Here is a 57,671-nt window from a genome sequence, read left to right on the forward strand (position 1 = left end):
GAAGCGAAGAAGATCGGAATCCGGGGGCGCTCCGGCATGAGCAAATCCGAACTGATCGAGGCGCTGCGGAATAATTAGCGATAAGATCGGCGGGGGCGGAAACGACGATCCTGGTGGGGCCTAACGCCCACCGGCGGGCGCCAAACTTCCGTGAGCGTGTTGCAACGTAGCCCGGGTGCTTGCCGTTCCGCCGCGGGGAAATAAACCGGCGGCCCACTCGTTTTAGGGATACTGCATTACGGCAATCCGGCGCAAAAAGATCGACCGGGCGGCGTGGTGGACGAATAATTCGTCCCGGCACCGTCTCCCCCACCTTCGCTTTTTACGCCCCGCCCATTCGTACTATCTCCGATCGCGTTATTATCCCATCTATTGATGAAATTCTACTTGGTGTTCATTACCCTGCTGTTGCCATTTTTGGTAGCCGGGCAGGCCAGCATTCCCTATCAACTCGACATCCTCGATCTGCAACCCGACGACCAGAACGTGGCCATACTCGAAATGGCGCCGGTCGGAAACCGCTTGTACTGGGCCGGCGATAACGATGTCAATTACATTACGAACGGATCGTTGGAATCGACCCTCAGCTTCCGCGGCGGCATCGGTCTGCGCGACGGCATCGTACCCCTGGGTTACATCGGTAGCGTGTACTACTTCCACTACCAGTCGGGGCGCCGGGGCTACAATGCGCTGATTGATTCCCGACTGCCCATCCCCCGCCTGCTCGAACTTCCCCTATTGGAAGACGAGAAGTTTACCCACACCACGCCGGTGATGGCCAATAATAAGCTGTACGCAGTACGCGAAAAGCGGGATACGGACACGGACCGACTCATCGTACAACTCATCGAAACCGACCTGGGAACCGAAATCAGCCAGATCGTAGTTGCCGACACCGTTACGGGACTGGCCAGCCTCCCCCCCGCCGCCGATCCGGTAGCGAACGGGGCACTGGTCTACTTCAGCCGGCCCCAGAGCGGCGGCTTCGGCACGGCTACCTACCACGCCGGCACGGGCGCGATCGGTGATCTGGGTACAATCAACGCTACGGACTACCTCAACTTCGAGCGCATCGGAGACTATACCCTGCTGCGCTACGCCGGCAACGACGGAATCGAGCAGACGGCATTCATCGATGCTACCGGTAGCGGCCCGGCCATCGCAACGACCCTTTCGCGGGAGCAGTCCGTCGCCCTCACCACCGCCCTGCTGGCTACCGGAACGGACGGTAAGTTGTACGCCATCGACTATGCGAATGGCAGTGCTACGGTACTGGCGGACCTCGGAGCGGTCACCGAAAACACCAAGATCGTCCGGATCAGCGATACGGAAGCGCTCTTCTTCCGCCTTACGTCTGCCGGAGACTGGATCCTCGGACGCACGGACGGGTCGGCCGCCGCCACCCTGGATATTGTAACCGTACCCGGCATGGCCACCACCGGTCCGAAACAGATCGTTCGCCTCGGGGCCTACGTGGCGTTCATCTCCCCCTTCGAGCCCCTGTACCTCTTCGATCCACGCTCCGATGATCTCCAGGAAGTGGACGCCGACTTCAACCTGGCGGGTCCCCACCTGCCGCTGGCCGCGGTGACCGACCGGCTCTACTTTGCCGCCATCCATCCCCTGCACGGACAGGAAATACACTACCTCACTGTGGACGAACAGCGGACCCTGACCGGCTCCGCCTACCGGGACGCCAACGGTAACGGTACCCGCGACGCCGGGGAGGCCGGCCTGGCCAACCTGCTTATCCGCGTCACCGGCACGGGAGAGGAATGGCTCTATACCGACGAGGACGGCAACTTCGCGCTCGCCGTCGAAAACGGCAACACTTACCAGGTCACGTCCACTACCCCCGACTGTTACCTCCAGACCACCGCCACCGATACTTTCACCCTGAGCTACCCCGAGGACCAGAACGCGGAGGTCACTTTCGGCCTGCAACTACAGGACGGTGCCGCGGACCTCAACGTCTACCTGAGCGCCGGTCGCGTACGTTGCAACACTACGGTACCCTTCTGGCTTACGGTGCGCAACGACGGTTGCCTGCCCCTGAAGGGTACGACTTCCGTTACCCTGCCCGAGAACGTGACCTTCCAGTCGGTGGCCCGGGGAGAGGCCAGTCAGTCCGGTCGGGTGTTCACCCTCACCTTCGATACCCTGCAACCCGGCGAGCTCTACCACAACGTGCTGGAACTGAAGATGCCCGACGAAACCTTCGCCGGCGATCCGATCAATATCGACGCCGAGGCGGTGGGGAACACGAAAGCGGACGGCTCGGTGTCGAGTACTCTGGCTTTCTCCACCGATCTGCGCTGTGCCGTGGACCCCAACGATAAGCAGGTCTGGCCCTTCCGTCCCGACGAGACCAACAGCAACTACACGCAACGCGACGAAACGCTGCGGTACACCATTCGTTTTCAGAACAACGGGAACGACACGGCTTTCGCGGTGCGGATCGAGGATCGGCTGTCCGACCACCTCGACCTGAACACCTTCACCCCGATCGCGGCGAGTCACCCCTATTCGACCCGCGTGTCGGAGGGCGGCTACGTCACCTTCGACTTTGGCGACATTGAGCTCCCCGACAGCACCACCAACCCCCAGGGGAGCCAGGGATTCGTCACTTTTGAGATCCGGCCCGATAGCCTGCTGGCCGATTTTACCCGGATCGAGAATAAGGCAGCCATCTACTTCGATTTCAACCGACCGGTCATCACGAACACCGTAGTGTCCACCATCGTCAAAACGCTGGATAAGGATAAAGACGGCTACTACTTCTTCGAGGACTGCAACGACAACGACCCCACCATTTATCCCCAGGCTCAGGACATTCACGGCAACGGCATCGACGAGGACTGCAACGGCATCGACGCTACCACGGCGGTGCGGGAAACTCTCCCGGGTACATTGATGATTTATCCTAATCCGGCCGGCCGGTACCTGCAACTGGACTACTCCGCCGCCGCACGGTTACAGGTGACCCTCGTCGACGCTACGGGGCGTCAGCTGCAACGTGCGGAATTGACCGCGGGTCAGCTTCGGCTGGAAGTCGGGGACTACCCCGCCGGAATATACCTCCTGCGACTCCACGACCGGAATTCCGGGGTGTCCGTGGCGCGGCGGGTCGTGCTCAGCGGCGGTCGCTAGGATTTACCAGCTGTGGTGCAGACTCACCTGGAGCTGCCCCTTGCCGCGTGCGTTGGTAGTTTGCTTCATCCACCCCAGTTGGGTGCGCAGGTTGCTCCGGAGGCCGTAGCCTACGCCGATATAGGTCCGGTTGCGGTCGAAAAATTGTACGGAGCGTCCGTCACCGATGTCCCGTTGCCCGTTCATGAAGAGCTCGTTGTAGAGGGCCAGATACACGATACCCTCCCCCAGATCGGTATCGTTAAGGGGTACGTTCAGGAATAGGTTATAGCGGTAGCGGGTCCGAAAATCCTGTCCTTCCACCCAGCGTTGTTCGTAGCGTAGGCGGTGGGTGAGCAAAAAGCGTTCGCCGATCCGTTGGGGAAACAGCGCCTCTTGGTACACCCGACTCTCACCGGTCGTGGCGTCGCTATCCCCCTGGGTGCCGGTAGTGATGTTGGCGTAGCCCAGCGTAAAGGTGATGCCGGCATCGGTGGGCGCGAAGGTGATGCCGGAGCGGAGGAGCAGTTGCTCCAGGTCGCCGCCGAGGTTAAAATTACGGTACTGGGCGTCCCCCTGAATACCCCACTGGCTACCTTCACCAAAGGAGTGATTGTAGAAGTACATATACCAGGCACCGAGTTGGTCGTCGTTGGGTACGCTCTGCGCGCTTAGCGGATAAGATAGAAGTACGGGTAATACGTAGAGTAGTAGTCGCGCCATGAATAAGCTGGGGTTTGCCGCAAAAAACACGACAACGTGCCTATAGTTTCCCGACCTTGCATCCTACCACATTACCACTCTACCACATTACCACCCTACCACATTACCACCCTACCACATTACCACCCTACCACCCTACCACCCTACCACATTACCCCCCTACCATGTCCTGGAACCACACCAACAACAAACTACACCGCGAATTCACCTTTGCCGACTTTCGCCAAGCCTTCGCCTTCATGACCGAAGTGGCCTTCGCGGCCGAAAAAATGAACCATCACCCGGAGTGGCGTAACGTCTACAACAAGGTTTCGATCGAACTCACCAGTCACGATGCGGGCAATACGGTTACGGAGCGGGATCGTAAGCTGGCGGAGACGATTGACCGTATCTTTACGCGCTATGCATAAGACCGCGGCACTCCTACTGGGGCTACTTTTTTGGGCGGGGACGCAGGTGCGAGCGAATGCGGAATACAGCTATGAGCTCAACGCGGGGGCAATTGCCGTTTACGAAGATATCATGCGGCTGGAACTGGACGTAGCCGAAGCCGGTATTCGGGCGCTGCGCGCCGCCGAACCCCGCAATCTGGCTGCTTACCACCTGGAGAGCTACGTCGATTTTTTCCGACTTTATCTGTCGGGCGATGAAGGGCTTGACGGGCAACTCGCCGAGCGGTTCGATCGCCGGGTGGCTGCCCTGGAACGGGGCGACGTAAACTCTCCTTACTACCACTACGTCCTGGCCGACGTTCGCCTGCACCGCAGCCTCATTGATCTGCGGTTCGAACGTCAACTGGCGGCCTTTCGTAATCTCAACCGAGCCTACAAGAACCTGCGCGACAACGCCGACCGCTTCCCGGATTTCTTACCTACCTACAAAAATCTGGGATTGGTACACGCGGCCGTAGGGTCCATTCCACCGCAGTATAAGTGGGGCGTCGAACTGTTTTCTTCCCTCACGGGTACCATAGCCGAGGGGCGTCGGGAACTCAAACGCGCGCTGGCGGATCGCGACAGCCCCTTCTACCTGGAGACCCGGGTTCTCTATGCCTTCATGGAACTTCACCTGGCGGATCGACCGGACCTGGCGGCGCAATCGATCGCCGCCCTGAAGCTGGACCCGGCAAACAATAAATTGCACTGCTTCGTACGCGCTAGCGTGGCAATGCACGATGATCGCAACGCCGAGGCTATCCGAATCCTGGAAATGCAGCAACGGGGGGGGACGGCAGCCGATTTTCCCTATCTCGATTTCATGCTCGGCCAGGCAAAACTGCGGAGTCTGGACTCCCGCGGACGGGCCCATTTTCAGTCCTTTCTCTTGCGCTATTCCGGGCGGCATTTCCGGGAGGAAGCCCTGCAGAAAATCGCCTGGTCCTACCTCCTGGAGGGAAATATTCCCCGCTATCACCGGGCGATGGCCGAGATCGAGGGGGGCAGCCGCGCCGGAGGCGACGAAAGCGCGGTGCGCGAGGCCGCCGGGGAGCGGGCACCACACCTGGGATTACTCCGGGCCCGCCTACTCTTCGACGGAGGGTACTTCACCCGCGCCCGCGTGGAACTTGACGGGATACAATTTGCCACGCTTAACCCCGACGAGCAACTGGAGCACCGGTACCGCACGGGGCGGGTACTGGGGGGGCTGAAGGATTTCGCGGGTGCCCTTTCGTTTTACGAACGCACCATCACATTGGGGCGTGACAATCCGGCCTATTATGCCTGTAACGCCGCTCTCCAGGCGGGATTACTGGAGGAAGAGCGTGGAAATCTTTCCGCCGCCAAACGGTATTTTCTCACCTGCCTGGATCTTAATCCCGCTGAGTACCGCATCGGACTCCACATGCTGGCGAAGGCCGGCCTGAATCGTATAGGGGGTAGCAAGTGATTTCTCACCCCACGACGAAGGTATGGCCGCTTTAGGCGGTCTTGAGTTGGGCATCCGCGACGACGACCGGCTTCGTCAGTAATTCGGGCGTCAGGCTGGCGAAGGCGTATCCCCGCTCCGTAAAGTGCCGCAGAATGCGGGGAAGTATGGCCCGTACGTTCTCTTCGGCCTTCAGGCTGTCGTGCATAACGACGATGCTTCCGGAACGGGCATTATCCACCACGTTGTCGTAGCAGTCCTCCGGAGTGAGTTCGGGATCGAAATCCCCACTGAGGACATCCCACATGACCACTTCGTAGTGCCGCTGTAGAAACTGAGCCTGACTGGGCTTCAGTCGGCCGTAGGGCGGGCGGAAGAGTGAGGTTTTGAGTTGTACGGCGCAGTGGCGTGCATCGTGAAAGTAGGGTACGTTGTCCGTCTTCCAGCCGTCCAGGTGGTGCATGGTGTGATTGCCCACCGCGTGGCCGGCGTCAATGACCTGTTGGAGTACGGCGGGATAGCGCCGAACGTTATTACCTACGCAGAAGAAGGTCGCCTTAGCGTCGAATTCGGCGAGTTGCTCCAGTACCCAGGGGGTGAGGTGCGGGATAGGCCCGTCATCGAAGGTCAGAAAGAGGGTCGGTTGGGCGAGGGCGGACGTAACCCGCCAGTGAAAGTTGGGAAACAGTTTCTGGATGACCCGCGGTGTCTTGATGAGATACATGTCAGTGGATTCTTGGGAGAAATTGGGGAGGCAGGAATGGGGCTGTCCAGTAAACAAATTCAGTAGGCCGGAGGCTTCTTACGGAAGCAAAATCGGGAATACTTGGTAGCCGACAAGGGGTTGCGCTAAGTAAGCTTGACTACCTTTGCCGGTGCATTTGGAAGATGGTCCCTACGGTTGTATAGTAAACGTTTAATGGGCTAACAATGCTGCTCACATTATAAAATTTTCTACATCCCCAGCCGCTTAATTACAATGTCATGAATAACGTAAGAGTCAGATTTGCCCCTTCCCCCACCGGAGCCCTGCATATCGGCGGACTGAGAACCGCGCTCTACAACTACCTCTACGCACGCGGCAATGGCGGAAGTTTCGTGCTTCGCATCGAGGATACGGACCAAAAACGCTACGTGGCCGGTGCGGAAGCCTACATCCGGGAGTCGCTGGAGTGGGCGGGAATCACGCCTGACGAGGGTCCCGAAATCGGCGGGAATTACGGTCCCTACCGCCAAAGTGAACGACGCGACATCTACCGCAAGTACACTCAGCACCTGGTCGATTCGGGGCACGCTTATTACGCCTTCGATACCGAGGCCGAACTCGACCAACGCCGGGAAGCGGAGAAGGCGGCCGGCAACCACAACTTTCGGTATGACGCCTCGACGCGTGGGGATATGCGCAACGGCATCAGCCTGTCGAAGGAAGAAACGGAAAAGCTGGTGGCCGATGGTACGCCCTACGTCGTCCGTCTGCGGGTGGATCCCGGCCAAATGATTCATATCCAGGATATCGTACGGGGCGACGTAGCCTTCCGCAGTGAGGAAGTGGACGATAAGGTACTCATGAAAGCCGACGGACTGCCCACCTATCATTTGGCCAACGTGGTCGACGATCACCTGATGGAGATCAGCCACGTCATCCGGGGGGAGGAGTGGCTGCCGAGTACCGCGCTGCACGTCCTCTTGTACCGCGCCTTCGGTTGGGAAAAAACCATGCCCGCCTTTGCCCACCTCCCGCTGCTGCTCAAACCCAACGGTAAGGGAAAGCTCAGCAAGCGCGATGGTCAGGCGCTCGGATTTCCCGTCTTTCCCCTGGACTGGGAGGGAGGAGAAGAAAAATTGGATGGCTTCCGGGAAGCCGGCTTCCTGCCCCAGGCAATGATCAACTTTCTTGCCTTTCTGGGATGGAACCCCGGCACCGAGCAGGAAATATTCACGCTATCCGAATTGGTAGAGGCATTCGATCTGGACCGTATCAATAAGAGCGGAGCGCAGTACGATTTCGAAAAGGCGAAGTGGTATAACCAACAGTACCTCATCAGTACACCGGATGGGGAGCTCGCCCCCGCGGTCGTGGAGGTCTTCGCGGCGCACGGGCAGAAAATTGACCCGGAAAAGGCAAGCCTGATCGCCGGTCTGCTCAAGGAACGCGTTCACACCCTACCCGAATTTTATACCCAGGGCCGGTACTTCACCGAGCGGGTCGGAATCACGGATGAGAAAATGGCCCGCAAAAAGTGGAAGCCCGCCCAGCGCCCGGTCTTCGAGCAACTGCGGCAGCGCCTGGCGGAGGTGACCGACTGGAACGCGACCGACATCAAATCCGCCACCGTCGCCTTTATGGAAGATACGGGCCTGGGATTCGGAGCGGTACTGCCCGTGCTCCGGTTGGCGGTCAGTGGTACCACCAACGGTCCGGATGCCTTCGCCATCTTGGCAACCATCGGTCAGGAAGAAACACTGGAACGCCTGTCGCAAGGCTTCGACGCCATGGACCTCCTGTAGCGACGGCTTGAGCCGTCCCGCTGTCCACGTGTATCGACGGCTTGAGCCGTCCCGCTGCCCCCCCGTGCAGCGACCGCTTGAGCCGTCCTGCTGCCCCCATGTAGCGACGGCTTGAGCCGTCCCGCTATCCCCCCACCCCGATCCTCCACCAAACGGATACGCCGTGTATCGACGGCTTGAGCCGTCCCGCTATCCCCCCACCCCCGATCCTCCACCCAAGAAATATGCCGTGTAGCGACGGCTTGAGCCGTCCTGCTATCCCCCTGTGCCGTCCCCCTATCCCTACCACCCCCCCGTGCCCCCCGGAACCCTTGCCGTCTCGGACCAGAGGCCGCTCGACCTGACAACGGACCTAAGAGACCTCCTTCGGGTAGCACAAAAAATACTTCGTAAACACCCGGGGCGTAATACCAAAATCACTAACACTGGACATAGGTACGACATCGCCATTTTTAGTACAGACCATAATCTCTTCCTTGGTCAGGGTGTAGGCACTGTTAGTTTCCTTGCCCTGAATGATCAAGTGAGCAGCGGCCTGGCGGGGCACCAGACTACTGCGGGCAAGTGCCTGGCGAATGGTGTCCACGTATTCCGGATCGAAGGGTTCGTTAGCAAACTCCAGTCGGAATAGTCGCCGGTTGACCAAACCGTAGCTCAGGTACGACAGCAACGGATCGGGATGTTGCTGCCAGGCCTTCACCGCGGTACTGATGTCGGTGTCGTCCAGGGCGGCGAAGCAGTCCAGCAGATCGTTCCGCCGCTGGTGAAAATCGTCGCGGGTGATCCGGTGGTTCAGAAAGTAGGTGAGGGAAGGGGGTGCCCAGGGTGCCCGACCGGTATCGGCAAGTTCCCGGGCCCGTTGCAGGATCAGGCGCAACATCTGCTCGGCGGCCACGACGGTTTTATGGAGGTATACCTGCCAGTACATGATGCGCCGACTGGTGAGAAAGCGCTCTACGCTGTAAATGCCCTTCTGCTCCACCACGAGCCGGTCGTTGACGACGTTCAGCATTTTAATGATGCGGTCGTACCCGATCACCCCCTCGGCCACTCCCGTGAAGTAACTGTCGCGGTTGAGGTAGTCCAGGCGGTCCATGTCCAGTTGTCCGCTCACCAGCTGATGAAGGAAGTGTTTTTTATACTTTCCGGTAAAGACGCGGATGGCCAGGTCCAGGCGGCCGTTGAACTCGTCGTTCAGGCGCTGCATAAAGAGCAAACTCAGCTCTTCGTGATGAACGTCGATGAGGGTTTTCTCCAGGGTATGGGAAAAAGGACCGTGCCCGATATCGTGGAGCAGAATGGCGATCATGACCGCCTCCGCCTCCCGCTTATTGATCTTGACCCCCTTTCCCTTCAGGCTCGCGACCGCCTGCTGCATCAGGTGCAGGGCCCCTAGCGCGTGGTGAAACCGGGTGTGCAGCGCCCCGGGATACACGTAGTGCGTCAGGCTTACTTGCTTGACGTTGCGGAGCCGCTGGAAGTAGGGGTGCTCCACCAGATCAAACAGAATGCCGTAAGGGATACTGATGAACCCGTACACGGGGTCGTTAAGGATCTTTTGCTTTTTCTCCATCGTGGCGTACTTCCTAACCTGCGTTCGCCCATTACGTTCAGCAAGCCGGAGGATTCCGGTAACGGATGACCTAAACGCTTGCCCCCGGTGTTCTCCCTTTGCGGCTCCGCACCGAATGTGCGGTATTATGACGAACTTTGCGGCCGCAAACCCCTATCTCAAACGATGAACATAGTAATCGCCGGAGCCGGTGACGTCGGCTTCCACCTCGCCGAGTTGTTGGCCACGGAGAACCAGAACATCGTACTGATCGACAACGACCAGGAAGTACTCGACTACGCGGGTTCCCACCTGGACGTGCTCACCGTACGGGGCGACGCCACCAGCCTCTCCACGCTCGAAACCGCCCGGGCGGGTACCGCCGACCTGCTGCTGGCCGTCACCACCAGCGAACAAACCAACATGATGGCCGCCATCCTGTCCAAAAAGATGGGCGCGGGGCGCGTGATCGCACGGGTCGACAACGAGGAGTACCTGGAATGCAACAACGAACAAACGATCTGCTCGCTGGGCATCGACCAACTCATCAGTCCGCGTCAATTAGCAGCCGTGGAGATCGAGCGACTAGTGAAGAAGTGCTCCTTTACGGACATCTACGAATTCGAAGACGGCAAGCTCTCCCTGGTCGGTATCACCCTGGATTCCAATTCTCCCCTCGTAGGCCGCCAACTCGGGGAAATCGAAGGGCTCAACGACCGAAAGGAATTGCAGTTGATCGCCATCCTGCGGGGCCACCAAACCCTCATCCCGCGGGGACATACCGAACTGCGCCGCAACGACCACATCTACTTTATCACCCGGCCGGAACACACCAAACTGGTGGAGCGCTTCGTCGGGAAGAAGGCGGTGAAGGTGACCAACGCCATGATCATGGGCGGCACCGACCTCGCCATCGCCACCGCCCGACGACTGCAACACGACTACAGCGTCACCATCGTGGAAAAGGATAAGAATCGCTGCAAGCTCATCACCACGATGCTGGATAATGTCCTCGTCGTCAAGGGAGACTACACCAACTTCGACCTGTTGGAAGAGGAAGGGCTATCGAAGATGGATGCCTTCATGGCCCTCACCGAGAACAGCGAAACCAACATCATCGCCTGCCTCACCGCCCACAATCACGGGGTGTATAAGACCATCGCCCAGGTGGAAAACAAGGAGTACATCCACATCAGCCAGAACATCGGCGTAGATACCCTCATCAACAAAAAGCTGCTGGCGGCCAACAACATCTTCCGCTACATCCGTAAGGGAAACGTGGAGGCGGTGACGAGCCTTCAGGGCGTGGATGCCGAGGTGATCGAATACGTCATTACCAAAAGCAACCAGCTCACCCGCAAGACGCTTAAGGAGCTGCATTTTCCGGATACCGCCCTCATCGGGGGTATTATCCGGGGCGACGAAACCATCATCCCCAACGGATCCTCCCAACTGCAGATCGGAGACCGGGTAATCGTCTTCGCCAAACCCCAGGCTATCCGACGCCTCGAACAACTGTTCCGCTGATTTTATGCACCGACTGATCAATTTCTGGCCCATTGCCCGGGTGATCAGCGTACTGCTCCTGATCATCGGCCTGCTGATGTGGACCGGTATTCCCTTCAGTGCGTACTACGGAGAAAGCGTACTGCCGCTGGCCTATGCCGGTCTGACCACCGTGGCCGCGGCCGGCCTGCTGTGGTTAATCACCCAGCGTACCCGGCGCGACGATTCCCTGCCCCGCCCCGCCGACGCGACCATCCGCAAACGGGAAGGTTACCTCATCGTAGCACTGAGCTGGATGGCCATGGTATCCTTCGGCATGCTGCCCTATCTGTACAGCGGAATGCTCCCCGACGTGACCGACGCCCTCTTCGAAACGGTGTCGGGCATGACTACCACCGGAGCCTCGGTGCTGACCGACATCGAGGTGCAACCGCGCGGTCTGCTGTACTGGCGCAGCCTCACCCAGTGGATCGGCGGGATGGGCATCATCGTACTCACCGTGGCCATCTTCCCCCTGCTCGGCATCGGCGGCATTGAACTCTTCGCCGCCGAAGCACCGGGACCGACCTCCGATAAATTACACCCCCGCATCAGCGAAACGGCCAAGCGGCTGTGGTTCATTTACGTCGGACTGACGGTCGCCGAAGGAATCGTGCTGTGGGTGGCAGGAATGAGCCCCTACGAAGCCGTCAACCACGCCCTCACCACGATGGCCACGGGGGGCTTCAGTACCCGCAACGCAAGCGCCGCGGCCTTCTCCCCGCTGATTCAGTACATCATCGTAATATTCATGTTCCTGGCCGGCGTAAACTATACGGTCCTCTACCTGAGCCTGAAGCGGCGGTGGACGGACGTGTGGCAGAGTGACGAGCTCAAGGCTTACATCAGTCTGGTAGTGGTCCTCACCTTATTCTTCACCGCTCGCATTTGCTACCTGAAGGAGCTTCCTCTGGAACAGAGTTTCCGGGACAGCGTCTTTCAGGTAGTAAGCCTGATCACTACCACCGGCTTCGTATCGGCCGATTACACGAGTTGGGCACCCAGCCTCACGATGATCTGCTTCGTTTTGCTGTTCCTGGGGGCCTGCGCGGGATCTACCTCGGGGGGCATTAAAATCATCCGCAATTTAGTGTTCTTCAAGAACAGCTACCTGGAGTTCAAACGGATCGTGCACCCCCAGGCCATCATTCCCCTGCGCCTCAACGGGCAGGTGGTGCCGGGGCGGGTGATTACGCACATCTTCAATTTTTTACTGCTTTACCTGATCCTGTTCGTGGTCGGCTCCGTAGTGCTGAGTATGCTGGGCCTGGATTTCGTTACGGCCATCGGAGCCATGGCGACCAGCCTGGGAAATGTCGGACCGGGTATCGGAGAGGTAGGCCCGGTCAACAATTTTGCGTGGCTATCCGCCCCGGTGAAGCTGTTCCTCAGTTTCGTTATGATCGTCGGTCGCCTGGAAATCTTCACCGTACTGGTCCTCTTCACGCCCTATTTCTGGCGGCTAAATTAATTGGCGGCCAGCCAGGCTCGCCGTAGCATACGGCAGGAGCGCTCACTGTCCTCATCGTCAACCGCCCACGGCATACGCGCAATGGCGGTTTCGAGCGCATGGGTCAGGGCGGGGTCGCTGGTCCGACGGCAGTTGACCGTAGTGTTCGTCCGGGAGCGGTAGTAGCTGAGCCGAAAACCCGCGCTTTCCCCCGCCGCTTCGGTACAGGTATCAGCAATGCCGACAACCGGAAGCAGCGCAAAGCTTCCGACCGGATAGCTAAGGTGATGACGGGGGTACTGCCGGTGGGTGAGGGAGCCGCTTCCGTCACCGTGGATCCGGAGCCGCCAACCGTCATTCCCCCGGATTTCGGCGTAATCCAGGGGAGGGAAGCCGGGACCGACGACGACCGGACCGCAGCCCGCAAACAGGAAAATCAGGAGCGGACCAATGAGCAGTGGAGTCGCGGGCATAGCAACTATACGGATGCACCAGGGTTTGCTTTTGGCGTATGATCCAATTCGAAAACTATACCCTCGACAACGGGCTTACGGTACTTCTGCACCACGATGAACAGCGGACGGTCGTCACCGTCAACGTGCTGTACAAGGTCGGGAGCCGCAACGATCCACCCCACCGAACGGGCTTCGCTCACCTGTTCGAACACCTCATGTTTGCCGGATCGGAAAGCGTGCCGAACTTCGACGACGCCCTGCAACTGGCCGGCGGCGAAAACAACGCCGTTACCAGCAGCGATTACACGCTTTACTACGACGTACTCCCGGCCGAAAACCTGGAAACCGCCCTCTGGCTCGAGAGCGACCGCATGCGTAAACTGCGGTTCAGCGAGCGGTCGCTGGAAAACGAAAAGCGGGTGGTCGTGGAAGAATTCCGGGAAACCTGTCTCGAACAACCCTACGGCGATCTCTACCACCACTTCAACGCCCTCATCTACCGCAGCCACCCCTACCGCTGGCCGGTCATCGGCCAGGATATCAGTCACATACAGGGAGCGACGCTGGCCGAAGTGAAGGACTTCTATTACCGCTATTACCGCCCCGACAACGCCATCTTGTGTATCGCCGGCAATTATGATCCGACTACGATCCGCGAGCGTATTGCCCACTGGTTCGGTCGTATACCGGCCGCCGCCGTGCCGGATCGTCCGCGCATCGACCCCGAGCCGGATCAGGAAGAACTACGGCACCTTACGGTACGGGCTGATGTGCCCAGTCCGGTCATCTACCTGCACTACCGCACGGTGGATCGCCTGCACCCCGACTTTCCGGCCACCGACGTCCTCAGTTTCCTACTGGGTGGGGGCCGGTCTTCCCTGCTTTACCGGCGACTGGTGCGGGATACGGAGTTATTTGCGGAGGTAAGCGCCGGTATCAACGACAATTTAGAGGCGGGGGGCATCATCGTGGAAGCACGGCCCAGTGAAGACGTAGACTACGCCACCGCACGGGAGGCTCTCTTCGCTGCGGTCGGGGAAATGGTCACTCAGGGCATCAGTCAGTCGGAACTCGATAAGGTGATCAATCAACTGGAACAGCGTAATCACTACCGGGAGGCCAACATCAGTAGCCGCGCCAACGAACTTGTGTTTTATGCCCTGCTCGGCGAGCCCGAGTTGATCAATACGGAGATGGATCGCTACCTCTCCCTTACGGTCGAAGAGATCAATCGGATAGCCCGTACCTACCTCACCGCCGCCCGCCGCGCGGAACTGGAGTACCTCACTCTGCCACCAGAAGTGTAGTCCCCGCCTTCCGCTCGATCGCGCCGTTGTAGAGTCTTATTTCCGCCGACCATAAATACGTGCCGGTGTTGGCCGGCCGACCACCCAGGTGCCCGTCCCAGCCCCGTTGCGCTGAGTTGGGGGCAAAGTCGGTGTCGGACCAGACCACTTCCCCCCAGCGGGTGTACACGTGGAAACTGACGACCCGCTCTACCAGGCCGGCATTCGCGAAGATTGCTACGTAATCGTTGTTTCCGTCGCCGTTGGGACTAAAGGCATTGGGCACGAAGAAGGGGGTGCGACCGTCAACCGCGACGTAGTTCGTCAACGTATCGGTGCACCCGTAAATGTCCTGAATGATGAGATCGATGTCCTGGGTGTAGGGAGCGGTCAGCGTAGTGTTCGGACAGGTAGGACAGTCGAACAACTCGGCCGGCTCCCAGCGGTACGAGAATATCTGATTGACGGGAACACGGTAATCCAGCCGAATATCGACGCTGCCGCCGGCTTCCTGGGGGAAAAAGGCGGGCAGGGAAATAAAGCGTGGGGCCGCCTTCGGAAAAAAGAACTCGGGCTGTAGGATCTCACAGCCGGCTGCATCCCGAATTCGCAGGGGGTAGTAATTCCCCGGCGTAAGGGTATTCCAGAAATCTTCGCCCTGATAGTTAATACCGTCTACGCTGTAATCGTAGGGTGGAATGCCGCCGCTGGCGTTGAGCGCCAGGGGGGGGCGACGTAACTGGTGGCAGGCAATAGCGATGGGCTGGATGGATTCCGGGTCACGAATCTCCACGACCGCCGTGTCCGAGCACCCGAGGGCATCCGTGACCTGGATGCGGTAATTTCCCGCATCGAGGTCCGTAAATTCCAGTCCGCCCGCGGCCGCGCTGTCCAAGCGGTAAGTGTAGGGCTCCACGGTCGGAAGATGGGTCGCGGAGATGGTCCCGTCGATGCTACCGGCGCAGGTAGGATCGGTGTAGGCAATATTCAGCGCGGGACGGTAGAAATCTACCCGCAGCCTGTCGTTGGTGGTTACGCCGCACGCCCGATCCTCCAGGGCTACAATGTGGTAGTTGCCGCTGCGGGTAACGGGCCAGCTCACGCGGCCGGCAGCGGGGAGGTTCACGGTCTGCGGAGGACCGGCATCGATGCGGTAAGTAAGTCGATAGGGACCGACGCCGGTAAGGTCGGCGACGATTTGTTGCTCTTCTCCCCAGCAGGCCGTAAGGTCCTGGGCAGGAAAGCTTACCGTGGGCGGGTCGCTGGAGCGGGTCGCGGCCCGGCGAGACCGGGATTCGCCACAGGCATCCGTAATCCGTACGGAAATGGTGTCGGGAAGGGATTCCGTGACGACGGGTTCGGCTTCGGTGCTGCCGAAGCTCCACTGGTAGGAATAGGGCGGGACCCCCCCGTCAATCTCCACCGACAGGGTAGACCCGTTATCCGGGCAGTAGTAAAAGACGTCGTCGAAGCCTACTTCCAGCGGGGCGGCTTCGCGGACCAGGATTCGCACCGAATCCGTGTAGCAAGCACAAGGAACGTCCAGAATCAACCACGCTTCTTCCTGACCTTCCTGCAGCGTATCCGTAAGGGCCCTGATGGGAACCTCGGCGTAGTACTGCCCGGCCGGAATAGTGACGGTCCCGCTACCGGCGGTGAAGTCGGCCGTGTCCGTGGCGACGGAGTTGTCGCTGAGGCGGTAAGTGATCGTTTGGTCACGATCGAGTTGGCTGTCCGGCCCCCGGGTAACGCGCATGGTGGCGGGGGTGCAACCTTCGTATACGACGATCGGTTCGTCCCGTCCTTCTTCACTTTCCAGACTGACGCTGGATCCCAGATTGAAGCTGCCGGCTTCGAGGAACACGGCGGAGTCGAGATTGCTGTCGTTGATGTCGGCGACCAACAGGCGAATGTGGTAGGTAGCACACGGTTGCACGCGTATCGTGGCCGTGAGGATAACCGTCTGGCCGTCGTACTCGATCGACTGGAAGCGCGGACCGGTTTCCATGCTCCCACCGCAGTTGGCTTCCTGCTTGGTAGAGGAGAATTCGTTGTCGAGATAGTACTGCTTGTTGTTGCGGAAGTTGACGTTGTTGATCGACACCGGTTGGCGGGTACCGGGAACAATGGCTACGTTGACGGCACTGTCCGAGTACGGGCCCGCGAAGCCCGGTCCGCTGATGAAAAAGCCGAAAATGTCGTTGAACTTAGCTCCCGCGAACTCGCAGTACTCCTCCGAAGCAAAGACATAACGGAAGGAGATCACCGGTTCGAGGGGAACGAAATCGAATTCAATGCCGCTACGGTCGTACACGTCCCCGCTGGAGACCCGGCTGATGTCGGGATCTGGGGTCAGGCCGCTCAGTTCGGTACCGGTATTGGTACGTTTATTGGGACCAATGGCGTTCTTTACCTTTCCGGTAGACAGGATAATGCCGCGGCTGAAGCCGACGATATCCTCCGAACCCGTAAAGTAGCCGATGCCATCCGGATTGGTGCCGATCTGTTTGACGTTGAAAATGGTTTCGCACCGATCGGTGGCAAATACTTCCTTTACCAGGCGCTCGGCGTCATAGCTGGGATCAACCTCCAGGGGGGACGTACCGGTCTGCCCGACCACTAGCGAGGTCGACCAGCACAGGAGGCAGGCGAGGAAAATTCTGAAAACCATTAAGTCCGGTTAGCTAGTCATTAGGGCGAATGGGTAATAGGTGCCGCTAATACAAGTCTGCTGGGAAAACCAGCCCGGGAGCAAACGTATTGTGTGTTTTACATTTCGGGCCGCTAAATTAACGGTGGGTGGGCGCGGCGACGAAACCCTGGGTGTACGAATACAACCCCCACCACCCCCCGGGTGTTTGTAAGCTTCCCCCCAACTTTGGCGGCCAGCCGTCTTTCGCTCATGTTCGTACTTCTCCTCACCATCGTCATTGCCCTCTTCCTGGCGATGCTGTTCGTCAACCTATACTTCCGTGCCCGGGTACTGCGGGCCTATCGCATTCTGGTACGGAGCGAGGTGGATTTCACGGCTACGCAGATCCTGAACCGTCGCAGAATGGAGGAAGAAGTGGTGACGGCATACCCCCGGCAGGCGGAGGCGATCCGCGATTTCGGCAATTACCTGCGGCGGAGCATCCGTATGGCCACGGTGCTGTTGCTGCTCATCACCCTGTTCGGCGGTCTGCTGATGTGGTACGGCCGGTAACGGTCAGTCGGAAGCTACGGTCAGCGAAAAGCCGACGCCGTGAATGTTCTCTATCCTGATCCGGGGGTCCCGACTGAGGTACTTGCGCAACCGGCTGACGAATACGTCCAGGCTGCGGCCGAGGAAGTAGTCGTCTTCCCCCCATATCCTCTCCAGAATTTTTCCACGCTCGAGCACCTTATCGCGATTACGGTTGAGCAGCTGAAGGAGTTCGGCCTCCCGCCGCGTCAGTCGCCGGGGCTCGTCGTCGGCGTACGTCAGCCGCAGTTGGGCGGGGTCGAAGCGAAAGGCCCCGATCTGACCGGGATCGAAGGCGGGGGCGGCGGGCCGGACCCGGTTGCGCCGCAGGAAGACCTCGATTTTCAGGATCAGTTCCTCGATACTGAAGGGCTTGGTAATGTAATCGTCGGCCCCGATGCGCAGCCCGTGTAGGCGGTCCTCCTTCAGGCTCTTGGCGGTCAGAAAGAGAATAGGAATATTCTGGTCCCGCTCGCGAATCCGGCGGGCGAGTTCGTAACCGTCCACGCCGGGCAGCATCACGTCGAGTAGGCAAAGGTCGACGTCCAGCTGGCCGGACTCGATAAGGGCGGCGGCGGCGTGACCGGAGTCTACGTGCAGGACCGAAAATCCGTTGAGCTCCAGATTGTCGCGGGTGACGAAGCCGAGGCTGTCGTCGTCCTCGACGTACAGTAATTTCGCTTTACTCATGCGGGGACGGCTTGGGGGTGGGGGGATAGCGGCAAGCGCAGGTGCAAGGTAGTTCCCCGGCCCGGTGTACTCTCTACCCGAATACTCCACCGGTGCGCCCGACAGATCTGGCTCACGTAGTACAGCCCGAGCCCGAAACCCCGGACGTCGTGTACGTCGCCCGTCGGTACCCGGTAAAACTTCTCGAACAACCGTCGTTGGTGTTCGGGAGCGATTCCCGGACCGTCGTCGCTGACCGCCAGGTGAAGGTGATGGCGGGCGATCCGGCCCACGACGGCAATGTGGGGGGTATGCCCGCCGTACTTGATGGCGTTGTCGAGCAGGTTGTGCAGAATATTGGTCAGGTGCAGGGGGTCGGCGAATAAGGGTATGGGGCGGTCCGGCAGGTGCCAGGTAAGGCGGCCGCTGCGCTCCTCGGTACGGGCCCGGGCGCTGCTGAGTAGGGGGGGCAGTAACTCCTGCAGGTCGATGAACTCGCGCTGTACGTCAAAGCCGCCCCGTTCGATCCGGGCGATCTGCAGTACTTTCTCCACCTGCTCGTGGAGTCGCTCGTACTGATCGTGGATCAACCGGGCGTAGCGCGCAAGGCGGGCGTCGCGCGCAACGTAGGGATCGCGGGCGAAGACGTCGGCCGCGATCCGGATGGTCGACAGCGGCGTCTTGAACTCGTGAGTCATGTTGTCGATAAATTCCTTCTGCAAGCCCGCCAGCCGGCGCTGCCTTAGGATCACGATCATGGAGTAGATGAAGAACACCACCGTCAGGATGAGAATGACCGACAGGAACACCACCAACTGCATCTTCTGCCAGATGTACCCGACACGGGTCGGAAATTTAACGCCGAAGTAGTACAAAAGGCCCTCGTCCGGGGGAAGGTTGCCCCCGGCTGCCGGAACGTCGTCGGGTAGCTGAGGGGCATCGGCGTAGCAGTAGCCGCCGTAGGCCATTTCGTTGGTGGAGCAGTCGAAAATCGCGTATTCGAAGTCAATGTCCAGGTTGAGACGCTGCAGTTCCTGTTGCATCAGATATTCGAGCCGCTGGGCGTCGATCTCACTCTCCGTGTTAACAATGAAGTAGTTACTGCTGCGCTGGCGGACAATGTCGCGCTTCGGCAGGTCGGCCTTATTCTCGGCGGCCAACTGCCGGGCCACGCCGTAGAGGGCCAACTGGGCCTTCTGGCTGAACTCCGTGTCGTTGAGGTTCCAGGTGGTGGCCACCCAGTACGTCTGCATACCCACGATGCCGATGATAGCCACTACGCCAAGCGCGATCACCCGCCTTATCACGTGCTTATCCATAGTATTAAAAACGTAGGTACGGCGGGCCGTGGTACCCTAGTCCGGTACCGGGGCGGCGGCGGCGGGATACCGCGACCAGCCGTACCGGTCCAGCTTAGCGTTCGCGGCCTCGCCGTCAAAAACGACGAAACGGTAACGGGAAACGTAGGTGCCCCCCGGCGGGATGAAGAAACCCTCCTCCGCCACCGGCGTTACGGAAAAGTAGGGCATTTCGGGGTGCACCCGGACGAACTGCGGCGACCGGAAGTTGTCCGGGTGGGGAAAGACGGCTACCCCCGCCGTCCCGTCCTCCTCACTACCGTCCAGGGGGCCGAAGATGGCCGTCCATTCGGGACGGGTGTGATTAGCCGTGCTGCGCTCGCGCCCCTCACTGGTGAGAAAACGCGCGGGCGCCCGGTACATAAGGGAGTCGGCCTCGTTCCACTCCGCGCTGCCCCGTACGCCGAGGCCGCCGTAGGTGTACTTTTCCAGGAACAGCGTATCGTCGGTCACGTTGGTTTGCTCGCTGCGCAGGTCCCATACGTAAGGGGAGGTGCTGCCGTATACCCGCACCCGCCAGTCTTCCTGAAGGATGGGGCCGTACTTCATGCTGATCTGCTGAAGGCGCGACCGGAAACCGACCACGCCGGCCGAATCGATGATCTCGAGTACCTCGAGGTGCTTTGCCGTACCCGTTCGATCTTGCTGGTTCCAGAAGTCGATGTCCTCCCCCCGGAAGCGGGTACTCGTCCAGGCCATGAAGATCCCGTGCTGGTGGGAGTGACCGACGGGAAAGGCATCCGTGATGAGGCGCCCGGCCGGGCTGTAGACCGGATCGATGAAGCCACTGCGCCGGTAGTAAGCCGGCAGCGTATCGCCTTCGTCGGGTTCCTCGAGTTGCTCCGCGAGCTGGTAACTCAGAATCGGTCGACCCTGCACGCTGATGCGAATTTCCGTATCCCCCACCAGCACCCGGGGCCCCGCCGGTTCCCGCTGACACGCCGCCGTAAGCAGGATCGATCCGAAACCCAACCATTTCACTATCCTCATCCGTTATCTTTGCTCCTGACCCTAAAGTACGATCGCGATGCAAGATAGCCCACCCTCCTGTCCAATTCCCCGCTGGCAATTGCTAAAACAGGAACTTCGTAACGTCGATTCGCGGGAATTCGATCGCCTCCGCGCCGCGGCGGCCCCCGGCACGGTGCTTGACGTGCGCAATGAACAGGAATTCGCGGGCCATCACCTGGAGGGCGCGGTCAATCTGAACTACCTGGGCCCCGATTTTCTCGAACAACTGGACCGCCTCGATCCGGAACAGACCTACCTCGTGTACTGCCGCAGCGGTCGCCGCAGCGTCAGAGCCTGTACCCTTATGCGTAACGCCGGCATTACCAAACTGATCCACCTCGACGGTGGGATAAACGCCTACGAATGATCACCCGATTACTCTGCACCCTGCCCTTACTGATGGTACTGGTGGACGCCTGTGGTCAGGCCGACACGGCTCCCGCGTCCCCGCCCCCCTACGAAAACGTTTCGGTGGAACAATTCCGCACGCTGATGGACGGGGAGGATGTCGTGGTTCTGGACGTTCGCACCCCCGGTGAAGTGAGCCAGGGTAAGATCGACGGAGCTACGGAGCTGGACTTCCGCGACCCCGATTTTCGGCAACGGCTCGAAGCACTCGACAAGGACCGGACCTACCTCATATACTGTGCCGTCGGGGGCCGTAGCAGTCAGACCTGCGAAATGATGTCGGAAGCGGGTTTTGCGCGACTGTACAACCTCGAGGGGGGATATACCGCCTGGAAGGGACAGTAAACGAAACATCGGTCCGCCATTACCTGCTTTAGTAAGAAAGCAAATTCTATGGAAGACTGGCTCAACGCATCCTGGCCCCTGCTGCTGGAAACGGTCGCCTCCGTATTCTTCATCTTTACCGCCATCGTAATTCTGGTACGCATCTCCGGACTGCGCACCTTTGCCAAAATGTCGAGCTTCGACTTCGCTTCGACCATCGCCATCGGGTCGATCCTGGCGTCGGTAGTAATGAGCAGCGAAACATCCCTGGTGAAGGGGGTGGTGGCTTTGGGTACGATCATGCTGTTTCAGCAGATCTTCGCGGGCCTGAAGATTCGCTGGGACACCTTCCAACAGATCTCCGAAAACAGCCCTACCCTGCTGATGGACGGCACGACCTTCCTGCAGGACAACATGAAAAAAACCGGCGTGAGCCGTTCCGACATCATTGCCAAATTGCGGGAGGCCAACGTGATCCGGCTCGCACAGGTCAAGGCGGTCGTGCTGGAAACTACCGGCGACATCTCCGTGCTACACCAGGAAGAGGGCGGCGGAGAACTGGAAGACTTGCTACTCGAGGGCGTGATGCGGTAGTTGCTACCTTCGCCCCATGGCTGAATACCGCATCGAAGAAAACACCGACTGGGGGCCGTGGCACGGCGTACTGGACACCGTATACGGAAGTAATCCGCAGTATGTCTACCCCCTGCGCAGCGACATTGAGGGCATTCTGAGTAAAAAGAATGCGGCACACTCCGGCGACAACCTGCGGCGGTGGGTCATGACGGACGGCAAACGACCGGTGGGCCGCATCGCTGCCTTCGTCGACACCGAGCGCAACAAGCAACTGGATCTGCCCAGTGGGGGCATCGGATTTTTCGAATCGATCGAGGACGCCGCGGTGGCCCGTGAATTGCTGACGACCGCCGAGGACTGGTTGCGGAGCCGCGGCATGCAGGTCGTTGACGGGCCGATCAATTTCGGGGAGCGCGACAAATTCTGGGGGTTGCTGGTGCGTGGCTGGTACCGGCCCATTTATCAGGAAACGTACAACCCGCCCTACTACCGGGCATTTTTCGAGGACAACGGCTACCGGCCCCACGAACAGTGCCTGACCATGCGCGGCATCGTCTCCGAATTCCCCGGGGAGCGGCTCGGTAAACTGGCCGCCCGGGTGCGCGAACGCTACGGCCTGTACACCAAGCAGATCGACCGTAAAAACTTGAAGCAAGGGGCCGAGGATTTCGCGCAAGCCTACAATGCCGCCTTCAATCACTGGCCCTACTTCAAACCACTGACGGGCGATGACATCTACCCCACCTTTCAGCAGATGAAGCCCATTATGGACCCTCACCTTACCTGTATTGCTTACAATAAGGAGGGACGCCCCATCGGTCTGGCGGGCCTGATTCCCGACATCAACTGCTTCCTGGACGGTGTAAACGGTAAACTGGATCTGTTCGGCCTACCCAAATTCCTCTACCGACTGAAGTTTCAGAAGCAACCCCGCAACTGTAAGGGCATTGCTTTCGGCATCGCGCAGGACTACCAGCGGCAGGGCGTGTACCCCCTCATGGTCGACGCCATGTTTCAGAGCGGCAACCGCCACACCAGCCGTACGTACCGCTACGTCGATATGGCCACCATCCGCGGCCATAACAAACTAATGGTGGATACCTGCCGTCAGATGAATACCGATATCCACCGCGTGCACCTAGCTTACCGAAAGGGCCTGACACCCGGTGCTCACTGGGAACCCTTCGAGATGATGGACGTGAGCCAGGTACCTCCGGGCGACTACGGTGCGAAGGAATAGGGGCGGGAACGCAGGAGCGGACAGGTCCAAGAGTGCCACACAATTAAGTTAATCGGCTAAAAAGTTGAAATACCGCCCTCGGACCCATATATTTGGTGCGTCAAACTGGTGCACCACTTTGTTGTACCAGTTCAGTATCATGCTCCCTCCCAGTACCCCCGTTCCGAAAAGTGCTTTTGTGAAGTTCGATCTGCCCGTAGAAACTGAAAATCAGGAGCTTCAGAACCAATTGATCGCCCGTATCCGGGACTGGATCAACTACAAAAATCTGGAGCCCGGCGATAAGCTGCCCTCCGAGCGGGTACTGTCCGAGAAGTTTGGCGTCAGCAGAAGGAGTATTCGGCAGGCTATCCAAAAACTGGAATCCTACGATCTGCTGGTATCGATTCCCCAGTCCGGAACGTTCGTCGCCAACATCGGGCAAATTGCCCTGAACGGTATGGTCGACGATATTCTGCGGTTGAAGGGGCATGACTTCGCTTCCCTCGTCGAAACGAGGATATTGCTGGAACTGAGAACCGTCGAGTTAGCGGCCGGTCGCCGCACCGCTGACGATTTGGAACTCATCGAAGCCGCCCTGAACAGTTACAGGACAAAGATCCTTAACCGGGAGGATGCGCTCCAGGAAAACCTGCTGTTCCATCTGGCGATCGCGCGGGCCAGCGGCAACACGACCATGCACGCGCTGATGTTACAGATCACGCCCAAGATCATTTCCGTTTTCGAGGCCAACCGGGTTTGCGAGTACGACGAATCCATCCTGGAGCTTCGTCGGCACGAAGCCATACTGGAAGCGATCAGAGGTAAGGACGCGGCCCGTGCCGTCGAGTGCATGGAAGTCCACTTCGAAAGACTCATCCAGTTTTGTACGGACGGTGGGGTGGATCGATAACCGAGCAATCATACAGTACCGTACCGTACTGTTCACCTCCCGCCGGCGGTATTCCCGGTCGGCAACGGGATAATATCACTTAAACAAATCACATAAAAATTGAAGTCTATGAGTAATGCAGGAGAAAGAGTAGCCGTAATCACCGGAGCAACGGGCGGCATCGGATTCGCGGTGGCCCGGCGGCTGGGAAAGGACGGATATACCGTGGTACTGAACGGTATCGAGGATGAGAAGGGAGCTCAGCGCATCGAAGAACTACAGGCGGAAGGCATCAAAGCGGAATACTTCGGGTTCGACGTCACGAAGGAAGAAGCGGTCACGGAGAACATCACCAAGATCGGGGAGAAGTACGGAAGAATCGATGTCCTCGTTAACAATGCGGGCGGGCTCGGCGGCAGATCCCGCTTCGAGGACATGACCACCGAATTCTACCGCTTCGTCATGGCACTTAACCTGGACTCCGTGTTCTTCGCCTCCCGGGCGGCCATTCCCTTCCTCAAAAAGGGAGAGAATGCCTCGATCATCAACTACACTTCCAACGCCGCGTGGAACGCCGGAGGACCCGGAGCCGGTATCTACGGTACTTCCAAGGCGGGCGTCCAGACGATCACGCGGGCGCTGGCGAAGGATCTGGCCGAATACGGCATCCGCGTTAACGCCGTATCCCCCGGAACCATCGATACGCCCTTCCACCAGCAGATCAAGTCGACCAAACCGGAAGTCTTCGCCTCCTGGGCGAATAACATCATGCTCGGCCGACTGGGCAAACCGGAGGACGTCGCGGGCGTCGTCTCCTTTCTGGCCAGTAAGGACGCCGGATTCCTGACCGCGGAAACCATCCAGGTGGGAGGCGGCCAGGCACTGGGAATCTAAGTTTTACGAACGCAGAAAACGTTTCGGCACTGCGTACGGTAAGCCCCCGGGCTCAACGTGCGTGGTGCCGAGAAACGTAGCGGACCGGCGGTAGGACGCGGGCGCAAACTATTTTGGATTATCCACAGCTATTATTGCTTTTCCACATCCTTTTCCACAACAAATTGTTAGAAAAGGGACTACCTTTACGGGCAGATGGCGAAGGATAAAAAAATGGAACGGCGGAACTACAACGGCAACGGCAGCACGGCCGCGGCGTACAGTAATCGGAATCGGCTGGAGGAGGCGAATCTGCCGGCATACAGCAAGCTTCCCCCCCAGGCACCCGATCTGGAGGAGGCGATTTTGTCCGCCATCCTCATCGAACGGGAGGCCATGACGAAGGTGCTCGACATCATCTCGGCCGACTCTTTCTACAAGCCCGCTCACCAGGCGATCTACCGCAGTATGCGCCGTCTCTTCGAGCGCAGCCAGCCCATTGATCTTCTCATGGTCATGGAGGATCTGCGTAAACACGAGGAACTCGAAGTGATCGGGGGGGCCTCCTACCTGGCCCAGCTCACCAGTAAGGTGACGAGCTCGGCCAACATCGAATACCACGCGCGGATCGTGACGGAGAAGTTCATTCAGCGCGAACTGATCCGCACCAGTACCGAAGTGATTCGCGACGCTTATGAGGACAGCACCGACGTGCTCGATCTTCTGGATAAGGCCGGCAACTTCGTCTTCGAGATTACCGAGCGGAACATGGGCAAGCAGGTCGCCGACATGGGTACCCTGGCCAACCAGCTCATGGATCAGCTTACGATGCTGCGCGAGAAGGAGGACGGGCTCACCGGTATCCCCACCGGCTTCACCGAACTCGATCGCCTCACCTCCGGCCTCCAGTCGTCGGACCTCATCATCGTCGCGGCCCGCCCCGCCATGGGAAAGACCAGTTTCGTCCTCTCCATGGCCCGCAATGCCGCGGCCGAGTACGGACACGGCGTGGCCATCTTCAGCCTGGAGATGAGCGCCGCCCAGCTCGCCGGCCGGATCTTCAGCCAGGACGCCGAGGTCAACGGGCAGAAGATGCGTAACGGAAAGTTCGACGACGGGGAGTGGACCCGCCTCGTCGAGGCCATGAACCGCATCGGCGAGGCTCCCATCTACATCGACGATACGGCCGGCATCAACGTCTTCGAACTGCGCGCCAAGTGCCGCCGCCTGAAGCTCGAGAAGGGCATCAGCATGGTCATCATCGACTACCTCCAGCTCATGTCGGGAACCGGCGAGGCCAACAAGGGCGGCAACCGCGAACAGGAAGTATCGGCCATCAGCCGCGCCCTGAAGGGCCTGGCCAAGGAGCTGGAAGTGCCCGTCATCGCCCTGTCCCAGCTCAGCCGGGCGGTGGAGACCCGCGGCGGAGATAAACGCCCGCAGCTCAGTGACTTACGCGAATCGGGTTCAATCGAGCAGGACGCCGACATGGTCATGTTCCTTTACCGGCCGGAGTACTACAAGATCACCGAGGACGAACAGGGCAACAGCCTAGCCGGAATCGCCGAAATCATCGTCGGTAAGAACCGCCACGGAGAGGCTAAGGATATTCGCCTGCGTTTCGACAGTGACTTCGCCCGCTTCAGCGATCTCGACGACCCAGACTTCGACCTGCTGCCTTCGGGAGCCATTACTGGAGGGCAACCCCAACAACCCTACGGCGGCGGCACCCTGCCCAGTAAGATGAATACCGACGACGACATCCCCTTTTAGGCCACTTGTCCCCACCCCCCGTAGAGGAGGAGCGTTCGTTCTCCTGCACGGTTTGCTATATTACCGGGCCCAATCCGTCCCCCCGGTATGCAGACCTACGCTGACTTTGTCGATTTCATTACCACCCTGACCGTCGAGCAGACGCTCTGGTTGGCCATCATCGGACTACTACTGTTCACCATCGGTCTGTGCCTGGGTTGGCTCATTCAGCGACGCAAGACCAGCAAACTGCGGAAAGAGTTGGCGACCGCCCGCCGGGAAACGGAAACTTACCGCGAACGGGTATCGGCCACCGACGACGAGCAGAAGAAACTGGCCCGTGAACTCGTAAATCTCACGACCGAAAAGGATGACATCCTCGTCCACCTACGGGAAGTCCAGCACCGCAACGGAGCCCTTCAGAACGACCTGCAGCTCCTGCGCGCGACCAATGAGCAACTCAACGCTACCAACCAGAGCTACACGGCCACCATCGAGGATCTCAACGATCAGGTGATCGGGCTGCGGACCCGCAACGAGCAACTGCAGGGCGGGAACGCGGGAGCCGACCAACATTCCCTGGAGCAACGCTTACGGACACTCGAAGATAAGATCGCCCGGCTCGCCGAACCCCGGCCGGCAGCCACCCTGGCTCCCATCAATACCGGCGAGCCCACCCACCGGGTCCGGATCGGTCAGTCGCTGGCCGAAGTGGAAACACCAAAGCCCGTAGACTTCACCGAAGCACCGGGGCTCGACGCCGACGTTGCCTATGCCCTCCGCGATGCCGGTCTGAAGGGCTGGGCGGACCTCGCCGCCATGCCCGCAGAAGAAATCGGTGCAATTCTGCATCAGGCCCGTCTGGACGAGGTGAACTACGACGTCGCCGCCTGGAAGACCTACGCCGAGCGGATGATCACGTCCGGTCAACTATCGGTAGAGGATGTACGTCCTTGAAGGGACAAGCAGCCAAGTCCACCATGTCCGATTCTCAGCTCTGGTTCCTGGAGAACATCAACCTTCAGTTCGTTTTCTGCCCCAAAAAGGTCGAACGGGGCGATCTGAAAACGGTTGATCACCTCTCGTTCGCCGCCCATCAGTACGTGTACCTGCCCGAGGAACCCGCCCAAAAGATCTACCTCATCAACGGTGGTCGGATTAAGATTGGCACCTATGGCGAAGATGGCAAGGAAATCACGAAGGCCATACTCACGACCGGAGAGGTGTTCGGGGAAATGGCCCTGATCGGTCAGGAAAACCGACGGGATTTTGCCTACGCCCTCGAGGATACCGACCTCTGCGTGCTGGAAAAGGGCGACCTGCACAAGATGTTCCGCGAACGCGGTGAACTGCAGACCTACTTTCTTCAGCTCATCGGTAACCGTACCCTACGGCTGGAAAAGCGACTGGAAAATCTGATGTTCAAATCCAGCCGGACCCGCATCACCGATTTCCTTCGGGAACTGATCGATACCCGGGGACGCCAGGTAGGCTACGAGCACGAGGTCAGGAACATGCTTACCCATAAGGAGATCGCGGACCTGACGGGCACGAGTCGGCAGACCGTCAACAGCGTCCTCAACGAACTCCGCCGCGACAACGTCATCTCCTTCGATCGCAAGCGGATGCTCGTCCGCGATCTGGCTCGCTTGACTTAGTTAGCGAACCACCGCGATGTCACCCCGGTAAAGTAGGCGCACCCCGTCCAGAAAGAGCACTTCAACCGTATAAACGAAGACGCCGGGATCCACTCGCTTGCCGTCCGCCGCCATACCGTCCCAGAGGACGGTACCGTCGAGACAGTTAGCGGGAATGTTCGTCAACTCATGCACGAGCCCGCCCCAGCGGTTGAAGATGTTGAGCTGGGTAATGCCTACCACGCCCCGACAAGCGTAAATGCGGAAGTCGTCGTTGCGTCCATCCTGGTTCGGACTGAAGGCATTGGGGATGTAAATGTTACGGTTGGCATCTACCTCGACGTAAATGTCGGCTAGGGACTGGCAACCGTTCTGATTGGTGACGGTAAGGGTATAGTCACGACTCTGGAGCGGGAAAATGAAGGGATCGCGAATGGTATCGGAAGACAGGAAGTCCGCCGGTGTCCACTGGTAGGTATAGGTATCCGTCGCGGGACTGATGAGCGGCGTAAGCTGTCGCAGACTATCACCCAGTTCCACCGTGATCCGTTCCGGCAGGTCGATGACGATCTCCGGCGGCTGCTGGACGCTGAAGCTGTCCGTAGCGGTACAACCCACGGAGTCGAATACCGTAACGAGCACCTCGCCGGCGAAGGTGGTACCGGGCTGATCGGCCGGAAAGAGGAATCCGTCGTCGTTCAGGGTGAAGGTGAAGTCGCCGAGATCCGAGGACTGTCCGCCGAAGGCCGTGTCGATACTGATGGTCGTCGTCTCCCCGAAGCACAGCGGGGGCAGAATATCCTCCACGGTAAAGAAGATGGGGCTGGGCTCCAGAATCGTGTACTGGACGCTGTCTTGGCAGCCCTCCGTATCGGTAACGGTAACCCCGTAAGTGCCCGGGGCGAGATTGTTGGCTACCTCGTCGTCGTTGTCCGCGACGTTGGCCGACCAGCTGTACGGGTTATCGCCCAGCGGATTGTTGTTCGTACTGCTGAGGTATACGGCCAGCGTTCCGTCTTCGTCGCCGGCGCAGGTAACCCGGGGCGTGGTCAGCAGGGGATCGACTTCCAGCACCAGCGGGTCCGGCTGTCCCACCACCACCTGCAGAGTATCGGGCGAACAACCGTTAGCGTCCGTGATCACCAGGGGATAGATGCCCGCCTTCACGTCGGTGATGGCGTTGCCCGTTTCGGTCCGGTCTACCCAGTCGAAGGTGTACCCCGGCGTGCCTCCGCTTACGGATACCGTAGCGGCTCCGTTTGCCTGACCGTTACAACTGGCATCCTCGATCTGCTGGTCGAAGGTGAAGTTCTCCGGACTGCCGATGGTGTCGGTAAATACTTGCGGACAGTTGCCGTCGGTGACCGTCACGGAGATCGGGCCCCGGGTGAGGTTATTCAGCGTCGAGCTTGCCTGATTGCGGATCGTATCGCCCGTTGACCAGAAGAAGTCAAAAGTACCCGCCGTGCCGTCGGAAAGCCGCGCCGAGAAGGTGGCGCTACCGTCCGCGGTCGTTTCGTCCGGACAGCTCACGTCGTCAATGGCGAAGTCACCCGTGATGCCCACGGGGTCGTTGATGACGAAGGTGGTATCGAAGAAGGGCTGGCAGGCATTCGCGTCCGAAATGGTAACGCTGTAGGTGCCGGCGGTCAGGTTGTTGATGTTGTTGGTGCGGGTGGGGTTGCCGCTGCCGTTGTTGGACCAGAGGTAATTGTAGGTCCCGTCCGCGTTGGGGGTGCCGCCGCGGGGGGTAACGAAGATGCTGCCGTTGTTATCGCCCAGGCAGGTCGGGTCGATAACGGTAAATGATTCGAGTTCGACTAGTCCAGGGCTGGCTACTTCCCCAAAACCGTAAGATGTACACTCGTTGGATAGGGCGATCTCCACGACGTACGCGCCGACCGTGAGGTCCGCGCTGGTTGTTCGCCCGATGTCGACCTGCTCTCCGAGGGTGTTATCGGGATTGAGGCGGTACCAGGTGTAGCCGGTGATGGTGATCGAATCGCCGGGGGGCGGGGAGGCCACTACGGTGAGTTGACCGTCGCTGTCGCCGGGGCAGGAGACGAAGTCGGTCGCGATGGGTTGAATGATCGCCGTGGGGGGCGAGAAGATCTGGAAGCTGGATGTGTCCACGCAGCCGTTGGCGTCCGTCACGATGACAATGTAGTTCGTATCCGGCTGCAGGTCACCGATGTTGTTCAGGTTGCTGAGCGTCGTCGAGTCGAAGGTCATCGTTGTATCCGTGGGGGAGGGGATACTGTCGTTGACGAAGCGGAAAGTGTAGGGAGCGGTACCGCCGCTGACGTTCACCGTAGCCGTACCGGCCTGGTCCGGACAGCCTACGTCGGTGGTCGCGACCTCGTCGATTTCCAGCAGATCGGGCTCGCTGATCGTGACCCTTTCCTGCACTTCACAACCCTGGGGGTCGCTGTCGCGCAGTACGGCAATGTAGGTGCCGGGGGCCAGGTTCTCGAAGGACACCCGGGAAGCGTTACCGGGCGGGATGTTGGAGAAAGCACGGGCGGTAGTACCGTCTTCGTTCAGCAGCCCCGCACGGAAGGGGAGGGTCGCCGGTGAACCGGTGGCACTGCCGCCGACCGTAACGCGGCCGTCCGTGTCGCCGAAGCAACTGACGTTCGTGGAGTCCGTAGCGATCACGAGAATCTTAGCCGCCGCAACGGAGAAGGTCCGGGAGTTTGAGCAGCCATTGAAATCGGTAACGGTGATGCCGTAATCCCCGGGATTGAGGTTGGTGCGATTTGACTGAGGAGCCGATTCGGTGAAGCCGTCCGACCACGTGAAATTATAGTTGCCGTTGTCGCGCACGCCGCCCGATACCCGTACGCGAATCGCTCCGTCTTCCGATCCGCTACAGGTAGCGTCGCTCGTGGTCGTCTGACTCACGTCGATGAAGAGGGCGTTGGGCTGGTCCAGCGTGACGCTACTGCTGCGGGTACATCCGGAGGCGATGTCGGTTACGGTCACGGAATAGGGACCGTCGGAAAGATTATCAATCGTATCGGTATCGATCGCGCCCGTACTCCACTGGATCCGGTAGCCCTGATTGACGGGGTCGTCAACCGGAGCGGCGTTCTCCGAAATGGAAACTACCAGCACGCCGTTATCGTCGCCGTTGCAGAGCGGCCGTTGCACCACCTGAATCGATGCCCCGAAGGACACGCCCTCGACGACCTGCACCTCCCGGGTTACCGTTTCATTCAGGGCATCGGTAACGGTGACGTTGTAAAAGCCGGCCACCAGATCGGTGAAGATGGTTTCCTCTCCGTCGATCAGGATGGTCTGGGTGGGGCCCGTGGTTGCCGGGGGCGGAATGGTGCGCCGGTAAGTGACGGAATACGGCGCGACGCCTCCGGTGGCGGTGATCGTTATGCTACCGTCGTCCTCGCCGGGACAACTAACGCTGTCTACCACGGCGGTGAAGTCCAGTGAGGCGGTACCGGTGGTGACGCAGGCCGTGGAGTGATTGATGGTCATTCCCGCAAAGTCGCAGCTGACGCCGTCCGCGATGGTGATCTCGTAATCGCCCGGCGTCGGTACCGTATAGTTCACCTGATCGCCGTGACGGTAGGCACCGCTTGCCCGGTCCAGGGTGGCGGTTTGGTTGGTGGCGGTATTCCGTACGCTGATGGTGTAATCACCCGTTCCCCGCAGTTCGCTCACGCCGCCGCCGATCCGGAAACTTCCCGAACAGTCCGAGCCGCTCTGGGTGGCATTGCTGACCGATATAGCGTTTAGGAAGCCGACGGCGAAGGTCTGATCCACGTCGACTACGGTACACTGGGTGGGGTCGGTCCCCGTGGTGGTCCCCTCGAAGCGGAACTCCGAATTGCCGGGGTTTGCCGCGTCGTAGTCGAAAGAGTCGACCGTCATCGGCGCGAAGTACAGAACCACGGGGCCGCCGAAGAGCGTCGTGGTGCCGATGGTCCGGTTCCGCAGCGTGAGGTCATAATCCCGACCGAAGTAATCGACCGGTGGGGCAATGGCCAGATCTCCGTTGTAAGCCGCCGTTCCGAGATCGGGGTTACAGGGATCGTTGTTGATGTCGTCGGAGAAAGGGCCGGTAACGGTAGGCGGGCAGGTGTACACCCCGTATCCGACGCCGGGCTGGGTGGCGGGATTGGGATCGCCGCTCAGGTCCTCGCTGTTATCCACGTGGGTGATGCCGAGCTCGTCTTCCATACAGAGGAAGATGGTGTCGGGGCGGCTCGCGAAGGCCATGCTGCCTCCCGGCGCCACGCCCGCGAAACTGTTGCTGGTTACGTTGATGTTAGTAAAGCCGTCCAGGGTGCCCGGAACGCTGGTACACGCCGCTTTGGCGAAGCCGGCGGGCTTGGAGATCACGTTTCCCTGCGACAGGGGATACCACTCCACTTCCTGTGCGCGCAGGCCCACGGATCCGGTCAAAACGGCAAAAACGAAAACTAATACGCGTGTTACCAGGCAGTTAGGCATACATGTGTAGTTCATAAACACGGGAAAGCTTTCCCGCCCGGGACGCGCCCTGCGGGGATAACTCCGAACGAACGTTGCCACGGGGCATTTCATTGCTCCCGCGCACCCGCCCGAAGGATAGATGTCTAGAACATGACGCCCAGCAGAATAACGATGGAGTTCACCTTGCCCTTGCTGTTGTCCTTGGCCGGATCACGTCCGACCCGCGTCAGGCTGGTGTTGTTGTCGCGGGTCAGGTCGACAAAGCCCGACTGGAAACCGATGCCGCCCACGATGGCGGTCTGGGTAGATACGGCGTACTCCACGCCGCCGCCGAATCCCCACGAGAGGTTCAGCGCGTTCACTTCCTTGCCGATGTCGAAGTTCTCGTCGGAGCCGATAAAGCCGGCGTTCTCGATGCTTCCTTTCGAATTGGTGACGATGCCGAGGTTGAGGGATGGTCGGACGAAATACCGCATGTACCCGAATTCCCGCGTCCGCATGGTAAGGCCGAGCGGGATCTCGACGAACTGAATTTTATAGTCGAAGGTCTTGCCGCTGAGCTGGGTCGGCGTGGGGGCCGTCACCAGCGTCTCGCCCAGGGATTCACTCCAGATGTTGACTTCCGTGAACTGCTCGTCGTACCGCAGCGCGCCGCCGGAACCGAAGTGAAGGTTCAGGCCGGTATGCACGCTGTAATTGTCCTGGAAGTAATACTCCGCCATGAGTCCGAGCTTGAGCCCGAGGTTCGTACCGTCGCCTTCGATCAGGTTGTTGTCGGTGCCCATGTAGCTGAAAGTCGGGCTGAGCTGAAAGCCGAACTGAATGGGATTGGTCTGGGCTTGCGCGCCGACGGACGCCAGCAAAAGGGCGCAGGTGAGGAGTAGGGGAGACTTCATTCGGAAATAATTGGGTTTGTAGATCGTTGTCAAACGAGCCGGCGGTGCCGGTGTTTAGCGCACGATGAAAGATAGCAGACACTTAACTCCCCTCCTCCCCCTCCTGTTGCTGATCCTGGGGTCCTGCTCCCCCGACGAACCACCTCCACCCGACGTCAGCCATATCGACGTCCCCCTTACCGTACTTCGCTTCGACCGCGCGCTGGCCGAGTTGGATACCACCACCCTGGATACGGAGATGGCCCGGCTCGACGAGACCTTCGGTGACTTCACCGACGTCTACTTCACCCACATCGTACCCCTGCGGGGGGGAGATCTGAACCCGGCGGAAAGCAGCAACGTACTCCGGGCCTACCTCGAGTACCCCCTCACCCGCTTCGTGGATTCTATCGTAGGGCAGCGTTTCGGGGCGGGGCCGCAGGTGCAACGTCTTACCGAGGAGCTGCGCCAATCCCTCCGTTACTACAAGCATTACCTGCCCGGGGCACCGCTCCCGGATACCCTGGTTACCTACGATAGCCACTTCGAACTGGCCGCCTTCCTGTACGGCGACGGGCAGTTGGCGGCGGGGCTGGAATTCTTCCTCGGCCCCGACTTCGACTACCAACTCGTGAATCCCGAGGAACCTATCTTTTCCGACTACCTCGCCCGGAGCTACACCCCCGCCCACTTTACCGGCAAGCTCCTGCGGGTACTCATCGAGGATCGCTTCCCCGCGCCCCGCAGCGGCCGACTGATCGACTACCTGGTCTATGAGGGCAAAAAGCTTTACCTGCTCGATCTACTCCAACCGGAGACGCCCGACCACGTGGTCTACGAGGTGAGTCCGGAAGAAATGGAGTGGCTGCGCGACAACGAAACCGAGATCTACGCCTACCTCCAGCGGGAAAACGAACTCTACGCCACCGACGTCAATAAGATCAAAAAGTACACGGGCCCGGCGCCTTATTCCCAGGGCATGCCGCGGGAGTCGCCGGGTGGCGCGGTGAACTACGTGGGCCGACAGATCGTGGCCTCCTTTTTGTCCGCCAACCCCGACGTCAGCATTGCCGAACTGATGGCCATGCAGGACGGTCAGGACATTTTACGGCGCGCGCGCTACAAACCGAGATAGCCCCAACGGTGTTAAGACCCGTACAAACTTAGCATCATGACCACCACCACCCCCCGTACCATTCCGCTCGTCGACCTTTCGCAGTTCGAGAAGGGCGACCAGGCCCAGCGTCAGGCCTTCATCGAGCAGCTCGGTAGCGCTTTCCACAACATCGGCTTCGTGGGCGTGACCGGTCATGGTATCGCCAAGGACCTCATCGACGATTTCTACGCCGCGGCCAAGGAATTTTTCGCCCTGCCCGTGGAGCTCAAGCGCCGCTACGAAGTACCCGGTGCCGCCGGCCAGCGGGGCTACACCAGCTTCGGCAAGGAGCACGCCAAACAGTCGCAGGTCGCCGATTTGAAGGAATTCTTCCAGATCGGTCAGGAACTCGCCGACCGCAGCGACAGCGCCTTCCAGGCCAACCCCGAAGTGACGGAGGTGCCGCAGTTCATGAAGCTGGGTACCCAGTTGTACCGCTCCTTCGAGGCTAGCGGCGGCAGTTTGCTGCGGGCCATCGCCCTCTACCTCGGACTGGACGAAAAGTACTTCGACCAGTACATCAACGACGGAATGAGCATTCTGCGGGCCATCCACTACCCGCCCATTACCGAGGAACCCAAGAGCGCCATCCGCGCCGAACAGCACGAAGACATTAACCTGATCACCCTGCTGGTGGGGGCCAGCGCCGGTGGCCTTCAGTTGCAAACCGCTTCCGGGGAGTGGCAGGAGATCGTGCCCGAAAACGACGAGATCGTCATCAACGTAGGCGACATGCTCCAGCGGCTGACCAACAACTACCTGAAGTCGACCACCCACCGCGTCGTCAACCCGCCCCGCGAAGAGTGGGACAAGCCCCGGCTCAGCATTCCCTTCTTCCTGCACCCCCGCCCCGAAATGAAACTCGACGTACTGCCCAGCACCGTCACGCCCGACCGTCCGCAGGCCTACGCGCCCATCACCGCCGGAGAGTACCTCGACGAACGGCTTCGCGAGATCGGCCTGAAGAAGTAGCGACGACACGACTGTTTAGGTATCCCGGTCAGCCGACGTACCGCTCCACCGCCTCGCCGATTTTCGGCACGTCGACCCGTCCGGTTTCCCGACCGGCCCGCTCCGCGAGCCACTCCGGCACCCCGTCCCGTTTGCGTAGGGCCCCGTCCCCCTTCGGAGCGACCCAGCCGTAGACGGGGAGTTCCCGATATCCCTTGCGGGCCTCCCCGAATCCCCACCGGATACCCCCGTAAGTGGAAGCATCGCGTCCGTCGAGGCTGAAGCGGTCGTTTAGGTAGCAGGCTACGCCGAAGGCTTCCCGGGGGTCGGGCCGCCAGCGATGGATCTGTTTGACCCAGTACATTCGCAGGTTGTTGTTCATCCAGCCGTCCAGCAGAAACTCCTTCTGGGCGGCGTTCCACGTCTCGTCATCGGTCTGCCCGTGGATCAGTTCCTCCAGACCGTACACCCGCTCCCGGGGATCCGTAGCGTGGTCCAGGAGCGACTCCCGGGCCCATTCGGGGAGCCCCGACCACTGATTGAAGTCCTTCACGTGCCGGCAGCGGTGGTGGTAAAATTCCCGCCAGGTGAGTAGCTCGTCCAGGAATTTGTAGCGGGCGGCGGGGTGGAGGCCGGCTTCCCGTTCCGCCGTCAGTACGGCCGCGGCTACCTCCCGGGGGGAGAGGACCCCGAAGTGCATCCAGGGGGATATCCGGGTGGAGCTGTCGGGCAGGGCCGGATTGTTGCGCGTCCACTTATACCGGGGCACGACTTCCCGCACGGCGTAGTCCAGTCTTTCGAGAGCCACCGAGCGCCGTCCGGGAAAATCTTCCACCGGACCGACCGTCATGTCCACGCCGCACTCCGCGATCAGATCGTCCAGTGAGCTTTCTTCGATCTCCGTAGCGGTAGCGGAGCCCAGGTCGAGTTCCCCCGCGTAGCGGGGTAGCGTCGGCACTTGCTCCAGATCGGTGTGCAGGTGCAGGTCGCGCAGGCCCTTGTACGCGGCCCGGAATGCCTTCGTCGTTTCCAGATGGTCCGGAAAGGCGTTCATGGGTACGGCACAGCAGGCATCGATGCCCCATACCGCCCCGGTGAAGCGACGGGCCAGATCGTCGGCGTAGGTGCGGGTCACGAACGTGGGAACGTCATCCACGATCACGGCGGCCGCGCGGCGGGCCAGGCGAGCTACCACGTCCACCTCGCCCTCCCCCGATCGCCGTACCCAGCGCACGAAGCGAAGACCGCGTTCCTCCACGCCCGGCCCCAGTTCCAGACTGGCTTCCAGAATGAAGCGGTGCAGCCGGTGGGAAGCATAGGGATAGCGATTCTCCAGGGCATGGATGACCACGACTGGCAGCCCGAGCTCGTTCCCGAGCAGGATGGCGGCATCTATAGTGGGGTTGTGCGTGGCCCGCAGCGCCTGCATGAGCCAGCAGAGGACGTACTCTTTTCCCGTCGCGTCGACGGCGTGGGGGGTCAGGGGGCGGGTCCGCAGGTGCAGTATTTCTTCGGGGGTCAAGCGGGCTTGGTTTTCTTCCGGGGTGGACGCCGGGGACCCTTGCGCGATCCGTGGCGGGCGTAGACCTCCTCGGCCAGTTGCCGGGTTTCGGGGAGGGTCTTGATGGCGTAATAGTCTGCCTTCATGGCCCGCGAATTTTCCCGCCAGTCGACGGGGGGTGTCGGGTAGCCGGGTACGGGAGACAGGTGATGGCGCAGGATAGCCTGCGGCTCGGTATCCCGCAGTTCGGGGATCCATTGCTTTATGAATACGGCTTCCTTGTCGTGATCGGCGAGCTGCTTGTCGGGGGAGTAGATGCGGAGCTGATTGATTCCCACCACTCCGGCCTGCATCTGGGTCTGGGAGATGTGAATGCCCGGCTCGTAGTCGGCCCACAAGCGGGCGGTAGGGTACAGGATCTTCCGCCAGTCGATGCGCAGGCTGTGTACGGCGACGGACGTAATGAAGGCCCGCATCCGAAAATTAAGGAAACCGGTTGTGGCGGCACAGCGCATACAGGCATCCACGAGCGGCCAGCCCGTCCGGCCCGCGAGCCAGGTATCGAGGTAGCCGTCCCCCGGGGTGGGTAAATCTTCGTAGGCCGGATTGAGGGGGGTAAATTCCATACCGGATTCCGATTCCAGCCGCTGGATGAAGTGGTCGCGCCAGTGCAGTCGGCTCTTGAAACTGCGCAATGATTTGCGCCAGACTTTCGCCTCGCCGTCTTCCCGATCCTTCAGCTCCTCCTGTCGGGCTTCGGTCGCGGCGTATACCTGCCGGCCGGTCAGCGTCCCCCAGGCCAGGTGTACCGACAGCCGGGAGCCGCAGGTGAAGGCCAGATTGGGCGAAGAGATGCCCCCGCTGTAGCATTCTCCCCGCTCGTAGAGAAAGCCGCGCAGGGTATTTTCCGCCGCCGCCTCGCTGATCGCCTGCCGGTAGCGCCGCTGATCGGGGGTCAGGGCGTGGCCGAAAGTGTCGGGTCGGAGGGCTTCGGTCGGGAGGTTCTCCCCGGTGAGCCGGCCCGGCGGGATGCGCAGTTTGTTCAACGCTTCCGGGGCGGGAGTGGGGAGGATGTTCTCCGCCCGCATGAAATCTTTCCAGCGTTTGGCGCGGCGGTCGCGGTCGAGGCCGCCCCGGAACACGCCGGTCTGGGGAAGTTCGTGCCAGTCAACCCCGTTTGCCGCGACCCAATTGGCCATGGCCCGGTCGCGGCGGTACGTAAGTTCGGACCCGATCTCCTGGTGGGAGTAGATCGTGCCGATGCGTTGCTGTTCGTGGATGTAGCCGGCTCCCGCGACCGCGCCCCGGTGTAAAACGAGTACTTCTCCACCGTGGGCCTCCAGTCGTCGGCGTAGCTCGGTAAGCGCCTCGCACCAGGCCGCTACGTGGAAGGCGGAGGTTTCCGGAGCCGCCAGGAGGTCGGGCTCGAAGAAGAACACCGCCAACACCCGCTCGTGGGCCGCAAGGGCCGCCGTCAGGGCCGGGTTATCGGCGAGTCGGAAGTCTTTTTTGATCCACCACAGGGCGAGCGGACGGTTCATCGGGTGGACATTTACCTGCTACAAGGGTAAATCGATCATTTGTGTTGACCTGTAGCGGCGACTTCAGTCGCTAAGCTGCCCTTCTATCAAGAACAGCATGACGGCTAAAGCCGTATCTGTTAAGGCGACTTCAGTCGCTAAGCTGCCCGCCGATTAAGGACAGCGTGATAACTAAAGCCGTATCCGTTAAGGCGATTTCAGTCGCTAAGGTGCCTGTTTATCAAGAACAGCATAACGGCTGAAGCCGTCGCTACACATTTTGAGTACCACGCTGCATGGAGGGATAGGCAGCATGACGGCTAAAGCCGTCGCTACTCGTTGGAAAGAGAATAGGGATAAGCTGCCTCGCTAGTGCCCCGCTCCAAATTCGGTTCGTCTGTCATCTCGAAATCCAGCGTGGCACCCTCCATCAGCGTATTGTGGCCGACCCAGTTCTTACCGTACGCCTCGCCGTTCAGACGCAGTTGCCGGACGTAGCGGTTCTCATCGCTGTTTTCGGGGGCGTTGATGACCACGGTGTTCCCGTTCTCCAGTTGCAGGGTGATCTTCCGGAAAAGGGGGGCACCCAGCACGTACTCGCCGGTGGCCGGAGCTACCGGGTAAAAGCCCAGTGCCGAAAAGACGTACCAGGCCGATGTTTGTCCGTTGTCCTCGTCGCCGCAGTAGCCGTCGGGGGTGGGCAGGTACATACGGTTCATGGTTTCCCGCACCCAGTGCTGCGTCTTCCAGGGCTGACCGGCGTAGTTGTAGAGGTAGATCATATGCTGGATGGGCTGGTTGCCGTGGGCGTACTGTCCCATGTCGGCGATCTGCATCTCTCGAATTTCGTGGATCACCTGGCCGTAGTAGCTCTCGTCGAAGACCGGGGGCAGGGAAAATACCCGGTCGAGCTGAGCGGTGAACTCCTCCTCCCCGCCCATCAGGTCGATCAGTCCCTGCACGTCGTGAAAGACCGACCAGCTGTAGTGCCAACTGTTGCCCTCGGTGAAGGCGTCGCCCCACTTGAAGGGGTTGAAGGGGGACATAAATTGTCCGTCGCGATTCTTGCCCCGCATCAGCTTGGTTTCGGGGTCGTAGAGTTTTCGGTAATTGAGGCTACGCTGACGGTACTTTTCCACCTCCGCGGCGGGCTTGCCGAGGGCCTGGGCGAGACGGTAGATAGCGAAGTCGTCGTAAGCGTACTCCAGGGTGCGTGCCGCGTTTTCGTTGATGCCGACGTCGTAGGGCACGTAGCCCAGTTCGTTGTAGTATTCGGCGCCGGCCCGGCCCACGGCGGTCAGCGGACCTTCGTTGTTTGCTCCGTGTACGAGCGCTTCGTACAGGTTTTCAATGTCGTACGTATAGGCGTCACCACTTTTCAGGTAGGCTTCGGCGACTACGGAGGCCGAGTTGTTTCCGACCATCACGTTGCGGAGTCCGGGGCTGGCCCATTCCGGCAGCCAGCCGCTTTCGGTGTAGGCGTTCGACAGCCCCTCCTGAATGTGACCCGTGAGCTCCGGATACATCAGGTTCAGAAAGGGGAAGAGGGCCCGGAAGGTATCCCAGAAACCCGTATCCGTAAACATATATCCCGGGCGCACCTCGCCGTTATAGGGACTGTAGTGCACGATCTTACCCTCCGCGTCGTACTCGTAAAACTTGCGCGGGAATAGCAGCGAACGGTACAGGCAGCTGTAGAAGATTCTGAACTGGTCGATGGTGCCGCCCTCCACCGCGATGCGGCCGAGCTCCCGGTTCCATTCCTCCCGCCCCTTGTTCTTTACCGCATCGAAGTCATCTCCTCCGATCTCCTCCAGGTTGCGCTCCGCCTGCTCGTAGCTGATGAAGGAAGAGGCTACCCGGGCGTTGACCTGCTCTCCCTTCACCGTTTTGAATCCGATAATCGCACCCGCGTGGTTCGATTCCTGCTCCAGTGCATCGGTCAGGGTGGTATCGCGGAAGGTCTGCGTCAGTTCGAAATCCTTATCGAACTCGACCACGAAGTAGTTTTTAAAATTGTCGGGCACGCCGCCGCTGTTTCGGGTGGTGTAGCCGATGATCTTCCGTTCCTCCGGCACGATCTTCACGTACGACCCCCGGTCGAAGGCGTCGACGATCACGTAGCTGCTGTCGGTCTCCGGGAAGGTGAAGCGAAAGCGGGCCGCCCGCTCCGTGGGCGTGATCTCGGTCGTGACGTCGTGGTCGGCCAGGTACACCCGGTAGTAGTGGGGCTTCACTTCCTCGGCCTTATGCGAAAACCAGCTCTGCCGTTCCTCCTCCCGGAAGCGCAGTTTCTCCGTTACCGGCATGAGGGAGAACTGGCCGTAGTCGTTCATCCACGGCGAGGGCTGATGGGTCTGCTTAAAGCCGCGAATCCTGGTAGCATCGTAGGTGTACGCCCAACCATTGCCCATCTCCCCGGTCTGCGGCGTCCAGAAGTTCATGCCCCAGGGGCGGGCGATGGCGGGGTAGACGTTGCCGTTGGAAAGACTGTAGTGAGAGTCGGTGCCCAGGAGCGGGTCGGCGTAGTCGACCGGATTATCAATCTCCCCGAGCAGGGCGGTCTGGCTGTCGCCCGGAGTGGGATACGCGAAGAAGGCGGTGAGGAGGAAGAAGGTCCGTAGCATAAGCGAAGGTTGGAATTCCCAAATTTGCTCGAAACCCCGGTATTTTTCGCTAAGCCGGTGAGCAAAAGGCGAATTAAGCGGATTAATCGACCCGTTCTGTCGCTCAGCAGAGGCTGGCCCGGCTACGTAGTGGGGTATAGCACAACGGCGGTATTGCTATACGGCGGCGTCGAGCAGGTCGACCAGGCGGTCGATGTCCTCCGGGGTGGATGCGTAGTTCGTGATCCCGGCCCGCAGGGTATCAACGCCCCGAACGGGATAGACGGACAGCCACGCCTCGCCAAAGTCCACTATCCTCTGGCATACGCTGCGGGCGAACGCACCCGCATCGTTAGTACCCGGCCGCGAAAAACAGACTACGGGCAGCGGGGTATCGTTTTCGATGATCCAGCCACGAGCGGTGAGTCGCTCTCGCAGGTAGTTGCCGAGATCGACGTGGTGGCGAATAGTCTCCGCGTACCCTTGCCAACCGAAGACGAGCAGGGACAAATACATGCGTAGCCCCAGGAAGCGACGGGACCACTGAATCGTGTGGGTGTAGGGATCAACGATGGAAAGCGTGCTGCCTTCCCGGGGCATGTACTCGGCCGTGGTGCGGAAGGTCCGGTCGAGGATGTCCGGGTGGCGGGTGAGGAACATCCCCGTTCCCATGGGTACCGAAAGCCACTTGTGAATGTCCGTGATGATCGAATCGGCCCGCTCGATACCCCGTAACCACGCCCGGTAGTCTTGGTGCAGTACGGCCGCCCCCCCGAAAGCCGCGTCTACGTGGAACCACACATCGTGCTCGGCGCACGCCTCCGCGATAGCGGGCAGATCGTCGATGGAGGCCGTGCCGGTCGTGCCCGCCGTGGCGATGACCATTACGACCTCCCGCCCGGCGGCCCGATCGGCGGTCAGGCGTTTGCGCAGGGCGGGAAGGGACAGGCGCAGTCCCGCGTCCGTCGGGAGTTGTACGACCGAATCGAGGCCCAGGCCCACCACCCGCGCCGCCTTGACCACGGAATGGTGAGCCTGATCGGAACAGTAGATCACCGGTCCCGCGTCCCCGAACGCCCGGTAACCCCGGTTGGCGAAGGTGGGGAATCGGTGATTGAGCGCGCAGAGAATACCGGTCAGATTAGCCTCGGCACCGCCGCTGGTAAACGTGCCGTCGATCGTGCTTTCCCCGTATCCAAAACGTTTGCCGTATTCCCGGATGAGATAGCGCTCCACCTCGGCCGCGAAGGGAGAGTGGCTCCAGGCCGCCAGTTGGGGATTGAAGTAGGCCGCGATCAGGTCCGCCAGAATGGAGGGGAAGTTGGTGCGCGGATTGTACAGTCCGTAATACATGGGATGCGGTACGTGCACCTGGTACTCCAGCAGGTTGTTCACCACGAAATCGACGGCTTCCCCCGCCGGTACCGCCCTCGAGAAGTCAAATTGCCCCACTACGTCCCTCACCCGCTGCGGATCGAGTTTCGGCGCAACCCTCCGGTCACGAGTATGCGTATAGTAAGCTTCCAATTGCGGCAGCAGCTCATCGAACAGCTGGCGGCGGTGGTCTGGTGTAAGGTCGAAGGGAGTCATTGGTGGGGCTTATCGGTCTCCAATAGTACGCAATACCCGTACAATGCTGTCTCCCGGCAGCGCCAGTACAATGCTGTCTCCGACAGCGCCCCCACCCCTCTACCTCAACTCCAACTCTCCCGCCCCATCGATCACGTACTCGTAATAGAACCACTTCTTCTTATCCGATAGCTCCTCCAGCTTAAAGGCCGTGATCAACCGCTCGCCGTCGGTTTTGAGGTAAATAGCGCCGTACACGTCCACGTTGGTCCGGGCCAGTTTCCGAACGCGCTCCTTAATGGAGCGGAGGAGGTCAATGCTCCCCCCCTCACTGGCTAGTGCGTCAATTTCATCGTTGAGTTCCTTTACCCTGGCCGGGTCTTCCAACTCCCGGGTGGAGCGCTGCAACTCCGTAGCCAGGATCACCGGTGCCTCTCCCCGACCGGCTTTGCCCAGGCGACCCAGCAGATCCGGACGGGGGTGCACGTGCCCCTCCTGATCGCCCGAAGAGATCACGAAGCACGCCGGATGCACCACCCGGAGAAATTCGTCGGTCACCTTATCGGAGCCGTGGTGGCAAACCTTGAGTACCTCCGCCCGGAACCAGTGGGGGGTGACGTCCATCATGTGCCGGTATTCGACACTGCCCCAGCGGGGAAAGCGCGCAAGGCCCGCGTAGTGGCGCAGCAGGTATTTTTCCGCGGGCACGTTCAGGTCGCCGCCGAACAGGATCTTATACTTCCCGAAGTGGAGGCGGAGCAGGATTGAATGACCGTTCTTGGTCTTGTTGTAGTTGCTGCTGATGCGGCGCAGACGGAGAAGGCCGGTCTCTCCGGACTCCACGATCGGGCCCAGTACTTCGATACTGTACGGGCGGTCGCGACGGGGTTCGAATCCGGGCAGGTAGGCGCGATCGTCAACGTGTACGCTATGGGCGGGGTTGGTGGAGAGCATGCGGATGTTGTGGATGCGCGGATTGTGCAGCGCACTGTGCATGATGGGGGCGAAACGGTAGTTCCCGAAATTCGCATTGTCGGCGAAGTGGCGCTGAATGTCGCCGCGATCGGTGGCCAGATCCTCGATGTAATAAACCCCACTGCCGGGCGGGTCCTCGGTGAGTCCCCCGACCTTATCAAAATTACTGCCGGTAGGCCGCTCGACCAGGCCGTTGTGGTATACGGTATCGAAGCCGATGCGGTGGTCGTTGAAGATCGTCCGGAAACCGAGGTAATGGTCGGTATCCGGATGGGTCATCACCGCCGCGGAAAACTGAAAGCCGCGGTAGGCCCGGAATCGGCCGTCAAGAAAGGTCCGCATGTGTGACGATTCGCCGGCGTCGATCACGATGATCTTCTCCCGGGCATCCCGTTCGGGGGTGATGAGTACGGCCCCGTCCCCCTGCCCGACGTCGAGAAAAATGATCTCCAGCGGTCGGCGGTCGGTCGTGTGCTCGCGGGGGATGTACAGAATGAGGTCGTCGGTTCGGGGTGCCCAGTTGACGGTTACCCACTCCGGGCCCACGGCGGGATGGCGGCGGTCTTCGGCCAGTCGGAGCCAGTCGCCCCACAGCACCTGACGCACGCGGCGGAATTCCGCTTCTTCCGGATCATAGGCATAGAGGTAAACGGATCGCCCGTTCGCTCCTAGATCTACGTAAGTGTGGGACATGGGAATGCATTAGACGGCCCGGAACGTAGAGAAGATACGGGCTTTAACCCAGGGCGACGTAATAGATCACCACGGCGATGGTTCCGGCCAGCACGAGTGTGAGGAACAGTAAGCGAAGCGAAGCGCTCCACCGACCTACGAGGGGGAGAATTTCCGTTAGCAGTTCCAGCTCCTGCAGGCGGCCGAAGGTGTACGTCACGGTGGATTCGTCGACCGGAATGCCCTCCGCGCGCAGGAGATCAGCGGCGGCGGCACGATCCTCGGCCCTTACTTCGATTACCGCTCCCCGGTTGCCGAGCAGATAGGCGCCTACGTGCAAACTGTACTCGAACAACACCCGGTACTCCAGGCCCTCCCGGTCCAGGGACAACTTGATCACCGTAAGCGTCTGCAGATCGAGTACTTCGGTAAGGTGAACGTATGGCACGGATGGGAAATGATACGGATCGGTCCGTCCGACAGCACGACCTGGCGGAGGCTGGTCCGCCGGTTGCCTAGCCGGACGGACACAAGGTACACCCCGGGCGACATACCGGGCTCCTCGTAGAGTACTCCGAAAACCCGTTTGTACTCGGCCGGGGGAGAGTCCTTTTGCACCGCTACACCAGGGGTAGAGTGCCGAGTATCCGGTCCATGACCCAACTGACATGGGTGGCCGACGCACCGGTGGAAGGGTGAACGTAGTCGCCGTTTCCCAGCAGGTCGCGTGCCATATTCTCTACGTGGGGGAGTTGTACGGTAGCGGGGTGCTCGAGGAAGGTTTCGCTGCGTCGGCCGTCCCGCTCCAGGACCAGGGCCTGGTCGTCGAACACCGAAAACCGGATGGTCCCCGCGCTGCCGAATATTTCCACCTGGTCCAGAGCCTCGCCGGTCCCGAAATTCCAGCTACCGGTACCGGTCGCGCCGGTGTCGTGTACCCAGCACGCGGTTACGGCGTCTTTGGCACCGTACAGACCCTGCTGATTTAGGCTGATGCCGTGGACGGAAGTAATGTTTCCCAGATAATAGGTGAGCAGATCGAGCCCGTGGCTGGCCAGATCGTCGAAGTAGCCACCGGGGGCCACTGCGGGGTCCGTTCGCCAGTTGGGGGCTCCCGACCGGTCGGGAGGGCCGGGCGGCTTGCACAGCTGCAGACTGACGTGGCGCACCGTTCCGATAGCCCCTTCCTGCAACCACGCCTTTACCCGTTCGAAGCGGGGCAGCGACCGCCGGTAGTAGGCGACGAAGAGGGGAACCCCCGCCCGGTCGAAGGCCTCCGAAATGGCCCGGCTATCCCCGTAGCTGGGGGCAAGGGGCTTTTCGATGCAGCAGGGCTTGCCGGCGGCGACGACCTTCAGGCCGTACAGCCGGTGGGTGTCCGGTGGGGTGGCGATGTATACCGCGTCAATGTCCGGATCGTTAATGAGAGCATCGGCATCGGTAGTGTATTTGTCCACGCCGTGGCGCCGGGCGTAGTCCTTTACCTTCGCTTCGTCGCGGCGCATCACGGCGGCCAGCCGGAAGCCCTCCGTTTGTCGGTACGCCGGCCCGCTCTTCACCTCGGTGACGTCGCCACAGCCGATGATGCCCCAGCGGACGGGGCGGGAAGTGAAGTAGGGTCGGGACATGGCGAGTGGAAACTAGCGGGTGAACGTCTTAATAACGGTGCCCCAAGCTACGAATTCCGGCCGGCAGTAATATCGACCCCCGCTCTCGTCAGCGCATGCAACTCCCGGCAAGTTGTCCACGGTACTGATGGGGGAAGTCGGTCACCGGAAGTTCAGGAGTAATGCGACCACCAACACGGATGCCGCGGAGTACGAAGCGGCCGGCGACACGGAGATCGGCTCCCGCACACCGCCGCGCTAGGGCGCGATGTTCTGGTTGATGCAGAAGAGGTTCTCCGGATCGTACTTCCGCTTGATTTCCACCAGGCGCTCGTAATTATGCCGGTAGCTGGCCCGCACACGCTCAGCCCCCTCATTCATCATGAAGTTGGAATACGCGCCGCCCAGGGAGGAGGGGTGAAGGGCCTGGTGGTAGTCTTTGCACCAGTCAGTGATCTTGCCGGCGTTCTCCGGGGCCGGGTCGACCCCGACCACCACCCCCGCGTACTTCGCGTCGCGGTAAGCCCAGGCCATGGCTTCCGGGTCAACCCGCCCCGCGGCCCCACTGATGGGGTACAGGTGCATCTGGGAGAGGGGCGTTGGGATCCTGCTGCCGAAGTCGCGGTGTCGGGCCGCGGCTTCCGGCGTGATACGGTCGAAAAAATCGCCGCGCCAGTACCACTGCATCCCGTGGGGCATCATGCCGTCAAACATCGTCTGGACGGCGGGGTACGGCATTTCCCCCACGTGTTCGAAGACGGGGTCGAGCGCACGTGCCGGTGCGATCAGCTTATCAAATCCGTCCTGCTCTCCGGTATAGCACCAGACAATCCCGCAGAAGGGTTTGAGGTGCAGCTCCTCGGGAAAGGGCGGGCCGGGGATCATCATGGTGGCGACGAAGCCGTTGAGGTCGTCGGGTTGTTCGTGCAGAAAGCCGTCGTACCAGGCCATGATTTCCTCGGTGCGCTCGATGGGCCACAGCATGGGGCCGCCGATCACGGTCTTCAGGGGGTGCGCCCGAAACTGGAAAGCCGTGACGATACCGAAGTTGCCGCCCCCGCCGCGGATGGCCCAGAAGAGATCGGGATGGCTGTGCTCATTCACGGTGACGAAAGAGCTGTCGGCCAGCACCATGTCCGCTTCCAGCAGATTGTCGATGGTAAGGCCGTACTTACGCGACAGGTGACCGACCCCGCCGCCGAGCGTCAACCCGCCCACTCCCGTGCTGGAAATGATGCCCGCGGGTACCGCCAGTCCGAAAGCGTGCAGCGCGTGATCGACCTCTCCCCACAGGTTGCCACCCCCGACCCGCACGGTACGGTTGTCGGTATCCACGCGTACGAACTTGATGCCCGATAGGTCGATGACCATGCCGTCGTCGCATACCCCCAGGCCGCCGCCGTTGTGACCGCCCCCACGCACTGCCACGGGAATGCCGTTGTGACGACCGAAGTCGACCGCGGCGAGCACGTCCGCTACGTCTACGCATTGCACGATCAGCAGGGGGCGCTTATCGATCATTCCGTTGTAGACCTTACGGATCTCGTGGTAATCGGTTTCGGTGGGCGTGACGATGCGTCCCCGCAGCAGTGCGGAGAGGGCATCCAAATTGAGTTGATCCAGGGTGGTCGCTTGCATGGTGGTTGGTGTTGGTAGAGAAATGGACGGATCTTTCCGATACCATAATTTACCCGTACTACGGTCGTGTGGTCGTTAACGACCGGCTCAATCCCTTGTACACAGGGTTCAGGGACAGTCTACCTAATCCGGAATCCACTCGCTGGGGGAGTGGCCGAAGCGCTGCTTAAAGACCCGACTGAAGTAAGAAGGACTATTAAATCCGACCTCGTAAGTGATTTCGGAGATGCTGAGGCGATCCTCCCGCAGTAGTTGCAGGGCGCGCCGCAGACGGATGTTGGTGATCAGCGCGCCCGGCGAGAGGTTAAGCAGCGACTTCACCGCGCGGTAAGCGGAGGCTTTACTCAGTCCCATGAGCTGATTAAAGCGAGCGACCGTGAGAGCGGGAGACGCCAGTTCGGCTTCCACGACGGCCAGCGCCCGGGAGAGGAAAGCCAGGTCGCGTTCCGACAGCAGGCTCCAGGAAGTCTCTACGGGGGCATCCCCCCGGGGAAGTACGGTGTTGGTCGCCCGATCCACGAAGGTCACGTTGGGCATACCGAGGTGGGCCAGTACCCGCAGGTCGCGCTTGGCCGCCTCGAAGAGGAGACTGCTGTGGCGGTCCAGCAACTGCCCCGTCGTCAGGCCGATCTGGTACTCCACCTTCCCGCCGGCACGCTGCAGCGCCTGGGTAAGGAAGCGTGCGCAGCCGATCGCCTCCATACGGTGGTGGAAGTACGCCAGCGTGTGCGGGCCGTCGTGGGGCAGCAGGTATCCGTTTTGCTGCACGATCAGCGATGTGAGCTCTTCCCGGTCCAGTCCCGCGCAAAATTGAAATACGTCGAGGCGCAGAAGGGTGCGGAACCCGGTGTCCAGGACATCGTCGGATTCGGCATACGCCAGGTCATTCTTGATTCTGCCCAGGAGCAGGAAGCGTGATTCGTCCTCGGTCACCTCCACGATGTTACAGGCGGTCATGCCGTGGGATTCCCGATGGACGGCATGACAGGCCTCCCGGTTAGGACCGCGCATGAGGCAGAACACCTTTTTGTTAGTTGTATCCACCCAGTATTTGAGCTGCTGTACGCCGTACTTCTTCTCGACGTTCAGGTCCTGGACGTGGGCCCGGGCCACGTCTTCCGCGACCAGCGTTTCGCTGTCGATGATGTGGATATCCATGAAAAGCGGCATGGGAGTTTCCTTTAATGGGTGTGCGTTCTCCTGAAAGGGGTGTGCCTTGGGGAATATCCTGAGGGTGTAAACTCACATAAGGTAAGGTATTTCCTCCGCTCCCGCGCTCCGCCGCCCCCTTGATTCGGACGGGTAATTCCCGTACCTTATGGAAAGCGTGCGATTCGCGCGGTCACTCACCAAATTCTACGCATTATGGCTAAGGCATCCGGCAAGGGTAAGCTGCAATCCGGGGCGGCTACCGACGTGAAGGCCATGCTGCGGGACAATCCCTCCTTCGTTCAGCCCTTCATCTACACTACCGGAGACCTACAGGCCCTACAGTCGTGGGGCGAAACCCTCGCGCCCATCGTGCAACAAACCGCGAAGGGCTACGCGAAGGGGACCCTACTCGCCGACGATTGGGCACCCTCCGAAAAGGACTGGAAGCGCGTCGCTAAGGAACTTCCGGAAGCCATAGCACCCTACCGCAAAATGCTGGGTAAGTTGCGGGGAAGCGAAGTGACGAAGGAAGAGTGGAAAGCCCTCACGAAAATCGGACTGGCCCGGGCCCGGAAGGGTATGCAGGCCATGTTGCCGACCGATTCCCCCTTCGCCCGCATTCTGGCGGCTAACCTGGCGGCTGACGGCACCTACACTCTCACCGGTCCCACGCTCACCTACCACTCCCCGATGGGGCCACAGTTGCCACTGGCGCAGATGCAGATTTCCACGCGGGACGAGGTTGCTAAGGGTCTGCTGAGCCTTTCCATCATCGCGGAAGTCATCGGACTGATCGGTGCCCTGGTGGGCATCAGTTTTCCTAAGGTCGATCTCGTAAAGCTGAGCAACAAGCTCGGTGCGCGCACCCGCAGCCGCCTGGTCTTTCGGCAGATCGACAAGCTGTTCAAAGTACTGCAGAACAAACAAAAATCCCTGGCCGATAAGCTCGAAGCGATCCTCGATTTCGTGAATCGCCTTTCCCGGGCGGGCATCATTTCCGACGTGGCGGCCGGTATCCTGTCCTCCATGAGTTGGTGGGAGATCGGCGCGAGCCTCGTCATGCTGGCCGCGCAGTTGGTGCTGCTCTCCAATCCGGCGACGGCCTCGGCACTGGCCGCCAAGAAGGCGATTGCGCTGGGCTCGGCCATCTACGCCCTGGCCAAGAAGGGGCTCGACCTGGGGCGGCTCTACGCGGCCGAACAGACCTGATCATTACGATCCCTCCGTACCCACGCGGTGGCGCACGACCAACCACAGCAGTTCCGAGCGGCGGAACACCCCGGGCGTATCCGTCGGTGCCGACTGCTGGGTGTAGCTCAGCGACAGGGCGAAGCGGTCGTTCAGTTCTAGGCTGGGACTCAGGAGGATACGGTTGCGCAGCTGAGCACCGTAGTCGTTTCCGCCACCCATCTGCAGCAATACTTCGTCACCGACGGTGAGCGACAGCCGCCGGTTCGGGTGAGTTCTGGAAAGTGACAGCTGCAGGATCCGCAGGCGCAGGGCGTACCGGGGCCGGAAAAAGAAGGCCGACGTGACGGGGGAGTTCGTAGCCCGAAACCGGAAAAAGCGTTCCTCGATCCGGAGCCGGTGACTGAGCGGAATGCCCCACAGCTGGTGCCCGATACTGGCTTCCTGAAAGGGGCGGTGCTCCACTACCCGCACCTTGCCGTCGTCGTAACGCCCCGCGTAAGCGTAGCCGGCGGCGGCGCGCAGGAGCGGACTGATCCGGAACACGCCGGCGGTCCGCACCATATGCTGACTGAGTTCCCGCAGGCCGGTACGCCAGCGGAAGCCGACGTCGCTCTGCAGAGTCCACCGGTGGTGCAGCTGGAACTGGTTCAGGTAGCGAACGCCCTCTTCGGTATCGTGGAGGACCTTCTTCGACTGGGCGGGCAAGTGCGCTACGGGCAGCGCTACCCACGCTACGGCGAGCAACAGGAAGTACGGGAGCCTCATCAAGGGTGCGAAGTTACCGGGTAAATGTAATGCGCCGCCCGGCAACAAGCTCCGTATCTAGAGGGCCTTTAATCTAAACCAGCGGTAGCCGTAGGAGCCGAGCCGTACCAGCTGAGTGCCGTCGGGTTCGGGGGTGTACTGGGTGACCTCCCGCAGATCGATGAGCCGCGATTCGGTCTCCGGTGCCTTATCGAGCTTCACGACGAGGGGCTCGTCACTCAGGTTGTGGAGGATCAGGACGGTCTGGCCGCGAAAACGGTAGCGAATGCCGAGTACGGCGGGTTGTCCGGTCTTGACGAGTTCCCAGTCCCCGTAGCCGATCTCCGGGCATTCCTTGCGTAGGCGAACCATCCGTTTGGTCCAGTTGAGCAGACTGTCGTCGCGGCGCATCTGCTCCTCCACGTTGAGCATGCGGTAGGCGTAGGGCCCTTCGCCGATCGGCGGATGCACGAGTTGTTTGTTGTCGGCCGACGAAAAGCCCCCGTTCTTCTCCTGACTCCACTGCATGGGGGTACGTACCGCGTCGCGTTCCTTCAGGCTCAAATCATCGCCCATGCCAAGCTCGTCGCCGTAGCGCATGACCGGGGTGCCGGGAAGGCTGAACATCAGGCTGTAGGCCAGTTCAATCTGTGGCCGGTCGCTGAGCATGGGGGCCAGGCGCCGGCGGATGCCGCGGTCGTAAAGTTGCATGTTTTCCTTCGGCCCGAAGTGCTCGAACACCAATTGGCGTTGCTCCTCGGTGAGCCGGCCCAGGTCGAGCTCGTCATGATTACGCAGGAAGTGACCCCACTGGGCCAGAGGGACCGACACGCGGGTTTCCTCGAGTGCCTTGCGCAGGGCCGTGCTGTCCTGACTGGCCAGGGCGTGAAAGAGGAACTGGTTGACGTAGAAATTGAACATCATGTGCAGCCCGCCACCCTCGGCGAAGTATTCTTTCGCCTTTTTCGGATCGACGTTGGCCTCCCCGAGCAGGATGGCGTCGCCGCGGCGCCAGGACAGAAATTGCCGCAGGTCCTCCAGAATTTCGAAGCGAATTTTCACGTCACTCAGTCCGCCCGGCCGCTGGGTTTCGAGTACGAAGGGTACCGCGTCCACCCGGAAGCCGGCCACCCCGAGCGAGAGGTAGTAGCCCACCACCCGGTGGAGTTCCTCGCGCACGGCGGGGTTGTCAACGTTCAGGTCGGGCTGAAACTCGTAGAAGCGGTGGAAGTAGTACTTGCGGGCCTTACGGTCGTAAGTCCAGGTGCGTTCCTGTACCCCGGGAAAGATGATGCCCTCCTCGGCGTCCTCGGGCTTTTCCTTGCTCCAGACGTACCAATCGTGGTAGGGGTTGTCCTCCCCCTCCCGCGCCTGCTGGAACCAGGGGTGCTGGTCGCTGGTGTGGTTGATGACCAGGTCGATGATCACCTTGATCCCCCGATCGTTGGCCAGATGCATGAACTCGGCGAAGTCACCCCCGCTGCCGTGCCGCGGGTCTACCCCGTAGTAGTCGCTGATGTCGTAGCCGTTGTCGCGATTGGGGGTAGGCTGAAAGGGGGCCAGCCAGATGACGTCGACGCCGAGGCCGTGGAGGTAATCGAGGCGGTTGCTGAGGCCGCGGAAGTCGCCGACCCCGTCGCCGTTGGCGTCCATGAAGGTTTCGAGGTCGAGGCTGTAGATGATGGCATTCTTGTACCAGTAATCGTCAATCATGCCGGTGTAACGGGATCGGGGGAGCGGGGTGCGCCGGTAGGGCGGCAAAGTTTAAACATCCGGCGCGGACCGGCATTAGAGACACAAACCCATCCTCTATGCCCACTTTCGGTTACCAGATCTCCCACGAACAGTTCACCCCGCGGCGGCTACTCGACCTGGCCAGGCAGGCGGAGCGGACCGGCTTCGGAGAGCTGGCCAGTTCCGATCACCTCTTCCCCTGGAGCGAGGCTCAGGGGCAGTCCGGCTTCGCGTGGAGCTGGCTCGGCTCGGCACTGGAGGCCACCGGCCTGCCCTGCGGCGTGGTGAACTGTCCGTACGAGCGCTATCATCCGGCCATCATCGCCCAGGCGGTGGCGACCCTCTGCCAGATGTACCCTGGGCGCTTCTGGCCCTGCTTTGGCAGCGGGGAATTCCTCAACGAACACATCACCGGCAACCACTGGCCCGAAAAGGCCGCCCGTAACCGCAAGCTGGCCGAGGCCGTCTCGGTGATGAAGCGGCTGTGGTCCGGGGAGCGGTTCACTCACCGCGGTGAATTCATCACCGCCGAGGAAGTACGCCTCTATACCCTACCCGAGGAGATGCCCCTGGCCGTAGGTGCCGCCATCACCGCCCGTACCGCGGGCGAGATCGCTTCCTGGGCCGATGCCCTCTACACCGTCTGGAAACCCCATAATAAACTCGACGACGTCATCGACGCCTTCCGCCAGAACGGCGGGGCGGGCAAACCGATCTACCTCAAGGTGGATCTCTGCGTAGCTCCTACCGAGGCCGAAGCGAAGCGGCTGGCCCACGAACAGTGGCGAACGAATATCGGCACCGGCTCGGTGCACGGAGAACTGCGGATGCCCGAGCACTTCGAGGCCGCCAGTCAGTTCATCGGGGAGGAGGAGGTCGCCGAGTCGATCCGCATCACCCTCGACCCCGAGGAACACGTCGAGCTCATTAAGAAAGACCTCTCCCTGGGCTTCGAGAAGATCATCTTCCACAACGTGGGGCTGAATCAGGAGTACTTCTTCGACTTCTTCGGCAAGGAAGTGCTGCCGCGGCTGTAGGACATGGGCCCCCGGGCCCCGCGGTGCTCTTCTTCCGGCCTCTACCGCACCTGCACGCCCGCCGAGCGCAGCACCAGCTCCTCCCGGTCCGGCCCCGTCGATACCATCGTCACCGGCACGCCCAGCTTGTTCTCCAGGAATTTCACGTAATTGATGCAGGCATCCGGGAGTTCGCTTTCGCTTTTGGTACCCGACAGGTCGGAGTTCCAGCCGTCGATGTCGGTGTACACCGGCTCGTAATTTTCGTGCACCAGGTCAAAGGGCAGTTCCCGACTCAGTTCGCCGTCTACCCGGTAGGCGTCGGCGGCCCGGATGGTCTCAAAGTTGTTGAGTACGTCCACCTTAGTTACTACCAGCTGAGTTACGCCGCTCAGCATAATGGTGTAGCGGAGCTGGACCAGATCGATCCAACCGCAGCGGCGGGGCCGGCCGGTGGTGGCTCCGAATTCAGCGCCTTCCTTGCGCAGGAATTCGCCCGTCGCGTCGTGCAGTTCGGTGGGGAAGGGACCGCCCCCTACCCGCGTACAGTAAGCCTTGGTAATGCCGATGACCTCGCCGATCTTCTGGGGGGCAACGCCGAGTCCGGTACAGACGCCGGCGGTGATGGTGTTGGAGGAAGTGACGTAGGGGTAGGTGCCGAAGTCGATGTCAAGCATACTGCCCTGAGCACCTTCGGCGAGAATTTTCTTACCGTCCTCGAGCGCCTGGTTGATGTAGAACTCACCGTCTACGAAGGGCAATTTTTTGAGCCGGTCCACGGCTTCGAACCAGGCCTGCTCCTCCCCGGCCAGATCGAACTCAATGTAGGGATAAAGTCCTACCAGTTGCAGGTGTTTTTCCTTGAGGCGCTCGTATCGCTCCTTAAAGTCCGGCGCGGCCAGATTACCGACGCGCATGCCGTTACGGCCGGTTTTGTCCATGTACGTCGGTCCGATGCCCTTCAGGGTCGAACCGATCTTGCGCTCCCCCTTCGCGTTTTCACGGGCGGCATCGAGCAGGCGGTGGGTCGGCAGGATCATGTGGGCCTTCCGGGCGACGAAGAGCCGTCCGCGGTAGTCGATACCGGCCGCGTCGAGTTGGTCCAGTTCCTTCGACAGGGTAATGGGATCGATGACTACGCCGTTCCCGATCAGGTTGAGTTGTTCCCGGCGGAAGATGCCGGAGGGCACGGTATGCAGGACGAATTTTTTGCCGTCAAAGATGAGGGTGTGCCCGGCGTTCGGTCCTCCCTGAAAGCGGGCGATGATATCGTATTGGGGAGCCAGAACATCCACGATCTTGCCCTTTCCCTCGTCTCCCCACTGGAGACCTAAAAGTACGTCTACGGCCATTACAACTGCCTTTTGGGGACTGCCGCCGCTACGGTGCGGGGTGCCCGGTGCAAATCGTGGGCAAAGGTATACCTAATTCTCGTCATGACGGACCATAAGCAGACGAACCATACCGCCGTTTTCCGATTCGAACAATCCGTACCCGATTTGCCCTTAATGAAGTAAACATCCCCGATGGCGCTGAGTAAATCTACCGAAAACAAGTTATTCATCACCGGATACACCGCTAAGGGCATCGTGTATTCCCTCATCGGCATATTCGCCATCGCCGGGGTAGTCGGCGGCGCGGGCGGGTCGGGCGGCGGACCCAAGGCGGTCATCAGCTGGATCGGCACCAACCCCTTCGGTCAGGTCCTGCTGTTCCTCATCGGCGTCGGCCTGCTGGCCTATTGCAGCTGGCGGTGGTATACGGCCGTACAGGACAAGAAAAACGAAGGAAAGGACAAGGAGGGTATCGTCAAACGCATCGCCTACGCCGTTAGTGGTACGGCCTACGGTGTACTTAGTGCCCATGCCTTCAAACTGGCGTTCGGCGGCGGTGGCGGCGGCGGCGGTCAGAGTAAGCAAGACATCATTGCCCGCATTCTTTCCGAAAGTTGGGGGCCGTACGTCATCGGGGCGATCGCCCTCATCATGGCCGGCGTCGCGATCTTTCAACTGTACCGGGCCATCACCAACAAGCACATGGAGGGTATCGAAGGACAACAGCTCAGCCACGACCAACGGGAAACGTTCAAGAAAACCGGTGAGGTCGGCCTCACTGCCCGCTTCGTGGTCTACGGCATCATCGCCTACTCCCTCTTCAAGGCCGCTACGATGGATGATGCCAGCAAGTTTAGGGGCATCGGGGAGTCACTCTCCTACATCGAAAACCAGTCCTACGGCGCCGCCCTACTGTCCATCGTCGGACTCGGCTTGCTGGCCTACGGCATCTTCATGTTCGTACGGGCCCGTTACGAGCGGGTCTGACCGAATTCCTTTTCCATCTGCCAATCCTCCATCAGGAAGCCCCGTCCGATGTCGGTATCGTGGCGGCCCACCTTCACGAACCCCAGGTGCTCGTAGAAACTGACGGCGGGGTTCTGGTAGTTTACGTCCAGGCGTAGCCGTTGTTGCCCCTCCCGTCGCGCGATCCGTTCCACCCACTCGATCAGTGCCCGTCCGAATCCCCGCCCCTGGGTACCCGGCAGCAGGTAGATCTTATGGATCTTGGTCGTGTTCGGCAAGTGGTCCAGTTCGTGGCTCACGTAGCCCACCGGACGGTACCGTAGAAGCGACTGGGGTCCGTAATCGGAAGTTTCCCGGCCCAGGGCGTCCAGTAAAAGGTGAAAGACGTGGCCGCGTGCCACCTGCTCGGCTATAGCCTCCGGCCGGTACATCATTTGCAGCATGTACTCGATTTGCTCGGTAGAGAGTATGCCCCCGAAGGTCTCCGGCCAGGTACGCCGGGCGATTTGCTCGATGCTGGAGTAATCGGCCGCCGTAGCGGGCACGATGCGGTAAGTCTGCATGTAACTAAGTTAGCCGCTCGTGCAATTCCGGACCATTGTTCCGCACGTTTCCTACCTGAGGATTTACGGGATAGGGGCTCAGCGTTCCGTCGGGCGGGGTACGCAGGAGCCCGAGAATATCCGGTAGAGCAGCGTTCGGATCCAGCCAGCTGCTCTGCTGCTCATCGTCAAGCAGTAGCATGGGCATCCGGTCGTGGATGGGTTCCATTTCCGCGTTCGGCGGTCCGGTTATGATCGAGTAGGTGTGCACGATATCCCCACCGTCCTTAGGGCGCCACTCCTCCCAGATCCCCGCCATGACCAGCAGGCTTTCGTCCGTCGGGAGGATGCGGTAGGGCGTTTTCTTCCCGTCCCTGCGCTGCCACTCATAAAAGCTGTCTCCGATGACGAGGCACCGCCGTTCCCGGATGGGCCTTCGGAAGCTCGGCTTGTCCTCGATTCCCTCGCTGCGGGCGTTGATCATGCGGGCGCCGATGCCGAGATCCTTCGCCCAAAAGGGTACCAGTCCCCAGCGGAAGGAGGATAAGCGGTCCGGCGCCTGGTCGGTGATCACCAGCCCGTTCTGCGTCGGGGCCATATTGTAATTCGCCGGTAGTCCATCCGCGGGTTTGATCAGCTCTTTGGTGAACTGCTTCCGCAATTTGGCTTCGTCGATGACTACGCTGTATCGTCCGCACATGGGTCAGTAGGGGTAAGATTTGAGAATCCGGGGGCACAGGCGTAACGAAAATAGGGAACAAAGGATCACGACCGAGCGTCACCTTCATTCCCTATTCTATTTGATCGTGCAACCGGGCCGCCGGAAGCGGCCGTGCTTAACGCCCTTAGTTGCTCTGCATCTTCTGCTTGACCTCAACAATCTCGTATCCTTCGATCACGTCACCTTCCTTGATGTCGTTGAAGTTCTTGATGTTAAGACCACATTCCATGCCGTTGCGGACTTCCTTGACGTCGTCCTTAAAGCGCTTGAGACTGGCGAGTTCTCCCTGC

49 protein-coding genes (2 of these 49 cut by a window edge) are annotated in these 57,671 nt (G+C 60.4%); 24 read left to right on the forward strand and 25 right to left on the reverse strand.

Annotated features, from left to right (window positions below; all coding sequences use genetic code 11):
• Together NMA52_RS15845 and NMA52_RS15850 are read left to right on the forward strand one after the other, a co-directional pair.
• Positions 1–78, forward strand: the end of a protein-coding gene (locus tag NMA52_RS15845; protein ID WP_254828679.1) for a Rho termination factor N-terminal domain-containing protein. Its footprint begins 171 nt before the window's first position; only the last 78 of its 249 coding nucleotides appear in the window; its start codon lies off the left edge, out of view; its stop codon occupies positions 76–78.
• Between the two features lie 297 nt (positions 79–375).
• Positions 376–3,150: a MopE-related protein gene (locus NMA52_RS15850; RefSeq protein ID WP_254828680.1), complete on the forward strand. Its 2,775-nt coding sequence runs from the start codon at positions 376–378 to the stop codon at positions 3,148–3,150.
• 3 nt (positions 3,151–3,153) lie between these two features.
• Here NMA52_RS15850 and NMA52_RS15855 read toward each other — a convergent pair whose 3' ends face one another.
• The gene (locus NMA52_RS15855) at positions 3,154–3,852 is read right to left on the reverse strand and encodes a DUF2490 domain-containing protein (protein ID WP_254828681.1); all 699 of its coding nucleotides are present in this window, start codon (positions 3,850–3,852) and stop codon (positions 3,154–3,156) included.
• 164 nt (positions 3,853–4,016) lie between these two features.
• Here NMA52_RS15855 and NMA52_RS15860 point away from each other — a divergent pair, with 164 nt between their 5' ends.
• Together NMA52_RS15860 and NMA52_RS15865 are read left to right on the forward strand one after the other, a co-directional pair.
• Positions 4,017–4,262 (forward strand): 4a-hydroxytetrahydrobiopterin dehydratase, encoded by a 246-nt coding sequence (locus tag NMA52_RS15860; protein WP_254828682.1) that lies wholly within the window; start codon positions 4,017–4,019, stop codon positions 4,260–4,262.
• A complete protein-coding gene (locus NMA52_RS15865) occupies positions 4,255–5,739 on the forward strand; it encodes a hypothetical protein (protein ID WP_254828683.1) in 1,485 nt (494 codons plus the stop codon). Before NMA52_RS15860 ends, NMA52_RS15865 begins: the two co-directional genes overlap by 8 nt.
• A gap of 31 nt (positions 5,740–5,770) precedes the next feature.
• Here the strand turns inward: NMA52_RS15865 and NMA52_RS15870 are convergent, their stop codons facing one another.
• On the reverse strand, positions 5,771–6,442 hold the full coding sequence (locus NMA52_RS15870; RefSeq protein WP_254828684.1) for a polysaccharide deacetylase family protein: 672 nt from the start codon (positions 6,440–6,442) through the stop codon (positions 5,771–5,773).
• A 260-nt stretch (positions 6,443–6,702) separates the two neighbouring features.
• Between NMA52_RS15870 and gltX the strand changes: the two genes are divergently transcribed.
• On the forward strand, positions 6,703–8,226 hold the full coding sequence (gene gltX, locus NMA52_RS15875; RefSeq protein WP_254828685.1) for a glutamate--tRNA ligase: 1,524 nt from the start codon (positions 6,703–6,705) through the stop codon (positions 8,224–8,226).
• Between the two features lie 352 nt (positions 8,227–8,578).
• Here the strand turns inward: gltX and NMA52_RS15880 are convergent, their stop codons facing one another.
• A complete protein-coding gene (locus tag NMA52_RS15880; protein ID WP_254828686.1) occupies positions 8,579–9,799 on the reverse strand; it encodes an HD domain-containing protein in 1,221 nt (406 codons plus the stop codon).
• Between the two features lie 165 nt (positions 9,800–9,964).
• Here NMA52_RS15880 and trkA point away from each other — a divergent pair, with 165 nt between their 5' ends.
• Positions 9,965–11,305 carry a Trk system potassium transporter TrkA gene (gene trkA / locus NMA52_RS15885; RefSeq protein ID WP_254828687.1) on the forward strand — a complete coding sequence of 447 codons (1,341 nt, stop codon included), beginning with the start codon at positions 9,965–9,967 and terminating at the stop codon, positions 11,303–11,305.
• Between the two features lie 13 nt (positions 11,306–11,318).
• Positions 11,319–12,794, forward strand: a complete 1,476-nt coding sequence (locus NMA52_RS15890; RefSeq protein ID WP_371930982.1) for a TrkH family potassium uptake protein — start codon at positions 11,319–11,321, stop codon at positions 12,792–12,794.
• On the opposite strand, the gene NMA52_RS15895 is transcribed toward NMA52_RS15890, so the two are convergent.
• Positions 12,791–13,246: a hypothetical protein gene (locus tag NMA52_RS15895; RefSeq protein WP_254828689.1), complete on the reverse strand. Its 456-nt coding sequence runs from the start codon at positions 13,244–13,246 to the stop codon at positions 12,791–12,793. The two genes, NMA52_RS15890 and NMA52_RS15895, sit on opposite strands and share 4 nt — an antisense overlap.
• 38 nt (positions 13,247–13,284) lie before the next feature.
• On the opposite strand from NMA52_RS15895, the gene NMA52_RS15900 reads away from it, so the two are divergent.
• The gene (locus NMA52_RS15900; RefSeq protein WP_254828690.1) at positions 13,285–14,535 is read left to right on the forward strand and encodes a pitrilysin family protein; all 1,251 of its coding nucleotides are present in this window, start codon (positions 13,285–13,287) and stop codon (positions 14,533–14,535) included.
• Here NMA52_RS15900 and NMA52_RS15905 read toward each other — a convergent pair.
• Complete coding sequence (locus NMA52_RS15905; protein WP_254828691.1) at positions 14,513–17,185, reverse strand: choice-of-anchor L domain-containing protein; 2,673 nt, start codon at positions 17,183–17,185, stop codon at positions 14,513–14,515. The genes NMA52_RS15900 and NMA52_RS15905 overlap by 23 nt on opposite strands.
• Positions 17,186–17,416: 231 nt before the next feature.
• Here NMA52_RS15905 and NMA52_RS15910 point away from each other — a divergent pair, with 231 nt between their 5' ends.
• Positions 17,417–17,719 carry a hypothetical protein gene (locus tag NMA52_RS15910; protein ID WP_254828692.1) on the forward strand — a complete coding sequence of 101 codons (303 nt, stop codon included), beginning with the start codon at positions 17,417–17,419 and terminating at the stop codon, positions 17,717–17,719.
• A 3-nt stretch (positions 17,720–17,722) separates the two neighbouring features.
• Here the strand turns inward: NMA52_RS15910 and NMA52_RS15915 are convergent, their stop codons facing one another.
• The 3 genes from NMA52_RS15915 to NMA52_RS15925 are packed head-to-tail and all read right to left on the reverse strand — an operon-like array spanning position 17,723 to position 20,754.
• Positions 17,723–18,427, reverse strand: a complete 705-nt coding sequence (locus tag NMA52_RS15915) for a response regulator transcription factor (RefSeq protein ID WP_254828693.1) — start codon at positions 18,425–18,427, stop codon at positions 17,723–17,725.
• Complete coding sequence (locus NMA52_RS15920) at positions 18,424–19,725, reverse strand: sensor histidine kinase KdpD (RefSeq protein ID WP_254828694.1); 1,302 nt, start codon at positions 19,723–19,725, stop codon at positions 18,424–18,426. The genes NMA52_RS15915 and NMA52_RS15920 overlap by 4 nt, the downstream gene beginning before the upstream one ends.
• A gap of 36 nt (positions 19,726–19,761) precedes the next feature.
• Positions 19,762–20,754 carry a PmoA family protein gene (locus NMA52_RS15925; RefSeq protein ID WP_254828695.1) on the reverse strand — a complete coding sequence of 331 codons (993 nt, stop codon included), beginning with the start codon at positions 20,752–20,754 and terminating at the stop codon, positions 19,762–19,764.
• 37 nt (positions 20,755–20,791) lie between these two features.
• On the opposite strand from NMA52_RS15925, the gene NMA52_RS15930 reads away from it, so the two are divergent.
• From NMA52_RS15930 to NMA52_RS15970, 9 genes are all read left to right on the forward strand, one after another.
• Positions 20,792–21,142, forward strand: coding sequence for a rhodanese-like domain-containing protein (locus NMA52_RS15930; protein WP_254828696.1), 351 nt, complete (start codon positions 20,792–20,794; stop codon positions 21,140–21,142).
• Positions 21,139–21,528 (forward strand): rhodanese-like domain-containing protein, encoded by a 390-nt coding sequence (locus tag NMA52_RS15935; protein ID WP_254828697.1) that lies wholly within the window; start codon positions 21,139–21,141, stop codon positions 21,526–21,528. Before NMA52_RS15930 ends, NMA52_RS15935 begins: the two co-directional genes overlap by 4 nt.
• Before the next feature lie 48 nt (positions 21,529–21,576).
• Positions 21,577–22,101 (forward strand): DUF421 domain-containing protein, encoded by a 525-nt coding sequence (locus NMA52_RS15940; RefSeq protein ID WP_254828698.1) that lies wholly within the window; start codon positions 21,577–21,579, stop codon positions 22,099–22,101.
• A 16-nt stretch (positions 22,102–22,117) separates the two neighbouring features.
• Positions 22,118–23,323, forward strand: coding sequence for a hypothetical protein (locus NMA52_RS15945; protein ID WP_254828699.1), 1,206 nt, complete (start codon positions 22,118–22,120; stop codon positions 23,321–23,323).
• 178 nt (positions 23,324–23,501) lie between these two features.
• Positions 23,502–24,215, forward strand: coding sequence for an FCD domain-containing protein (locus NMA52_RS15950; protein ID WP_254828700.1), 714 nt, complete (start codon positions 23,502–23,504; stop codon positions 24,213–24,215).
• A 108-nt stretch (positions 24,216–24,323) separates the two neighbouring features.
• Positions 24,324–25,088, forward strand: a complete 765-nt coding sequence (locus tag NMA52_RS15955) for an SDR family NAD(P)-dependent oxidoreductase (protein ID WP_254828701.1) — start codon at positions 24,324–24,326, stop codon at positions 25,086–25,088.
• A 195-nt stretch (positions 25,089–25,283) separates the two neighbouring features.
• Positions 25,284–26,840: a replicative DNA helicase gene (gene dnaB / locus NMA52_RS15960; protein WP_254828702.1), complete on the forward strand. Its 1,557-nt coding sequence runs from the start codon at positions 25,284–25,286 to the stop codon at positions 26,838–26,840.
• An 87-nt stretch (positions 26,841–26,927) separates the two neighbouring features.
• Positions 26,928–27,776 carry a hypothetical protein gene (locus NMA52_RS15965; protein ID WP_254828703.1) on the forward strand — a complete coding sequence of 283 codons (849 nt, stop codon included), beginning with the start codon at positions 26,928–26,930 and terminating at the stop codon, positions 27,774–27,776.
• 23 nt (positions 27,777–27,799) lie between these two features.
• Positions 27,800–28,477, forward strand: a complete 678-nt coding sequence (locus NMA52_RS15970) for a Crp/Fnr family transcriptional regulator (protein WP_254828704.1) — start codon at positions 27,800–27,802, stop codon at positions 28,475–28,477.
• On the opposite strand, the gene NMA52_RS15975 is transcribed toward NMA52_RS15970, so the two are convergent.
• Together NMA52_RS15975 and NMA52_RS15980 are read right to left on the reverse strand one after the other, a co-directional pair.
• Entirely contained in the window at positions 28,478–32,881 is a 4,404-nt protein-coding gene (locus tag NMA52_RS15975) for a gliding motility-associated C-terminal domain-containing protein (protein WP_254828705.1), read from the reverse strand.
• A 173-nt stretch (positions 32,882–33,054) separates the two neighbouring features.
• The gene (locus tag NMA52_RS15980; RefSeq protein WP_254828706.1) at positions 33,055–33,807 is read right to left on the reverse strand and encodes a porin family protein; all 753 of its coding nucleotides are present in this window, start codon (positions 33,805–33,807) and stop codon (positions 33,055–33,057) included.
• A 64-nt stretch (positions 33,808–33,871) separates the two neighbouring features.
• On the opposite strand from NMA52_RS15980, the gene NMA52_RS15985 reads away from it, so the two are divergent.
• Both NMA52_RS15985 and NMA52_RS15990 read left to right on the forward strand, forming a co-directional pair.
• Complete coding sequence (locus tag NMA52_RS15985; protein ID WP_254828707.1) at positions 33,872–34,921, forward strand: hypothetical protein; 1,050 nt, start codon at positions 33,872–33,874, stop codon at positions 34,919–34,921.
• A gap of 36 nt (positions 34,922–34,957) precedes the next feature.
• Entirely contained in the window at positions 34,958–35,914 is a 957-nt protein-coding gene (locus NMA52_RS15990; protein ID WP_254828708.1) for an isopenicillin N synthase family oxygenase, read from the forward strand.
• Between the two features lie 28 nt (positions 35,915–35,942).
• On the opposite strand, the gene NMA52_RS15995 is transcribed toward NMA52_RS15990, so the two are convergent.
• The 7 genes from NMA52_RS15995 to NMA52_RS16025 all read right to left on the reverse strand — a co-directional run bounded on the left by NMA52_RS15995 (position 35,943) and on the right by NMA52_RS16025 (position 46,364).
• Complete coding sequence (locus NMA52_RS15995) at positions 35,943–37,415, reverse strand: hypothetical protein (protein ID WP_254828709.1); 1,473 nt, start codon at positions 37,413–37,415, stop codon at positions 35,943–35,945.
• Positions 37,412–38,935 (reverse strand): FAD-binding domain-containing protein, encoded by a 1,524-nt coding sequence (locus NMA52_RS16000; protein ID WP_254828710.1) that lies wholly within the window; start codon positions 38,933–38,935, stop codon positions 37,412–37,414. Before NMA52_RS16000 ends, NMA52_RS15995 begins: the two co-directional genes overlap by 4 nt.
• Before the next feature lie 311 nt (positions 38,936–39,246).
• Positions 39,247–41,541, reverse strand: coding sequence for a GH92 family glycosyl hydrolase (locus tag NMA52_RS16005; protein ID WP_254828711.1), 2,295 nt, complete (start codon positions 41,539–41,541; stop codon positions 39,247–39,249).
• 156 nt (positions 41,542–41,697) lie between these two features.
• Positions 41,698–43,110 (reverse strand): pyridoxal-dependent decarboxylase, encoded by a 1,413-nt coding sequence (locus NMA52_RS16010; protein WP_254828712.1) that lies wholly within the window; start codon positions 43,108–43,110, stop codon positions 41,698–41,700.
• Between the two features lie 99 nt (positions 43,111–43,209).
• The gene (locus tag NMA52_RS16015) at positions 43,210–44,757 is read right to left on the reverse strand and encodes a ComEC/Rec2 family competence protein (RefSeq protein ID WP_254828713.1); all 1,548 of its coding nucleotides are present in this window, start codon (positions 44,755–44,757) and stop codon (positions 43,210–43,212) included.
• A gap of 43 nt (positions 44,758–44,800) precedes the next feature.
• Positions 44,801–45,184, reverse strand: coding sequence for a hypothetical protein (locus NMA52_RS16020; protein WP_254828714.1), 384 nt, complete (start codon positions 45,182–45,184; stop codon positions 44,801–44,803).
• Between the two features lie 172 nt (positions 45,185–45,356).
• Positions 45,357–46,364, reverse strand: a complete 1,008-nt coding sequence (locus NMA52_RS16025; protein WP_254828715.1) for a Gfo/Idh/MocA family protein — start codon at positions 46,362–46,364, stop codon at positions 45,357–45,359.
• Between the two features lie 112 nt (positions 46,365–46,476).
• Here NMA52_RS16025 and NMA52_RS18880 point away from each other — a divergent pair, with 112 nt between their 5' ends.
• Complete coding sequence (locus NMA52_RS18880) at positions 46,477–46,605, forward strand: hypothetical protein (RefSeq protein WP_256534333.1); 129 nt, start codon at positions 46,477–46,479, stop codon at positions 46,603–46,605.
• Here the strand turns inward: NMA52_RS18880 and NMA52_RS16030 are convergent.
• Both NMA52_RS16030 and NMA52_RS16035 read right to left on the reverse strand, forming a co-directional pair.
• On the reverse strand, positions 46,602–47,981 hold the full coding sequence (locus NMA52_RS16030) for an FAD-binding oxidoreductase (protein ID WP_254828716.1): 1,380 nt from the start codon (positions 47,979–47,981) through the stop codon (positions 46,602–46,604). The two genes, NMA52_RS18880 and NMA52_RS16030, sit on opposite strands and share 4 nt — an antisense overlap.
• A gap of 123 nt (positions 47,982–48,104) precedes the next feature.
• A complete protein-coding gene (locus tag NMA52_RS16035) occupies positions 48,105–49,151 on the reverse strand; it encodes a nickel-binding protein (RefSeq protein ID WP_254828717.1) in 1,047 nt (348 codons plus the stop codon).
• A 195-nt stretch (positions 49,152–49,346) separates the two neighbouring features.
• Here NMA52_RS16035 and NMA52_RS16040 point away from each other — a divergent pair, with 195 nt between their 5' ends.
• Positions 49,347–50,342 (forward strand): hypothetical protein, encoded by a 996-nt coding sequence (locus NMA52_RS16040; RefSeq protein ID WP_254828718.1) that lies wholly within the window; start codon positions 49,347–49,349, stop codon positions 50,340–50,342.
• Positions 50,343–50,345: 3 nt separating this feature from the next.
• Here the strand turns inward: NMA52_RS16040 and NMA52_RS16045 are convergent, their stop codons facing one another.
• Positions 50,346–51,089: a DUF2490 domain-containing protein gene (locus NMA52_RS16045; RefSeq protein WP_254828719.1), complete on the reverse strand. Its 744-nt coding sequence runs from the start codon at positions 51,087–51,089 to the stop codon at positions 50,346–50,348.
• Between the two features lie 57 nt (positions 51,090–51,146).
• A complete protein-coding gene (locus tag NMA52_RS16050) occupies positions 51,147–52,781 on the reverse strand; it encodes an alpha-amylase family protein (RefSeq protein WP_254828720.1) in 1,635 nt (544 codons plus the stop codon).
• A 98-nt stretch (positions 52,782–52,879) separates the two neighbouring features.
• Between NMA52_RS16050 and NMA52_RS16055 the strand changes: the two genes are divergently transcribed.
• Positions 52,880–53,839, forward strand: a complete 960-nt coding sequence (locus tag NMA52_RS16055; protein ID WP_254828721.1) for a TIGR03885 family FMN-dependent LLM class oxidoreductase — start codon at positions 52,880–52,882, stop codon at positions 53,837–53,839.
• Between the two features lie 41 nt (positions 53,840–53,880).
• Here NMA52_RS16055 and NMA52_RS16060 read toward each other — a convergent pair whose 3' ends face one another.
• The gene (locus NMA52_RS16060) at positions 53,881–55,170 is read right to left on the reverse strand and encodes an adenylosuccinate synthase (protein ID WP_254828722.1); all 1,290 of its coding nucleotides are present in this window, start codon (positions 55,168–55,170) and stop codon (positions 53,881–53,883) included.
• Positions 55,171–55,344: 174 nt separating this feature from the next.
• On the opposite strand from NMA52_RS16060, the gene NMA52_RS16065 reads away from it, so the two are divergent.
• Complete coding sequence (locus NMA52_RS16065) at positions 55,345–56,139, forward strand: DUF1206 domain-containing protein (RefSeq protein ID WP_254828723.1); 795 nt, start codon at positions 55,345–55,347, stop codon at positions 56,137–56,139.
• Here NMA52_RS16065 and NMA52_RS16070 read toward each other — a convergent pair.
• The 3 genes from NMA52_RS16070 to infB all read right to left on the reverse strand — a co-directional run.
• Positions 56,124–56,681 (reverse strand): GNAT family N-acetyltransferase, encoded by a 558-nt coding sequence (locus NMA52_RS16070; protein WP_254828724.1) that lies wholly within the window; start codon positions 56,679–56,681, stop codon positions 56,124–56,126. The genes NMA52_RS16065 and NMA52_RS16070 overlap by 16 nt on opposite strands.
• Positions 56,682–56,685: 4 nt before the next feature.
• Positions 56,686–57,360 (reverse strand): SOS response-associated peptidase, encoded by a 675-nt coding sequence (locus tag NMA52_RS16075; RefSeq protein WP_254828725.1) that lies wholly within the window; start codon positions 57,358–57,360, stop codon positions 56,686–56,688.
• Between the two features lie 145 nt (positions 57,361–57,505).
• Positions 57,506–57,671 carry the final stretch of a translation initiation factor IF-2 gene (gene infB, locus NMA52_RS16080; RefSeq protein ID WP_254828726.1) on the reverse strand. The gene runs 2,690 nt beyond the window's last position, so the window shows 166 of its 2,856 coding nt (coding positions 2,691–2,856); its start codon lies off the right edge, out of view — the gene reads right to left on this strand; its stop codon occupies positions 57,506–57,508.

Source organism: Lewinella sp. JB7 (assembly GCF_024297185.1).
Classification (GTDB): Bacteria; Bacteroidota; Bacteroidia; order Chitinophagales; family Saprospiraceae; genus Neolewinella.

Coding starts and splice junctions, on each gene's coding strand:
- NMA52_RS16040 (WP_254828718.1), top strand. CDS start 49,347: ATGGCTAAGGCATCCGGCAAGGGTAAGCTGCAATCCGGGGCGGCTACC.
- NMA52_RS15925 (WP_254828695.1), bottom strand. CDS start 20,754: ATGAGGATAGTGAAATGGTTGGGTTTCGGATCGATCCTGCTTACGGCG.
- NMA52_RS15965 (WP_254828703.1), top strand. CDS start 26,928: ATGCAGACCTACGCTGACTTTGTCGATTTCATTACCACCCTGACCGTC.
- NMA52_RS15930 (WP_254828696.1), top strand. CDS start 20,792: ATGCAAGATAGCCCACCCTCCTGTCCAATTCCCCGCTGGCAATTGCTA.
- NMA52_RS15910 (WP_254828692.1), top strand. CDS start 17,417: ATGTTCGTACTTCTCCTCACCATCGTCATTGCCCTCTTCCTGGCGATG.
- NMA52_RS16015 (WP_254828713.1), bottom strand. CDS start 44,757: ATGTCCCACACTTACGTAGATCTAGGAGCGAACGGGCGATCCGTTTAC.
- NMA52_RS15915 (WP_254828693.1), bottom strand. CDS start 18,427: ATGAGTAAAGCGAAATTACTGTACGTCGAGGACGACGACAGCCTCGGC.
- NMA52_RS16070 (WP_254828724.1), bottom strand. CDS start 56,681: ATGCAGACTTACCGCATCGTGCCCGCTACGGCGGCCGATTACTCCAGC.
- NMA52_RS15855 (WP_254828681.1), bottom strand. CDS start 3,852: ATGGCGCGACTACTACTCTACGTATTACCCGTACTTCTATCTTATCCG.
- NMA52_RS15865 (WP_254828683.1), top strand. CDS start 4,255: ATGCATAAGACCGCGGCACTCCTACTGGGGCTACTTTTTTGGGCGGGG.
- NMA52_RS15880 (WP_254828686.1), bottom strand. CDS start 9,799: ATGGAGAAAAAGCAAAAGATCCTTAACGACCCCGTGTACGGGTTCATC.
- NMA52_RS16000 (WP_254828710.1), bottom strand. CDS start 38,935: ATGAACCGTCCGCTCGCCCTGTGGTGGATCAAAAAAGACTTCCGACTC.
- NMA52_RS15955 (WP_254828701.1), top strand. CDS start 24,324: ATGAGTAATGCAGGAGAAAGAGTAGCCGTAATCACCGGAGCAACGGGC.
- NMA52_RS15900 (WP_254828690.1), top strand. CDS start 13,285: ATGATCCAATTCGAAAACTATACCCTCGACAACGGGCTTACGGTACTT.
- NMA52_RS15905 (WP_254828691.1), bottom strand. CDS start 17,185: ATGGTTTTCAGAATTTTCCTCGCCTGCCTCCTGTGCTGGTCGACCTCG.
- NMA52_RS16005 (WP_254828711.1), bottom strand. CDS start 41,541: ATGCTACGGACCTTCTTCCTCCTCACCGCCTTCTTCGCGTATCCCACT.
- NMA52_RS15860 (WP_254828682.1), top strand. CDS start 4,017: ATGTCCTGGAACCACACCAACAACAAACTACACCGCGAATTCACCTTT.
- NMA52_RS16045 (WP_254828719.1), bottom strand. CDS start 51,089: ATGAGGCTCCCGTACTTCCTGTTGCTCGCCGTAGCGTGGGTAGCGCTG.
- NMA52_RS16010 (WP_254828712.1), bottom strand. CDS start 43,110: ATGACTCCCTTCGACCTTACACCAGACCACCGCCGCCAGCTGTTCGAT.
- trkA (WP_254828687.1), top strand. CDS start 9,965: ATGAACATAGTAATCGCCGGAGCCGGTGACGTCGGCTTCCACCTCGCC.
- NMA52_RS16030 (WP_254828716.1), bottom strand. CDS start 47,981: ATGCAAGCGACCACCCTGGATCAACTCAATTTGGATGCCCTCTCCGCA.
- NMA52_RS15895 (WP_254828689.1), bottom strand. CDS start 13,246: ATGCCCGCGACTCCACTGCTCATTGGTCCGCTCCTGATTTTCCTGTTT.
- NMA52_RS16060 (WP_254828722.1), bottom strand. CDS start 55,170: ATGGCCGTAGACGTACTTTTAGGTCTCCAGTGGGGAGACGAGGGAAAG.
- NMA52_RS16055 (WP_254828721.1), top strand. CDS start 52,880: ATGCCCACTTTCGGTTACCAGATCTCCCACGAACAGTTCACCCCGCGG.
- gltX (WP_254828685.1), top strand. CDS start 6,703: ATGAATAACGTAAGAGTCAGATTTGCCCCTTCCCCCACCGGAGCCCTG.
- NMA52_RS15985 (WP_254828707.1), top strand. CDS start 33,872: ATGAAAGATAGCAGACACTTAACTCCCCTCCTCCCCCTCCTGTTGCTG.
- NMA52_RS16050 (WP_254828720.1), bottom strand. CDS start 52,781: ATGATTGACGATTACTGGTACAAGAATGCCATCATCTACAGCCTCGAC.
- NMA52_RS15945 (WP_254828699.1), top strand. CDS start 22,118: ATGGCTGAATACCGCATCGAAGAAAACACCGACTGGGGGCCGTGGCAC.
- NMA52_RS15970 (WP_254828704.1), top strand. CDS start 27,800: ATGTCCGATTCTCAGCTCTGGTTCCTGGAGAACATCAACCTTCAGTTC.
- NMA52_RS15990 (WP_254828708.1), top strand. CDS start 34,958: ATGACCACCACCACCCCCCGTACCATTCCGCTCGTCGACCTTTCGCAG.
- NMA52_RS16065 (WP_254828723.1), top strand. CDS start 55,345: ATGGCGCTGAGTAAATCTACCGAAAACAAGTTATTCATCACCGGATAC.
- NMA52_RS15850 (WP_254828680.1), top strand. CDS start 376: ATGAAATTCTACTTGGTGTTCATTACCCTGCTGTTGCCATTTTTGGTA.
- NMA52_RS16025 (WP_254828715.1), bottom strand. CDS start 46,364: ATGTCCCGACCCTACTTCACTTCCCGCCCCGTCCGCTGGGGCATCATC.
- NMA52_RS15870 (WP_254828684.1), bottom strand. CDS start 6,442: ATGTATCTCATCAAGACACCGCGGGTCATCCAGAAACTGTTTCCCAAC.
- NMA52_RS15935 (WP_254828697.1), top strand. CDS start 21,139: ATGATCACCCGATTACTCTGCACCCTGCCCTTACTGATGGTACTGGTG.
- NMA52_RS15920 (WP_254828694.1), bottom strand. CDS start 19,725: ATGGATAAGCACGTGATAAGGCGGGTGATCGCGCTTGGCGTAGTGGCT.
- NMA52_RS15940 (WP_254828698.1), top strand. CDS start 21,577: ATGGAAGACTGGCTCAACGCATCCTGGCCCCTGCTGCTGGAAACGGTC.
- NMA52_RS16035 (WP_254828717.1), bottom strand. CDS start 49,151: ATGCCGCTTTTCATGGATATCCACATCATCGACAGCGAAACGCTGGTC.
- NMA52_RS15980 (WP_254828706.1), bottom strand. CDS start 33,807: ATGAAGTCTCCCCTACTCCTCACCTGCGCCCTTTTGCTGGCGTCCGTC.
- dnaB (WP_254828702.1), top strand. CDS start 25,284: ATGGCGAAGGATAAAAAAATGGAACGGCGGAACTACAACGGCAACGGC.
- NMA52_RS16075 (WP_254828725.1), bottom strand. CDS start 57,360: ATGTGCGGACGATACAGCGTAGTCATCGACGAAGCCAAATTGCGGAAG.